The organism is Mesobacillus sp. S13 (assembly GCF_020422885.1).
GTDB lineage: Bacteria > Bacillota > Bacilli > Bacillales > Cytobacillaceae > Mesobacillus > Mesobacillus selenatarsenatis_A.
The window spans coordinates 2,288,431-2,344,772 of record NZ_CP084622.1 but is presented as its reverse complement, the minus strand read 5'-3'; the positions used below and the strand labels follow the sequence as shown (position 1 = coordinate 2,344,772).

At 38.9% G+C, this 56,342-nt stretch carries 67 protein-coding genes, 2 pseudogenes, 1 riboswitch and 1 other annotated feature (2 of these 71 only partly in view); of the genes and pseudogenes, 20 read left to right on the top strand and 49 right to left on the bottom strand.

The genetic code is table 11. The features are described 5' to 3' along the window. A protein-coding gene (locus LGO15_RS12010; RefSeq protein WP_226087748.1) for a hypothetical protein crosses the window boundary here: on the bottom strand, positions 1-392 show its 5' portion. Its footprint begins 91 nt before the window's first position; only the first 392 of its 483 coding nucleotides appear in the window; it begins with the start codon at positions 390-392; its stop codon lies off the left edge, out of view. Between the two features lie 32 nt (positions 393-424). Next, positions 425-978: pseudogene (locus tag LGO15_RS12005) on the bottom strand (AAA family ATPase). Between the two features lie 182 nt (positions 979-1,160). On the opposite strand from LGO15_RS12005, the gene LGO15_RS12000 reads away from it, so the two are divergent. Next, the gene (locus LGO15_RS12000; RefSeq protein WP_167830644.1) at positions 1,161-1,409 is read left to right on the top strand and encodes a hypothetical protein; all 249 of its coding nucleotides are present in this window, start codon (positions 1,161-1,163) and stop codon (positions 1,407-1,409) included. 181 nt (positions 1,410-1,590) lie between these two features. Here the strand turns inward: LGO15_RS12000 and LGO15_RS11995 are convergent, their stop codons facing one another. From LGO15_RS11995 to LGO15_RS11985, 3 genes are all read right to left on the bottom strand, one after another. Beyond that, a complete protein-coding gene (locus LGO15_RS11995; RefSeq protein ID WP_226087747.1) occupies positions 1,591-1,968 on the bottom strand; it encodes a VOC family protein in 378 nt (125 codons plus the stop codon). Positions 1,969-2,041: 73 nt separating this feature from the next. After that, positions 2,042-2,482, bottom strand: a complete 441-nt coding sequence (locus LGO15_RS11990; protein WP_167830642.1) for a DUF4362 domain-containing protein — start codon at positions 2,480-2,482, stop codon at positions 2,042-2,044. A 20-nt stretch (positions 2,483-2,502) separates the two neighbouring features. After that, the gene (locus LGO15_RS11985) at positions 2,503-3,180 is read right to left on the bottom strand and encodes a CPBP family intramembrane glutamic endopeptidase (RefSeq protein WP_226087746.1); all 678 of its coding nucleotides are present in this window, start codon (positions 3,178-3,180) and stop codon (positions 2,503-2,505) included. A 140-nt stretch (positions 3,181-3,320) separates the two neighbouring features. Here LGO15_RS11985 and LGO15_RS11980 point away from each other — a divergent pair, with 140 nt between their 5' ends. Further along, complete coding sequence (locus LGO15_RS11980; RefSeq protein WP_209437807.1) at positions 3,321-4,046, top strand: hypothetical protein; 726 nt, start codon at positions 3,321-3,323, stop codon at positions 4,044-4,046. A 282-nt stretch (positions 4,047-4,328) separates the two neighbouring features. Further along, complete coding sequence (locus tag LGO15_RS11975; protein ID WP_167830640.1) at positions 4,329-4,769, top strand: cell wall hydrolase; 441 nt, start codon at positions 4,329-4,331, stop codon at positions 4,767-4,769. 234 nt (positions 4,770-5,003) lie between these two features. Here the strand turns inward: LGO15_RS11975 and LGO15_RS11970 are convergent, their stop codons facing one another. Both LGO15_RS11970 and LGO15_RS11965 read right to left on the bottom strand, forming a co-directional pair. Further along, positions 5,004-5,687, bottom strand: coding sequence for a type 1 glutamine amidotransferase domain-containing protein (locus tag LGO15_RS11970; RefSeq protein WP_226087745.1), 684 nt, complete (start codon positions 5,685-5,687; stop codon positions 5,004-5,006). A 109-nt stretch (positions 5,688-5,796) separates the two neighbouring features. After that, entirely contained in the window at positions 5,797-6,579 is a 783-nt protein-coding gene (locus LGO15_RS11965) for a hypothetical protein (RefSeq protein WP_226087744.1), read from the bottom strand. A gap of 77 nt (positions 6,580-6,656) precedes the next feature. On the opposite strand from LGO15_RS11965, the gene LGO15_RS11960 reads away from it, so the two are divergent. Next, positions 6,657-7,112 (top strand): hypothetical protein, encoded by a 456-nt coding sequence (locus LGO15_RS11960; protein WP_226087743.1) that lies wholly within the window; start codon positions 6,657-6,659, stop codon positions 7,110-7,112. Positions 7,113-7,166: 54 nt separating this feature from the next. Here the strand turns inward: LGO15_RS11960 and LGO15_RS11955 are convergent, their stop codons facing one another. After that, positions 7,167-8,972, bottom strand: coding sequence for a S9 family peptidase (locus tag LGO15_RS11955; protein WP_226087742.1), 1,806 nt, complete (start codon positions 8,970-8,972; stop codon positions 7,167-7,169). A 413-nt stretch (positions 8,973-9,385) separates the two neighbouring features. Here LGO15_RS11955 and LGO15_RS11950 point away from each other — a divergent pair, with 413 nt between their 5' ends. After that, positions 9,386-9,790 (top strand): GNAT family N-acetyltransferase, encoded by a 405-nt coding sequence (locus tag LGO15_RS11950; protein WP_226087741.1) that lies wholly within the window; start codon positions 9,386-9,388, stop codon positions 9,788-9,790. Between the two features lie 136 nt (positions 9,791-9,926). Here LGO15_RS11950 and LGO15_RS11945 read toward each other — a convergent pair whose 3' ends face one another. Beyond that, complete coding sequence (locus LGO15_RS11945; RefSeq protein WP_226087740.1) at positions 9,927-10,736, bottom strand: aminoglycoside adenylyltransferase domain-containing protein; 810 nt, start codon at positions 10,734-10,736, stop codon at positions 9,927-9,929. A 367-nt stretch (positions 10,737-11,103) separates the two neighbouring features. On the opposite strand from LGO15_RS11945, the gene LGO15_RS11940 reads away from it, so the two are divergent. After that, positions 11,104-11,664, top strand: coding sequence for a hypothetical protein (locus tag LGO15_RS11940; RefSeq protein WP_226087739.1), 561 nt, complete (start codon positions 11,104-11,106; stop codon positions 11,662-11,664). Positions 11,665-11,732: 68 nt separating this feature from the next. Further along, a riboswitch (TPP riboswitch) is annotated at positions 11,733-11,836 on the bottom strand. 72 nt (positions 11,837-11,908) lie between these two features. Here the strand turns inward: LGO15_RS11940 and LGO15_RS11935 are convergent. The 11 genes from LGO15_RS11935 to LGO15_RS11885 form a co-directional block, all read right to left on the bottom strand. Next, entirely contained in the window at positions 11,909-12,472 is a 564-nt protein-coding gene (locus LGO15_RS11935; RefSeq protein ID WP_226087738.1) for a chloramphenicol phosphotransferase CPT family protein, read from the bottom strand. A 157-nt stretch (positions 12,473-12,629) separates the two neighbouring features. Then, positions 12,630-13,079 carry a hypothetical protein gene (locus tag LGO15_RS11930; RefSeq protein ID WP_226087737.1) on the bottom strand — a complete coding sequence of 150 codons (450 nt, stop codon included), beginning with the start codon at positions 13,077-13,079 and terminating at the stop codon, positions 12,630-12,632. 425 nt (positions 13,080-13,504) lie between these two features. Beyond that, on the bottom strand, positions 13,505-13,777 hold the full coding sequence (locus tag LGO15_RS11925) for a hypothetical protein (protein WP_226087736.1): 273 nt from the start codon (positions 13,775-13,777) through the stop codon (positions 13,505-13,507). Between the two features lie 114 nt (positions 13,778-13,891). Then, the gene (locus LGO15_RS11920) at positions 13,892-14,419 is read right to left on the bottom strand and encodes a histidine phosphatase family protein (RefSeq protein ID WP_167830630.1); all 528 of its coding nucleotides are present in this window, start codon (positions 14,417-14,419) and stop codon (positions 13,892-13,894) included. A 48-nt stretch (positions 14,420-14,467) separates the two neighbouring features. Continuing rightward, positions 14,468-15,307, bottom strand: coding sequence for a nucleotidyltransferase domain-containing protein (locus LGO15_RS11915; protein ID WP_226087735.1), 840 nt, complete (start codon positions 15,305-15,307; stop codon positions 14,468-14,470). Between the two features lie 765 nt (positions 15,308-16,072). Further along, positions 16,073-16,288 (bottom strand): hypothetical protein, encoded by a 216-nt coding sequence (locus LGO15_RS11910; RefSeq protein WP_226087734.1) that lies wholly within the window; start codon positions 16,286-16,288, stop codon positions 16,073-16,075. A 231-nt stretch (positions 16,289-16,519) separates the two neighbouring features. Then, positions 16,520-17,086: a GNAT family N-acetyltransferase gene (locus LGO15_RS11905; protein ID WP_226087733.1), complete on the bottom strand. Its 567-nt coding sequence runs from the start codon at positions 17,084-17,086 to the stop codon at positions 16,520-16,522. A 65-nt stretch (positions 17,087-17,151) separates the two neighbouring features. Beyond that, positions 17,152-17,400 (bottom strand) — a binding site (T-box leader). Between the two features lie 728 nt (positions 17,401-18,128). Continuing rightward, positions 18,129-18,344 carry a helix-turn-helix domain-containing protein gene (locus LGO15_RS11900; protein WP_226087732.1) on the bottom strand — a complete coding sequence of 72 codons (216 nt, stop codon included), beginning with the start codon at positions 18,342-18,344 and terminating at the stop codon, positions 18,129-18,131. 10 nt (positions 18,345-18,354) lie between these two features. Beyond that, the gene (locus LGO15_RS11895) at positions 18,355-18,846 is read right to left on the bottom strand and encodes a DUF2975 domain-containing protein (RefSeq protein WP_226087731.1); all 492 of its coding nucleotides are present in this window, start codon (positions 18,844-18,846) and stop codon (positions 18,355-18,357) included. Positions 18,847-19,017: 171 nt separating this feature from the next. Further along, a complete protein-coding gene (locus tag LGO15_RS11890) occupies positions 19,018-19,179 on the bottom strand; it encodes a DUF3934 family protein (protein WP_167830624.1) in 162 nt (53 codons plus the stop codon). A gap of 165 nt (positions 19,180-19,344) precedes the next feature. Further along, positions 19,345-19,491, bottom strand: coding sequence for a hypothetical protein (locus LGO15_RS11885; protein WP_167830623.1), 147 nt, complete (start codon positions 19,489-19,491; stop codon positions 19,345-19,347). Positions 19,492-19,696: 205 nt separating this feature from the next. On the opposite strand from LGO15_RS11885, the gene LGO15_RS24180 reads away from it, so the two are divergent. Then, positions 19,697-19,822, top strand: a complete 126-nt coding sequence (locus LGO15_RS24180; protein WP_023614463.1) for a hypothetical protein — start codon at positions 19,697-19,699, stop codon at positions 19,820-19,822. 56 nt (positions 19,823-19,878) lie between these two features. Here the strand turns inward: LGO15_RS24180 and LGO15_RS11880 are convergent, their stop codons facing one another. Further along, the gene (locus LGO15_RS11880) at positions 19,879-21,414 is read right to left on the bottom strand and encodes a DUF4145 domain-containing protein (RefSeq protein ID WP_226087730.1); all 1,536 of its coding nucleotides are present in this window, start codon (positions 21,412-21,414) and stop codon (positions 19,879-19,881) included. A 335-nt stretch (positions 21,415-21,749) separates the two neighbouring features. Here LGO15_RS11880 and LGO15_RS11875 point away from each other — a divergent pair, with 335 nt between their 5' ends. Next, complete coding sequence (locus tag LGO15_RS11875) at positions 21,750-21,929, top strand: hypothetical protein (RefSeq protein ID WP_167830622.1); 180 nt, start codon at positions 21,750-21,752, stop codon at positions 21,927-21,929. Between the two features lie 113 nt (positions 21,930-22,042). Here LGO15_RS11875 and LGO15_RS11870 read toward each other — a convergent pair whose 3' ends face one another. The 14 genes from LGO15_RS11870 to LGO15_RS11810 all read right to left on the bottom strand — a co-directional run bounded on the left by LGO15_RS11870 (position 22,043) and on the right by LGO15_RS11810 (position 31,372). Continuing rightward, on the bottom strand, positions 22,043-22,282 hold the full coding sequence (locus tag LGO15_RS11870) for a hypothetical protein (RefSeq protein ID WP_167830621.1): 240 nt from the start codon (positions 22,280-22,282) through the stop codon (positions 22,043-22,045). 74 nt (positions 22,283-22,356) lie between these two features. Further along, on the bottom strand, positions 22,357-23,232 hold the full coding sequence (locus LGO15_RS11865) for a proline iminopeptidase-family hydrolase (RefSeq protein ID WP_226087729.1): 876 nt from the start codon (positions 23,230-23,232) through the stop codon (positions 22,357-22,359). Between the two features lie 86 nt (positions 23,233-23,318). Further along, on the bottom strand, positions 23,319-24,149 hold the full coding sequence (locus LGO15_RS11860; protein WP_226087728.1) for a VanW family protein: 831 nt from the start codon (positions 24,147-24,149) through the stop codon (positions 23,319-23,321). A gap of 128 nt (positions 24,150-24,277) precedes the next feature. Then, positions 24,278-25,198, bottom strand: coding sequence for a DMT family transporter (locus tag LGO15_RS11855; RefSeq protein WP_226087727.1), 921 nt, complete (start codon positions 25,196-25,198; stop codon positions 24,278-24,280). A gap of 66 nt (positions 25,199-25,264) precedes the next feature. Continuing rightward, entirely contained in the window at positions 25,265-26,140 is an 876-nt protein-coding gene (locus tag LGO15_RS11850; RefSeq protein ID WP_226087726.1) for a phosphotransferase family protein, read from the bottom strand. Positions 26,141-26,154: 14 nt separating this feature from the next. After that, positions 26,155-26,646 carry a hypothetical protein gene (locus tag LGO15_RS11845; RefSeq protein WP_226087725.1) on the bottom strand — a complete coding sequence of 164 codons (492 nt, stop codon included), beginning with the start codon at positions 26,644-26,646 and terminating at the stop codon, positions 26,155-26,157. A gap of 56 nt (positions 26,647-26,702) precedes the next feature. Further along, positions 26,703-27,158 carry a hypothetical protein gene (locus tag LGO15_RS11840; RefSeq protein WP_226087724.1) on the bottom strand — a complete coding sequence of 152 codons (456 nt, stop codon included), beginning with the start codon at positions 27,156-27,158 and terminating at the stop codon, positions 26,703-26,705. A 59-nt stretch (positions 27,159-27,217) separates the two neighbouring features. Then, positions 27,218-28,081, bottom strand: coding sequence for a phosphotransferase family protein (locus tag LGO15_RS11835; RefSeq protein WP_226087723.1), 864 nt, complete (start codon positions 28,079-28,081; stop codon positions 27,218-27,220). 133 nt (positions 28,082-28,214) lie between these two features. Further along, a complete protein-coding gene (locus LGO15_RS11830; RefSeq protein WP_226087722.1) occupies positions 28,215-28,604 on the bottom strand; it encodes a hypothetical protein in 390 nt (129 codons plus the stop codon). Between the two features lie 81 nt (positions 28,605-28,685). Continuing rightward, positions 28,686-28,895 (bottom strand): hypothetical protein, encoded by a 210-nt coding sequence (locus LGO15_RS11825; protein WP_226087721.1) that lies wholly within the window; start codon positions 28,893-28,895, stop codon positions 28,686-28,688. Between the two features lie 66 nt (positions 28,896-28,961). Further along, positions 28,962-29,093: a hypothetical protein gene (locus LGO15_RS24175; RefSeq protein WP_264163959.1), complete on the bottom strand. Its 132-nt coding sequence runs from the start codon at positions 29,091-29,093 to the stop codon at positions 28,962-28,964. 177 nt (positions 29,094-29,270) lie between these two features. Continuing rightward, positions 29,271-29,462: a DUF4177 domain-containing protein gene (locus LGO15_RS11820; protein ID WP_167830611.1), complete on the bottom strand. Its 192-nt coding sequence runs from the start codon at positions 29,460-29,462 to the stop codon at positions 29,271-29,273. Positions 29,463-29,529: 67 nt separating this feature from the next. After that, a complete protein-coding gene (locus tag LGO15_RS11815) occupies positions 29,530-30,081 on the bottom strand; it encodes a GNAT family N-acetyltransferase (protein WP_226087720.1) in 552 nt (183 codons plus the stop codon). A gap of 157 nt (positions 30,082-30,238) precedes the next feature. Continuing rightward, positions 30,239-31,372, bottom strand: a complete 1,134-nt coding sequence (locus LGO15_RS11810; RefSeq protein ID WP_226087719.1) for a M14 family zinc carboxypeptidase — start codon at positions 31,370-31,372, stop codon at positions 30,239-30,241. A 967-nt stretch (positions 31,373-32,339) separates the two neighbouring features. On the opposite strand from LGO15_RS11810, the gene ggt reads away from it, so the two are divergent. After that, complete coding sequence (ggt, locus tag LGO15_RS11805; protein WP_226087718.1) at positions 32,340-34,112, top strand: gamma-glutamyltransferase; 1,773 nt, start codon at positions 32,340-32,342, stop codon at positions 34,110-34,112. A 540-nt stretch (positions 34,113-34,652) separates the two neighbouring features. Here the strand turns inward: ggt and ftsZ are convergent. Further along, positions 34,653-35,604: pseudogene (ftsZ, locus tag LGO15_RS11800) on the bottom strand (cell division protein FtsZ); the annotation flags it as partial. 646 nt (positions 35,605-36,250) lie between these two features. On the opposite strand from ftsZ, the gene arr reads away from it, so the two are divergent. Next, a complete protein-coding gene (gene arr, locus LGO15_RS11795; protein ID WP_226087717.1) occupies positions 36,251-36,667 on the top strand; it encodes an NAD(+)--rifampin ADP-ribosyltransferase in 417 nt (138 codons plus the stop codon). A 155-nt stretch (positions 36,668-36,822) separates the two neighbouring features. Here the strand turns inward: arr and LGO15_RS11790 are convergent, their stop codons facing one another. The 7 genes from LGO15_RS11790 to LGO15_RS11760 form a co-directional block, all read right to left on the bottom strand. Beyond that, complete coding sequence (locus tag LGO15_RS11790) at positions 36,823-37,092, bottom strand: hypothetical protein (RefSeq protein WP_226087716.1); 270 nt, start codon at positions 37,090-37,092, stop codon at positions 36,823-36,825. A gap of 119 nt (positions 37,093-37,211) precedes the next feature. Then, complete coding sequence (locus tag LGO15_RS11785; RefSeq protein WP_167830605.1) at positions 37,212-37,400, bottom strand: PspC domain-containing protein; 189 nt, start codon at positions 37,398-37,400, stop codon at positions 37,212-37,214. 147 nt (positions 37,401-37,547) lie between these two features. Beyond that, positions 37,548-38,114: a GNAT family N-acetyltransferase gene (locus tag LGO15_RS11780; RefSeq protein ID WP_226087715.1), complete on the bottom strand. Its 567-nt coding sequence runs from the start codon at positions 38,112-38,114 to the stop codon at positions 37,548-37,550. A 184-nt stretch (positions 38,115-38,298) separates the two neighbouring features. Next, positions 38,299-39,069 carry an alpha/beta hydrolase family protein gene (locus LGO15_RS11775; protein WP_226087714.1) on the bottom strand — a complete coding sequence of 257 codons (771 nt, stop codon included), beginning with the start codon at positions 39,067-39,069 and terminating at the stop codon, positions 38,299-38,301. A gap of 479 nt (positions 39,070-39,548) precedes the next feature. Further along, the gene (locus LGO15_RS11770) at positions 39,549-40,151 is read right to left on the bottom strand and encodes an alpha/beta family hydrolase (protein ID WP_226087713.1); all 603 of its coding nucleotides are present in this window, start codon (positions 40,149-40,151) and stop codon (positions 39,549-39,551) included. Between the two features lie 117 nt (positions 40,152-40,268). Further along, the gene (locus LGO15_RS11765; RefSeq protein WP_226087712.1) at positions 40,269-40,745 is read right to left on the bottom strand and encodes a GNAT family N-acetyltransferase; all 477 of its coding nucleotides are present in this window, start codon (positions 40,743-40,745) and stop codon (positions 40,269-40,271) included. A gap of 869 nt (positions 40,746-41,614) precedes the next feature. Then, positions 41,615-42,037, bottom strand: a complete 423-nt coding sequence (locus LGO15_RS11760) for a nucleoside 2-deoxyribosyltransferase (RefSeq protein ID WP_226087711.1) — start codon at positions 42,035-42,037, stop codon at positions 41,615-41,617. A 145-nt stretch (positions 42,038-42,182) separates the two neighbouring features. Between LGO15_RS11760 and LGO15_RS11755 the strand changes: the two genes are divergently transcribed. The 4 genes from LGO15_RS11755 (at position 42,183) to LGO15_RS11740 (ending at position 46,142) form a co-directional block, all read left to right on the top strand. Then, positions 42,183-43,214 (top strand): ArsR/SmtB family transcription factor, encoded by a 1,032-nt coding sequence (locus LGO15_RS11755; protein ID WP_226087710.1) that lies wholly within the window; start codon positions 42,183-42,185, stop codon positions 43,212-43,214. A 376-nt stretch (positions 43,215-43,590) separates the two neighbouring features. Continuing rightward, positions 43,591-44,571: an ABC transporter ATP-binding protein gene (locus LGO15_RS11750; RefSeq protein ID WP_226087709.1), complete on the top strand. Its 981-nt coding sequence runs from the start codon at positions 43,591-43,593 to the stop codon at positions 44,569-44,571. After that, a complete protein-coding gene (locus LGO15_RS11745; protein ID WP_167830596.1) occupies positions 44,568-45,350 on the top strand; it encodes an ABC transporter permease in 783 nt (260 codons plus the stop codon). The genes LGO15_RS11750 and LGO15_RS11745 overlap by 4 nt, the downstream gene beginning before the upstream one ends. Before the next feature lie 3 nt (positions 45,351-45,353). Beyond that, a complete protein-coding gene (locus tag LGO15_RS11740) occupies positions 45,354-46,142 on the top strand; it encodes an ABC transporter permease (protein WP_226087708.1) in 789 nt (262 codons plus the stop codon). A 625-nt stretch (positions 46,143-46,767) separates the two neighbouring features. Here LGO15_RS11740 and LGO15_RS11735 read toward each other — a convergent pair. The 3 genes from LGO15_RS11735 to LGO15_RS11725 form a co-directional block, all read right to left on the bottom strand. Continuing rightward, the gene (locus LGO15_RS11735; RefSeq protein ID WP_226087707.1) at positions 46,768-47,175 is read right to left on the bottom strand and encodes a hypothetical protein; all 408 of its coding nucleotides are present in this window, start codon (positions 47,173-47,175) and stop codon (positions 46,768-46,770) included. A gap of 27 nt (positions 47,176-47,202) precedes the next feature. After that, on the bottom strand, positions 47,203-48,519 hold the full coding sequence (locus tag LGO15_RS11730) for a uracil/xanthine transporter (protein WP_226087706.1): 1,317 nt from the start codon (positions 48,517-48,519) through the stop codon (positions 47,203-47,205). 353 nt (positions 48,520-48,872) lie between these two features. Beyond that, positions 48,873-49,223, bottom strand: coding sequence for a nuclear transport factor 2 family protein (locus LGO15_RS11725; RefSeq protein WP_226087705.1), 351 nt, complete (start codon positions 49,221-49,223; stop codon positions 48,873-48,875). A 152-nt stretch (positions 49,224-49,375) separates the two neighbouring features. On the opposite strand from LGO15_RS11725, the gene LGO15_RS11720 reads away from it, so the two are divergent. Next, positions 49,376-49,564 carry a hypothetical protein gene (locus LGO15_RS11720; protein WP_226087704.1) on the top strand — a complete coding sequence of 63 codons (189 nt, stop codon included), beginning with the start codon at positions 49,376-49,378 and terminating at the stop codon, positions 49,562-49,564. Between the two features lie 737 nt (positions 49,565-50,301). Further along, a complete protein-coding gene (locus LGO15_RS11715) occupies positions 50,302-51,099 on the top strand; it encodes a hypothetical protein (protein ID WP_226087703.1) in 798 nt (265 codons plus the stop codon). Here the strand turns inward: LGO15_RS11715 and LGO15_RS11710 are convergent. Then, positions 51,085-51,669, bottom strand: coding sequence for a nucleotidyltransferase family protein (locus LGO15_RS11710; RefSeq protein ID WP_226087882.1), 585 nt, complete (start codon positions 51,667-51,669; stop codon positions 51,085-51,087). The two genes, LGO15_RS11715 and LGO15_RS11710, sit on opposite strands and share 15 nt — an antisense overlap. A gap of 213 nt (positions 51,670-51,882) precedes the next feature. Here LGO15_RS11710 and LGO15_RS11705 point away from each other — a divergent pair, with 213 nt between their 5' ends. From LGO15_RS11705 to LGO15_RS11695, 3 genes are read left to right on the top strand one after another with little or no spacing between them, the layout of a single operon-like run. Then, the gene (locus tag LGO15_RS11705) at positions 51,883-52,356 is read left to right on the top strand and encodes a hypothetical protein (protein ID WP_226087702.1); all 474 of its coding nucleotides are present in this window, start codon (positions 51,883-51,885) and stop codon (positions 52,354-52,356) included. Further along, complete coding sequence (locus tag LGO15_RS11700; RefSeq protein ID WP_226087701.1) at positions 52,353-52,844, top strand: hypothetical protein; 492 nt, start codon at positions 52,353-52,355, stop codon at positions 52,842-52,844. Before LGO15_RS11705 ends, LGO15_RS11700 begins: the two co-directional genes overlap by 4 nt. A gap of 29 nt (positions 52,845-52,873) precedes the next feature. Next, positions 52,874-53,530 (top strand): potassium channel family protein, encoded by a 657-nt coding sequence (locus LGO15_RS11695; RefSeq protein WP_226087700.1) that lies wholly within the window; start codon positions 52,874-52,876, stop codon positions 53,528-53,530. A gap of 64 nt (positions 53,531-53,594) precedes the next feature. On the opposite strand, the gene LGO15_RS11690 is transcribed toward LGO15_RS11695, so the two are convergent. Continuing rightward, on the bottom strand, positions 53,595-55,283 hold the full coding sequence (locus LGO15_RS11690; protein ID WP_226087699.1) for an NAD-dependent malic enzyme: 1,689 nt from the start codon (positions 55,281-55,283) through the stop codon (positions 53,595-53,597). 267 nt (positions 55,284-55,550) lie between these two features. Further along, positions 55,551-55,727, bottom strand: coding sequence for a hypothetical protein (locus tag LGO15_RS11685; protein WP_226087698.1), 177 nt, complete (start codon positions 55,725-55,727; stop codon positions 55,551-55,553). A 324-nt stretch (positions 55,728-56,051) separates the two neighbouring features. Between LGO15_RS11685 and LGO15_RS11680 the strand changes: the two genes are divergently transcribed. Next, positions 56,052-56,342, top strand: the 5' portion of a protein-coding gene (locus tag LGO15_RS11680; protein ID WP_226087881.1) for an ATP-binding protein. Its footprint extends 948 nt past the window's final position; only the first 291 of its 1,239 coding nucleotides appear in the window; its start codon is at positions 56,052-56,054; the stop codon falls past the right edge of the window.

The following is a 56,342-nucleotide window of genomic DNA, read 5'->3' as shown; positions in this document are numbered from 1 at the left end:
GGTGAGCCAGCGATCCCATTCCCAACTGGGAAGGATATTCCGCCAATTATTTCTCCTTCAAACATGAAAACACTGACTGATACCTTATAGGAAAAACTTTTCTGTGGGCCGTATATTTTACTTAGAGGGTGATGCTTTACAATGAATCTCTCTTGTGTGATTTCCTTTCCAATATAGGCATCCGGCTCAACTGTTTGCACGGCCCAAACAAAAATGTCCGGCTTATGAATTAATTGTTCTCTTTCTATAATATGAGAAAATCTACCTTCGTAAGACTTAACCGAATAGCCTTGTTCCTTTAAATACTCTTTTGCTAACTGAGCATCTTCATCTAACCTTGGTCCACAGGCTGAAAGAAATAAGACTACAAAGAGAATGACTAGTTTTTTCATGTGAATCCCCCGATTAGACTAGATCCAACGATTCATTGTCTGGCTATCTGTAAAATTTCTAGAATAATAGATTCAGCTTCCGTTTTGTCCGTTATCACAAATAAGTGGTCTGCTTCACCCTCGACCGGATCTGATACATCTTCTTTTAAGGAGTCCGTTTGCTGTTTTTCAATACCTCTTTGGAATAGGCCCCCCTAAGTATATTAGTACTGCGCTGACTTTTAGTAACTCGATCTTGAAGAACTTCGTAAGGAATTTCAAAATGAATGATCTGTATAAAATCCTCTTTTGGAAACAGCTCTTCTAAGAGATAAGACCGGTCCTTTCGGTTTCGATTCGAGTTGCAAATGATAAGGTGGTAATCGGTATGCTCCATTGCATAATTGACGATCAGCTTGGATATTGCGTGCTTCAGAGTATTGGCTCCGTATGTTGGCTCCAGGGCCTTATAATATGAATGAATGAATTTCGCGTGATTGTCCTGATCAATGACCATTGAACCCTTCAACTCTTTTTCCAAAGAGCGAGCGAATGTGGTTTTACCGCTGTGTGTTTTGCCAACAGTTAGAATCACAAGCCTTTTCATTTGCCACCCCTTATGAAAAACATGGTTAACCATTTATAGAATTAACAAAAAATTGAAACTTTCCTGAATCTTAAACGTAACTACAACTACTACTAAAGGAGGTCATCGCAATCGGTAAAACAATAAGCTTTATTGCTACTTTGGTAATCATCGGATTAATTAATTTCGGAGCAACCTTAATAATGGATTTTCGTTTTATAGAGGTTTCATTTTTCGTAGCCCTGGCCAGCACATTCCTCATTTATTTCTTTAGTTCATCAGGCGGATTGACAAGCAGAAGTATTGATATGCAAGTCCAAGGTGAAACAGGAATTAAAATGAACCAATCACCGGAAAAGTTTTCACCCTCATATGCATTTTACGCATCGATCCTTTATTTAATCGGATCAGTTATAGCCACATTCTTTATGTACAAGGATTACTTTCTTTAATAGCTTGGTTTCAGAGTATGGAATCACTTATCTTCCATACTCATTTTTATATACATTCGATACCTACGCTGAAAAATTCGATAAAAGTTGACATATCCCTTCTTTTTTCCAATAATTCTCATAGGTAAAAATAAGGAAAAAATAAAAAGCCGCTCTATAGTTTAAAAGCGGCTTCAAGGGTTCATTTTTCCATAACAGCAAAATAATTTTCCTCATCATCAGCAAAGTTAAATACCCTGCCTGAAGGCATGTTCACAATTTCCCCGACTACAACATTCCTATCTGCTAATAGACTGCGGAATTCTTCAAAGTTGTCAGCATATAACATTAAAGACGGTGTACCAAGATTAAGTCCAGGCGACATTTTTGCTACAAATTCTTTATTATGCAGGACAATGTTAGTTTCTGAACCTTTACTTGGAGAAATTTCAATCCATCTAAACCCCTGTCCATTATCTTCTTCTGCATTGACAACGAAGCCCACTTTTTCAGTCCAGAATCTCACAGCTGCATCCTGGTCATTGACATACAACATGATTTGACCGATTTTTTTTATCATGATAATTTCGCTCCTTTTAAATAGTCTATAGAAAGTTTCTATATTTATAGGCGCGAATCCTCCTGCATAATTATTAATCTTCAATCACTAGGATCACTACATCCTCTTTTTGATTGCTGCATTCCTCCAATACATAGTCGGTGCGTGAATCTCTCTTCACCTTTATTATCCCTTTACAGTATACTTCTTCAATACTCCCTGATCCGTATCCGTCTCTAGTAGAATCATAGGTTGAGTGGATTTCTGTCCCATCGAATTCCAAGTCGTGGAGCATAGGTGCTCCCTCGGTTGTATAGTTAACGATCCTGATTATATCTTTTTGACCTTGCTCTATGTGGTCCACAAATAGATAAAACCTCTCCAGATTCGTAATGTCTCCATGCATTTCGACTATATCATCGTGTGACTGAATGTATTCAGGTGGGTCACTAACTTCTATTGGAATAGTTCGCTCTTTCGTTTGACATCCTGTTGCGATGGAAAGTATGAATAAAATAAGAAAGTGCTTTTTCACATAATCTCCCTTTCTATTCCTCATAAAACAAATACATAAATGGATAACAAAGCAACCGAATTTGCTAAAATATGAGCCAGCGTCGCAATATAGATACTTCTTGTTTTTGCAAAAATGATTCCGAATAAGACACTATCGATAAATACACTCATTAAGTCAACCATAACAACAGTTGTTTCGCCAGTTGCAATATGCATGACGGCAAAGAGCAAAGACGTGACAAGGATGGCCACCCAAACCGGCATAAGTTTACTTAAGCGTGCCTGAATTAATCCTCTAAAAACAATTTCTTCACCAAAGGCCAGTAAGACAATACTTAGAAAAAGTATTGGATTCAAATCGCTGAAATCAAGGGGAACCCTGCCAAGAACATGCTCCAGTACTTGCGGGAATAAGTTTTGATAAGAAAAAAGGTAGAATAATTGCATAACAATCCCGACAAGCAAAATGAGCATCCATGATTTCTTCATTTTCTCTGAAAAATTGGCAGTCCGAAAACCAATTTCCTCTTTCGTTCTTTTCCTTACCTTTCTTTCAACAAGAAAATAGACGATTGGCGCTATTGCCATGATTCCTTTCAAAACTGGAATAAAAAGAACAGATACAATCATAAGACCGATAATAATGTATAACTCAATGTTCTCCCTTTTTGTAAAATCGACCTCAGCAGCAGCCTTTTCTTGGGTCTTAATCTCCATGAATAAACCTCCCCCTTATCTAGTCAAATATTACCATGATTTTCCTCAGTTTTGATACCACTTTTTCATATTTATGTGTGCCATCGTTTAGGAGTGGGTAATCTGTATGTATTAATGATGTTGCAAAGGTGTGTTATTCAATGGACATGACGCTTTACTCAGAAATGGCTATTCCCATTAAGTCCCCTTTCGGTTTCATGCCAGGTAAGGAAACTCCGCGGGATTTTACGTTTGACAAAGAGGATCGTTTTAAAGATTACATATTGGAAAAGGAAGGGCAATCTTATGATATTAGCCTTGATGATCATGGCCAATGGTACTTTTTCACGTCAATGCAATGTCACTCTCTTGATGAATTGAAGCTCTCAAGACAGATATTCCGTCCGCCTTATATAAAAGATGAAGAACTTAAGCTGATAGACTTAATGGCTAGGTTAAATATCAAGCCTATTTATGAAGGTCATGACAAAGCATACGGCCATGTTCTTTCACTGGTATCTGATTTGGATTCTGTCCCAGCTTTCAAACAGGCCAGGATAGCCAATTACGATGGAAGCGATGACCCGACGATCATCAAAAAAATCCATTTCATCGAAAATGAGTACAAAGGAGAGAAAACCCGCTTGATCTCTGGTTTCGAGACCCGATCCTTTGCAACACTGACAGAAAATGAATTCTATGCAAAAGAAATTCACCTGCCTGGCAATGCACGTAATTATTTGAAACTCTTTGTCTATTTTTCAAGATATGGATTCCTTCCATCCCAGCAGATGATGCCACGATTCCTTGGAAATCTGTGGGCGTCCACCCAAAGCTTGAATACCACCGCCAACCCAGCTCTTTTTAAAGACGAAGGAATTAAATGAACTTTACTGTAGCGACGGTTTATAAAGAATTATGTTGAATTTAACAGAAATAGATAGCCTACATGTGACCGTCATTCGTGTTTCTTCACTTTTGCGGTAACATACTTGTTCTTAAAATTTCAAATACCAATACCAACTTCCGATTTGGTTGTTGAAGCGTAACTATATAAGTGAGGATCCCGACTTTGTCCTTTCCCGACACAGAGTTTATCTGTCGCTATACAGAACCTCTTAACATTATGACAAGCAGTTTTTAATACAGTATTTATAGAGGTGATAAAAATGCCAAGGGTAAAATATACAGACAGTGATGTAGCCTTAATGGCCAGGATGATGAGAGCGGAAGCCGAGGGTGAGGGTCAGTTGGGAATGCTGATGGTTGGAAATGTCATTGTAAACCGGCTGAATGCAAATTGTCTGGATTTTAAGGATTTAAGGAAAATAAGGGATGTGATTTTCCAGATACAAGGAGGCAATTATTCATTTGAAGCCGTCCAAAAGGGAAATGTATTTTATAACAGAGCAAGAAGTGTTGAAAAAAGATTAGCGAAGCAAACTTTGGATTATTGGCGGCAGCACCCTTCCAAGTTTGCTCTCTGGTATTTCAACCCTTACGCACCATGTCCGCCTACATGGTATGACCAGCCCTTTGCAGGACAATATAAACAACATTGTTATTATGAACCAAAGGCGAACACTTGCGAAGGAGTTTATATGGGATAGCTGTGTCCGCATAACATTTACCGCAAGTTTTTTCCTAGAAACTTTTGTTATAGAAAAAACGCAAATTATGAAATCAATGTTTGAATCAACCATACCATTGACCACTTGAAGTCAATGATCATGAATAGCCGGGGCAATTTTTTCACCCCGGCTTAAAACATCCTATTTCGTGTTTGTAAATCCTCCATCGATCCGTACGACTTCACCATTAATATACTCAGCCTTGGATGATATTTAATTTCTCTTCTTTTCCAGCGCCTTAACCAGCTCTTCTCCCATTAACTCTGATGAGAATGGGTCCCGACTCGTCACGAGCTGTTCGTCTGCCCAGACAGCATGTCCAGTTTTTTCAAGGTCACCCTGGTCATAATCGCTGATTTTCCGCATTTCCTGCTCGAGACTGAACGGTAAGATATCCAAAAGACCTTCTGGCTCCATTTCATCTGGATAACCGGTTACTTTTTTACCTGCGATAAAGCTTTCGCCATTCGGACGCTTTGCAAATACTAGCGGTGCAGGTCCATGGCATTCAGCAGCCACAATGCCTCCTCCGTCGTAGATACTGTTCATGATATGATGCAAGTCCTCATTCTTCGCCAGGTCATACATTGCACCATGGCCGCCTACTACGAGAACAACATCGTAGTCGCCATCTTTCACATCTGAAAGCTTCATCGTATCATCCGCTTTTCCAGACTCATAAAGCTTCTTATATTTACCTTTCGGATCGTATTCTTCACTGATGCTCATTTTATCGATTACCGGCTTGCCTCCAAGCGGTGATGCCAAATCCACCTGATGGCCCGCTTCTTCAAGAAGCTGCATCGGAGCAAATAATTCTTCTCCCCACCATCCAGTTTCATAATTATTTTCCTCATCCTTATATCCACTTGATAAAACGGCTAAAATTTTTGCCATTCTAGATACCTCCTTTTACTGATAACAGAATGTATATTCCCTATACATCCTCACTTTAAGCAGAGAATATTTTCCTCCAATAATAATGATAATTTGGTTAGAATTTAATTTAGTTTTTAATATCTAATTTGTTATTTCCGAACCTTTTATTAAAATGCAAGATCTGTTCTTCTTCATATAGCTGATTGTAATAAATTGCATGTGTGTAAGCATCATAGATACTGAACATAAATATAGACGGAAAAAAGAGAAGCCATTGTATATCTATTACTGCTGAGATACGTTCAAATTGACCTGTCAAAGTAAAACGTAACATTTCAGGAATCTTTGTATAATAGGCTACGACCATATTCCAACTCAGTAAAGTAAGACCGCTTAGCAACTTATTATTACAAATATGGTAAAGTCCAGAAAAGACGAAGCTCCACATCAGTGCCATATGAGGGTTTCGCTTATCCAAAAAATTGACGCCTAAGGTATTCATTGTACTAAAATCCAATTCTCTACTATGAAGACTCTCTTCAATAAGAGAGTACTTATTCGTTTCAATACAAATCCTGTAGGAATCCCAAATCGCGAATACAAATATCCCGCAATAGAGTATGAGCCAATTGTAATTGATTACATCTCTCGCTTTTTCGAAATTAAGAATCATTGTGTAGAAAATTGATAAGTTAAGATTTGAGAAGTTATTCAATAATATTTCCCCGCTCATTAAAATGAGACCTTTTAAATAATGACCTGAATGGATGTGGCCCAAACCTGGCAGTGCAGCCGACCACCATGCAACAATCCAGGGAGGGCGGCGTTTAACATAGTTGATATCCAAGATGCCCACCACACCTTTTACTCGCCTCGGCTTTTCTATCCTGACACTGGTTAGCCGTTCCATTACAACACCCCTGAGTAAAATTCGCTTTAAATTCAAATGTTAAGTTATGGATAGTGTTTTCTTGTAGGGGGTAAACCATGCACGTATTTGCCGGGTTTGAAAGTAACCAATATGTAGAGATGGCAATAAATGATATATTGAAATACGGAGTATATGAAGAAAACATTGTGTTTGTGGAGATGGAGAATCAAGAAAAACAGAGAGTCCTTCTTGATAATATAAATTACTCGGATGGCAGAAGCTTCTCTGATTCGGTTGCTTCCTTGGGTACAATAGGTATGCTTCTCGGAGTCATTTATGGTTCAGTGGTATATGCAGGACCTGTCGCCACTGGATTGCTTGGACTGGTGGGAGGAGGATTGCTTGGATACTTTTTGGATAGAAGAAAAGAAAACAAGGTAATGGTCAAGCGGATGAAGGAAATCAACTTGAAAATCCTGCTGATTATCAAATGCCATACAAAGGAACAGCAAGAAGATGTGATTGAAATCTGTTCAAAATACTTCGTTTCTTATATTGGGAAAAAAGATTAATTATTCCCTTACTTCAGGAAAAAAGAAGCGCAGGGCCCTGCGCTTCTCACTTTCTTATTCAACTACTACCTTCGCTTCAACAAACTGATCAAAAAACTCAAGGATCGTTTTGTTAACAAGAATCTCGTTTTCCTTTTTCGAAAATCCATGCCCCTCGTCTTCAAGAACAAGGTATTTCACATCGCGCCCTTTTTCCTGAAGGGCTTTGACGATCTGATCGGATTCCTGCTTGACGACGCGCGGGTCGTTAGCTCCCTGGATGATCAGCATTGGTTTGGTCATTGTGTCCAGGTAAGTGATCGGTGAAAACTCTGTCAGTTTATCGAAGTCCTTGACCGGGTCGCCAACCCACTGATTCATGATTGGTTTCCAGTGCTCAGGCACGGATTCAATGAATGAGAAAAGATTTGATGGTCCGAAAATATCAACGACAGCCTTGAAGTATTCCGGATGACGGCCGTGCAGAAGCAGTGCCATATATCCGCCAAAGCTTCCGCCCATCAATAATGTTTTATCCCTATCAGCCAATCCGTTTTCGTAAAGGTACTCTAGGCCAGCAATATTATCAAGGCGTGGTCCTTCACCCCAGTTCCCCTCAACCATCTTGGTGAACGCCAGACCGTAACCAGTTGAACCTCGGAAGTTCGGTGCGAAAATGCTATACCCTCTGTTCACTAGGAACTGGAACATCGCACGGAAAAATTTACGTTCTGCTGCCTGCGGGCCACCATGAGGCCAAAGGATGACGTGGCCATTGCTCACTTCTTCCTTCGCCTTGAAAAATAAAGCTTCCATCATCATGCCATCATAGGATGAATATGTCAGAACTTCAGGATCAACAAGCTCTTCTTCCTTGACTCCTGGAACAGCCAAATTCGTCAGCTGCTTCCACTCCTCACTGCCCGCTTCCTTCATGTAAATATTATTAGGTTTTGTCGCTGATCCGGCGAGAATATACACATTCCCACTTTTAGCGACTGTGCCACCCTGGATGATCGATGCTGGCAGATTACTATTTTTATATGTTCCTGCAGCCAAATCATATTGATACAAATAATCATTTACGCCTTTAGATGTAACAAAATAAAGGCTGTTCGTGCTCTTATCATATCGAAGAGGCCCAAACTCTTCTTTTTCAATCGAAAGAACTTTCGTGAACTCATGTGTATTAAGATTGAACTTTGCCAGATAATCAAAATCCTCACCAAAGGTGGTGACAAAGTAGTATTCATCACCTACAAACACTCCCTCACCGACTGTGAATTGCTCATCTGTTTCCGGAGTCAGCGAGTAAGATTTCCCGTCCTGATAAATGAATCCAGGAGCGTATGTATTGGCATATTGTTTTAAATAAGCAAAATTATTTTCTTCTTCGTCCACAGCCACTAAAAAGCAAGCCGCACCCTCTCCTTGAACGATGACGCTCTCTTCACCTGATTTCATATCATACTGATAAATATTCAGGTATGTCTCATTACCTTTGGTAGATGTATAGTAAAGACGCTGATCGTCCTTGGATAAAAACGGAAGCATATGGCGGTGTCCTTCTGCCGTACGAAGCGGCACCATGTCCCCTCCTGCGGGTGGCAGTGCATATAACTGACCATTTTCATCACCATCATTATCAAAACCAACTACCATAAAGCTGCCATCGTGCGAATAGCGCAGGGCCTGACACGTTTGGTCAATGAAAGTGAGCGGGTACGGATATTGGTTCGGCAAATCCATCGCCCATAAATTGTATTTCCCAGTTAAATTCGTGCTGAAAACCAACTGCTTCTCGTCAGGACTTACCGTAAAAGATTGAATATTAAACGTTCGATAAAAATTCTTTACATCCGGCTTTTTAAAACTGATCACATTCCCCAACTCCTATCTTTTTTGAAATTTCTATCTATACTGAAAACTTAAACAGATATAGGGCAAAATGTCCAGCCAAAACCCAAGTGAAAATGACTTATGATGGACAAAACCATCCGGGGAAAACGAAAAAGTGGCCGTCAACGGTTTCATTTGGCTCAATAGGACCTTCCTAACGACAAGTTTTTTATAGAGCAGTGCCTATCTGCCACAAAAACCAAAAAAGCGACAAAGTCTGAAAATAAAGTCAAATCCTGCGCTTTCCCGAGAAATAATTCTCAAATTTCCAGGAGGATTTCCCTACTGAAAATTGAATGATAATAATATAGAATCATGTCTGGAGGGTCACTGAATTGTTACTTTACTTTTGATTCCAATCGACTGCCTAAAAAATTTTCGGGAGTTGATCATTCATGTTATATCAAAATTCGATTGAGGGTATTGAGCCAGAAATGCTGGTAGGCTTTTTTGATGGGTGGCCTACACCGCCAAGTCCAGAGACTCATCTAAAATTATTGAAGAACAGCAGCACAGTGGTTTTAGCCATCGATAAAGATACTGATCGAGTTGTTGGGTTCATCACAGCAGTCAGTGATGGAGTTTTATCAGCCTATATCCCCTTCCTTGAAGTGCTGCCTGAGTACAAAAATAGAGGAATCGGCAAGGAACTGGTCCATCGAATGATGGCAGAACTTGCTGAAATTTATATGATTGACTTGTGTTGTGACGATGACTTAGTTCCCTATTACAAAAAGTTCGGCATGATAAAAGCGAATGGCATGCTTTTAAGGAATTATGAGAAGCAGTCTGGGATTTAGGTGGGCTATTATTTCGGCTCAACTTAATCAATTTCTTGCAAAAAAATCAGTCCTTACATTTGGACTGATTTTTTTGCGTAAATGTTCTTTGTATCGTATGCACCACACCTTCCTCTTAGGGAGTTGTTGTTGTTCATTATTCATTACAATGATTAATGAGATATTTTGAGAGTCTCACAGCGTTATCCAATCGATCCCTCTCAGAGTTAAAGACCCTTTCTTTTTTATCTTTACGTATATTCATAGCTTCTTTGATAATGTTATGCCATTCCACTGGAAGCTGAGTAAGTCCATATTCACCAGCGGCCAGCTTGGAAACAATATCGTTTTCTTTAATCGTGTAAAATTGACGGAGTAAGCCGAGAACAGTCCATTCTATTTCAAAATCAATTTGTTCAGTCGGCAGCTGGATCAACTGTTCAAAAGATGCATCTGCCATTTGAACTCTATTTGTCCAGTAGGAATTCATGTTTTCAAGGACATAGGACCTTAAATCAATAGGCTGAGAATCTAGCTGAAATCCCTCTATTTCTGGTCCCAGAACCTTTATTCCTTTCTCCCTTAAAACCCACCAGGTTATCGGGTTGAAATTAAAATATTCGCCGAATGCCAGTTCGCCATTGTTATAGTACGGATATTCTATTTGATCATCAATGCTTATGTATAGTTTCCCCATATCCCCACGAAGAGCATATACTCCATCCATTTCTGGCTTATTATATTTGCTTTCAATTGTCCTATGAATATATGACAAAGCCTCTTTATCTTGCACTGTTAACCGGCGATTTGTTAACGTGATAAAGTCAATGTCACTAGAGTTTTCAACGTAGGCATCCAAAGCGATGGAACCATGTATATATAACCCTTCCAGGGTACCAGGTAGATGTTCATTTAGTAAGTTAATATAATCTTTTAGGACTTTATCGACAATTTCAGGTATGACCACTTACAGAACCCCTTTTTTAAAAAACTTTAGTAAAGTAGAATTAAATTTATTTTGCTTGTTTAAAGTTCAACAAAAAGGTGCCTATATCCTCCATCAATAAAAGCACCACTCTTCAATATTTAAAAAATACTCCCCTTAGTTTTCTAAATCCCTTTCTTTAATCTTTACCTTTTACAACAACACCGTATCTAACTAACGGATTAAAAATCAGACAATAAATATAGTTCTATGTGAAATTTAATATATTATTTAGGTGCTAATTTTTTGCTGAAAACTGTTTGAAAATCTTCGAGTATAAGAAGGTTTTATAACTAAGGTAAAAATTGCAGATAATAATGTAAGTATGTTTTTAAGAAAGTTTAAGGATGTGGTAATCATCAAAATACTAAAAACCCCAGTTTTGTGTATTATTTTCACTTTCTCAATTTCCTACGGAGCTAAAGCTAACTACACAAGCGAAGAATTCCAAAAGTCATTTTTTGATATTGACTACAAAGAGGTTTACGATGCTTTACAAGAAAGTAATGAGCATTTCAAACGGGATATTGCTTTGCCAGTGCAAATACCTCCAATTGAATTTACACACAATTTCGGAAGGCTTAGTGATCTGGATGGTGACATAAACGATGAGTTTGAAATTGAATACAGACATATAAATAAACCCCAAAACCACTATATGATTTGGGTTAAGCCAGTAAAGCTAGGTTTACCAATTAGGAAGGAGCATATTGACCAAACCTTCCAGCTCAAAGATGGAAGCAAAGCGATTTATAGCACCAAAATCGCAAGAGAGTTTAATTTATTGGTATTCGAAAAGAATGGTTGGCAGTATGTCCTAAACATTAATAAAGCTGTTTCCGACCAAGTAAAACCAGAAATTTTAGTAGAAATAGCTAACTCAGTAAATCCATTATCAGAACCACGTTAAAAAGCACCGGTTTTTAATGACCGATGCTTTTCTTATGCTGTTTCTAATGTTATTTAAATTGCCAATTGCCAGCACAGACTCCACTTTCCTACGCTAGTATGAACTAGATCAAGTTTAAAGGGTCCAGGATCCTTCCTGTCTCAGCCATCAAATGGCTCCCATAGTGGTCTTCCTATTAAATTAAGTATTACTCTACCTTTTTTTCTATAAAAGTAAAACAATTCATTTATGGCTCATTGTAAGATCACTTAATACTACTCCTTGAAGACTCGAATTGCTCAAGCGATTTTTCAAATCCTAATAATGGTGTATCACTTTCCAAACAATCCACAATTTCTTTTGCACATTCCATCATTGAGTTGGCGTACGTATTAACCTCAATATCGTAAGTTTCTTGCTTATGTACAAAACTGAGTTGAAAAATTGCTTGTCCGATTCGGCGATCTCCTCTTAACTCTTCTCTTCGCTTAAGCTCTTCGAGAGGACAATGAACCCCCACAAGAAGGATTGGGTAAGACTTTAGCGTTTCATAAAAATTTTGTAACGTAGTGGGGTCATGGAGGATTTGGTCTAGTATCAAATTAACCCCTCGATCTGAGAACATTGCCGCATTTCTATAATAAAAATATTCGGTTTCAATAGGGATTAGCCGCTCGTTTTCCCTATCTTCCATCTTTTCAATGACTAAATCATAATCATCCACGCTGAAAGCAAAAAAGTCAGGAAGTAACTTGGTTATTTCCTTCGCTAAAGTTGATTTCCCTGAACTTGATACACCGTTTAAAACAATAATCATCCCTTTTTGCACAAAAACACACTCCAATGACCTTAGTTGTAAAACTATACTCTATAAATTTAAATAGAAAAATAAAAACCCACATTTAAAACTTAATTGCTCCTTTTGTTTAAAAAAAATTCGCAAACCTAAATAAGGAATGCTTTTTAGGTTTACAACTCCTTAGCCTTTATCTCACTTCTAAAATAATAGGTGCTGTACTTAAATTAAACTGATCTGAACCAACCGAGAATGGTGTAACTTTGACAAATGCATCGTATTTCCCCATTTCAAGGTTAATATTATCGATTGTCTTCGAAAATTTTTCTCCTTCTTTTATTGTTTCTTCAATTGGATCAAAGTCAATTTTCTCGACTATCTCTCCATCTTTATAATTTCTAACAACAATTGTGATTGTAGGCTTAGGATCTAACAATAAGTCATTTTCACCGAAATATTCTAAGTAAGAACTAATCTGAATGTCTTCGTCCTGCCGATATATATTTTTATCACTCTCAATAACTAAATTAAAATAATCTGTTTTCTTTTCTTCTTTCACTGACTCACTAGCTAAATCGTTAATACAGCCAGTTAATATGACTAAGATAGTGCTGAATAAAATAAAGACAGACTTTTTCATTTTCTTTCTCCCTATACTAATTTCAATTTCTAATACTCATTCTCTGTTTTTCTAAAAAAAAGGCGATTATCCTTCTGGATCACCGCCTATAGCAAAAAATAAATTACTTGTCATTATCTAAATCACTTCTATTGCCATTGAGTCTAGAATTCTTTTCGATAAATTGGCCCACAACTGATTGGTTAATCCCGTTCTTCACTGCTTTTGTAATGACTAAATACATAATAAATACACTTACAATCAAAAAAACAATATTAAAAACTAAAACAAAAGCTGGTGCACCCATATTTGATAGCATATTTTCACCCCACTATTAATGGTAGCGTAAAGTTACTGTCTACCTTCAAACAAAAAATGAAAATTATGGTAAAGTTCTATCAATAAAATAGGGATATAATCGTATAGTTCAGCATCTCAGAAAATGACTAACTAGGGCTCTTTCTATATTTCAGATTCCTTCCGATTATTAAAAATGAAATAAGAAAGACAACAAAACTCGACATGAAAAATCCCTTTGAATATCCTGGAATACTTGCCTCTTGTACTCTATCATTGATCTCAAGTGTCAAAAAGTACAATCCAATCCCGTCACCATCTACATTAGTTCCGAGTGCCTTAAGGTCCAGCCCTTTGTTAAATAGTAAAACTCCAAGTAAAAATAAAATACCTGCAGCTACCCAACGGCCTGTAGTATTCATTTGTGTCACCTCTTTCCAACATTAGGATTACTAGTAGGTTGGTATAAAACAGAGTCTACAATAAGGGAGTCGATCCTGGAAGAACCAACTCACCAGAAACTTTAACAACTTAGTTTATTTAAATTCATAAGTCTTATAATCACCAGTATTTGATGAGAATTTTAATATATTCTTATCACTAGGTATTCCTTCAAAATAAGCCCCCATACAACCTGTTGTGCATCTGTGGCCTGCAATAAGAATATTCAACTCTTTTATTCCATGCTGATTCTCAAGTTCATTCATAAAATTAAACACCCTCTTCACAAAATCATCAGGGTCTTCAATTCCTTTATAAACCGAGGAATCAGGTAAATGACCAGCCATTTTAACCTCATTAACATGTAACCTGTCAGCTTCTCCTAAGTCAAAAACATCCAGTCTATCATCTTTAACTGCATTTATGCCGGTGACAATTTCTGCTGTTTGAACTGCTCGTTCCTGTGGGGAAGAAAAGACAAAGTCGAATTTTATATTTTGCAGCCTTTCTCGCAAAGCTTTTGCCTGTTGAATTCCATTTTCGTTTAATGGCAAACCCATTCTCCCTTGCATTTTACGTTCTTTATTCAAATCTGTTTCCCCATGTCTGATTACATAAATCAAGTATGGTTCCTCCTTCTGTAAAAAATCTCCTGCTAGGAATAGAATTTTTCAAATCACCATACCTATCACTTTCCTGATATGCGCTTCATCATCCGCAATATCCACTTGTTTACTCAGGTATTTATTCAATCTGTAAATTTCCGGGACGATACTGGCCATTGTTTTTATGATTTGGTCGGGATCTCGGCTACACTCCCAACTTTTTAAAAGAGACAACTGCCCTTGATTCAATTTGCTTCTTTGCCCCTCAATTTTTGACCAAACACCGTACGGACTATCTAGATGGTCTTCCAATTCCATATACCATCCAGAAGCGATTAACCAGCGGACCCGATCTAAATTTGATAGAGCGTAATAGAATTCTCCCCTCATAGCGGCACGATAAGTTTCGTGTATGAATGCCAAAAGTTTTCCACGCCAAAACTCCACTTCGTCTGCTGTAGGTTTATAAACTATATTTGATGATTCCTGAATAACATTTCTAATAATATTGTTCGGATCGTATAAAACCTTATAACCTTTTAGCCAAATGGATGGTACTACTTCCTCAGGGGAATGATACCAGCTATCTATTTTTACAAAGGAATCATAATGGGTAACAACTACAGGAGATGCAGGATTAAAATCCTCGTAAAATAAAACACTCCCCCATTCAGCTGCCCTGTTACGCATATTTTTTATAAAATTTACTTTCTGAACTGGATCAACAATAATATGTAAATCAATGTCCGAGTAATCATCAAAGTTACCCCTGGCTAATGACCCCGCCTGATAAATAGCCAAAACATTTGAATCTGATGTTAAATCCATTAACGCACTCTCCAAAAGAATGTCACGATGTTTCGGCAACGCTAAATCTCTTTCTAAATGTTTACTTACTAATCCCACACATAATACCCATCTCCTTATTGTTAAAGAACCTATCACCCTGAACTATTCTACATTTGGAAAAGAAATCCCTTTTCATCATATATAAAAGAATGCGTTGATCCTTAATGGACCAACGCATGGTTTTCTATTTATCACAGTTCTCGAAGCGCATTTAAGCGAATTAGGGCAGCTTCCGTTTGTCCGATAGAGCTCTTCTATCGGACACTTTTCCTCCGTCACGCCTTCCATTTGTCCGATAGAGCTCTTCTATCGGACATTTTTCCTCCGTCACGCCTTCCGTTCGGCCGATAGAGCCCTTCTATCGGACATTTTTCCTCCATCATAGCTTCGTTTTGTCCAATAGAGCTCTTTTATCGGACATTTTTCCTCCATCACACCTTCCGTTTGGCCAATAGAGCTCTTCTATCGGACACTTTTCCTCCGTCACGCCTTCCGTTTGTCCGATAGAGCTCTTCTATCGGACACTTTTCCTCCGTCACAGCTTCGTTTTGTCCGATAGAGCTATTTTATCGGACACTTTTCCTCCGTCACGCCTTCCATTTGTCCGATAGAGCCCTTCTATCGGACACTTTTCCTCCGTCACGCCTTCCGTTTGTCCAATAGAGCTCTGTTATCGGACATTTTTCCTCCATCACAGCTTCATTTCGTCCGATAGAGCCTTTCTAACGGATACTTTTCCTCATAGAGAGCTTCCATTTGTCCAATAGAGCCGTTCCGTAACAAAGGACCGATTGTATTTGTTTATATTATCAACCCTATAAACTATTTCTGAATTTTCCGCTGCATTAGATAAATGAGAAGAGCAATTGGACCCATGAATATTGTTAAAATCCAGAATATATGTCTCTTGAATCGGATAAAATATTTGTCTGAATCATAATATACCCAAATTGCGATTACGATGAAAAAGGTGAAGATGACAGCTATTTCGATCTGATGACCACTAAAATCCGTGTTCCTGGCCAATCCCCATCCCATATTCCCAACACTCCTTACCGTATTATATATAAACCTTTACGATTGTGTCAGAACAAGGTTTCAATTTTCAGACTTTTTGGCGATATAACAAGAGAAAATGATTCCACAATTGCAGAAAAACTACCCAAATCAATAGGGACTTCGCAAAACATGCACAATTCCTTATTTGTACGAACTATTTTAATGAAGATAAGGGGCAATATACCTTCCTGAATTAATATACCTGTGACATCAGGATATGATTGAATAGTAGCAAGTATCGGTCAGCCTGCTGCCGTCAGCTGATAAATCCTCATTTCGTAAGATACCTTCTAATTGATATCCAAGTTTTTCGGGGATGGCCCTGCTTTTCAGATTAGTAGATTCACATCTTATCTCGATTCTCTTGAATTTAAGCTGGTTTAGCCCGAAATCAGTTACCGCCTTTACCGCTTCTGTCATATATCCGTTTCCACTAAACCTCGTATTAATCCAGTACCCGATTTCACCTTTAGGAATGGACCAGTCAATCCCCTGAAGGCTGACTGTCCCAATGAAATCATCCGTCTCTCTATGAAAAATGAGAAAACGAAAGCTTTCTCTTTTTAAAAAGTTGATATGGGCTTTTCTCAGGTTAATCTCGGTTTCCACTACTTTAGGGAGCTTTTGCGCAAACGGCAACCATGCTTTTAGCTCATCAAAAGAATCTCTTATAGCCTGGTTAACGATACTTCCGTCATCCGTACGATTGGGAGCCCGAAGTAATAATCTTCCTGTTACAATCTGGGATGGAATATCTAATAATATTGGTTCCGTCATCTTATTTCCCTCGCTGTTCCTAGAATTTTCTACAATAAAAAAACTCTCACCCCCAAGAAATGAATCTTGAGGACGAGAGTTTGACTTCGCGGTACCACCTCAGTTTGTTGATTCGTCGCCAAACCAACCTCTTCGGGTACGTTCATACCCTATCTTTATATCGGAAGAACCCGTCTTGCGATCCCTGATTGATCATCAGATTGGCAAGAAGCTCTGAGGCTTTATTCGTTAAGCAGATATTACTCCTTTTCAGCAACCAGGAGCTCTCTGGAAATATCCTTAAACTTAACTACTTTTCTCTTCAATGCTTTTTTATTTGGAATTTTAAAATAGTTTAGCGTTTATATATATTGTTGTCAATATATTCCTACATTTTGCAATTCAGAGTTAGAAATCAACTGTTTCACTCCAATCCCTTATCTTCTCCAATTCTATACAATAAAAGGGTATTAAGATAAAAGTATAGTTCTTAGAGATGAAGATAACCATTCTGCTATACGCACAAAGAAATTCCTAGACACTTTGTGAAACTCTTAGGAACAATTATCCTTTTCCTTGCACCTGAAAAGTCTAATTAACATCAACAACTCTTAATAAACTTTTTTTGCATCATCACCTGTTGAAGTTTCCATTAAACACCTTTTCTTAGACATTTCATGCCTCGTCATCTGCCGAAATGTCCATTAAACACTTTTTCATAGACATTCCGTGCATCATCACCTGCCGAAATGTCCATTAAACACTTTTTCATAGACATTCCGTGCATCATCACCTGCCGAAATGTCCATTAAACACCTTTTCTTAGACATTTCATGCTTCGTCACCTGCCGAAATGTCCATTAAACACCTTTTCTTAGATGTTTCATGCATCATCGCCTGCCGAAATGACCATTAAACAAACACCCTTTCTTAGACATTTCATGCTTCGTCATCTCCCGAACTGTCTATTAACTTCTTCCTATGCACTTCGAAACTGTTCTAGATTTAAAAATAGCGTTAATCCACCCGGATCAACGCCATTTAATAAAACTTAATTAACTAGCTAATATTCTTCATTCTCTTTATATTCAAGAATATCCCCGGGCTGGCATTCCAGTGCTTTGCAAATTGCATCTAGTGTCGACAGCCTGATTGCTTTTGCTTTTCCATTTTTTAAAATAGAAAGGTTAGCCATCGTGATTCCAACCCGGTCAGAAAGTTCCGTTACACTCATTTTCCTTTTAGCCAACATTACATCAATATTGATTATAATTGCCATTGCATTCACCTCAGACTATTAAGTCGTTCTCTTCTTTGATCTCGATGGCTTCTTGTAGGAGTCGCTGCAGGACGGCTGCAAAAACTGCGACCACTGATGGTGCAAAAATCATTCCCATTCCAATTAAAATCAGTCCTGGTGCATCGTCAACCTCAGCTAAAACATAGACAAATGGGAGAGCCACCACAAACAAGCCACTGATGATGATCGCACTATTTTTGATTTTCTTTAAAGCTATAACCGATAAATCAGAGAAAGCCTGGTTCTTGTCAATGTAAGATAACAGATTGAATGATTGATACAATGCAAAATAAAATGGGACAGCTGAAACGTACAAAACCATTAGGATAGCATAAACCGCAAATGCCAAATCCGAACCTCTTGCGGCTGCATCATTCGCTTCAGACGCAATCTGTGGAAGCAAAAACATGCATAAAGCCAAAACAGGAAGGCCAATTAAAATAACTGCAGCCTTTAAAAAAAGTGTTGACCCTTTTTTCATAATAACAAGCACCTCATTCATTTAATGTCACTTTGAATTTACCATGATATTTATCGATTTACAATAAATTTTTATTAAATTATATAATTATTTTATTGAAATTCATGTTATTTAATCCTTCAAAATACAAAAAAGCGTCAATCCTCAATTGGATCAACGCATTATAAGGCATTATTTTTCAGATGTACCTTCTTTGGAAGCATTTCCGTGTTTAACACCTTTACTCTTGTATGGCTTGGCACTCTTGGCTTTTTTCGCACTAGCCTGCCAGCGATTCCACCCTTTTTTGCCCGTGCCTCTTCCCGTTCCGCTCTTTCCTTTAGCTTTACTCAAAAAATCAACTCCAAATTCTTAAGGTTTTTGGATTAGTTTTATCCATTTCCCCTGTATAAAAACCACATAACATGAAGTATAATCATATACCACCCATCATGAAATTACTACAAAATAAAAGCAGTCCAATCCAGATGGAATCAGACTGCCGATTTTTTATGTTTTCTAATGAACCCTTATGATTTCATAAATATCTTCATCGTGATGTACTCTTGTATGTTTTGATTCGATTCTTTCAAATTCCTCATTTCCGACCTTTGGTAAATCTCCCAACCACCAGCTCTTGAATTCATAAATAAGGTCAGCTAACATTGCGATTCCTCCCGGAAATGAATAAGTTTTATTTACACTCTTATTATACTTGTGAATAGTTTCACATGTAAAGCGCTTTCATTATATCCGGAATAGCAAAATAATATTGAATTATGAGAAATTTATCCAGGGTTGCTCGTGCACAGACTTAGAATAATCATCGGTACTTTGAACAAAATACTTATGTTCAAAAGGAGGTGTGCACATGCCTAATCAAAATGACAACAAGTTCAGGAAAATCCAGTCAGAAAGCTTCAAGCAAGGGAAGTCGCAAGAAGAATATGCGGCTGAATTGGAAATGAACAAGCTGAAAGCACAAAAGAGGAAGTAACCCCGCAGGAAAAGCACACAAAGAATGCCGTGGTTTCCCACGGCATTTTATCACGTTTATTCATCCTTCAATAATGGAATATCCACTTCAACACCCAAGCGCGTCAAAACCTTACCAAGTGTCTCAAGCCCTGATTTCGGATTGATTTTTGTCTCTAAATAGTAGGCTTCACCCGATATCTGAGAATGATAAGTATGAAGCTGTGTGAATGGCCTTTTATCTGGATGAATCGGTTGAAGCGCAATGGCATAGCGCTTGCCATTATCCGTAGAACCAAGAATTATCCCCGCTTTTACCATATCGGATAAATGAAGTTCATGATCCTCAATCCATTTCAGCGCTTCCTTCCAAATTGCTGGAACACTTGAACCTTCAATAACAGACGTCACTCCATTGTGCTTCACCTTTACATATAAAGATTCCCACTTTTTGAAGCTCTTTCGCTCTGTTGTCATGTCACCATCTGCCTCGTCCGTCTTATTAGTCACCTTTGACTTCAGCTGGTCGAACAATTTCTCGACAGTGCCTACTCCAACATTGTCATACTTCGCCAAGATCACAAGTTCCATAGGAAGCTGCCCGACCGTGTAAATCTGGTCTTCAATCAACTGCCTTAAAAGACTCGGAATTCCTGTGAATTCATCTGCCGTTAATGGTACCTTTTTCAGTTCTTCCGTCACTACAATATGACTTGATTTGTAAAAGAAGAATAGCTCCCCCTGACGCTTCAATGTCAGCTGTCTGCGCACTTTTTCCTCTTCAATGAAAGTTCCAAGCTCCTCGAAAAATTGCTCATCATTCTTTTCATTATATCTTTTTACATTCTTGTGCAGCCCCTCAAGATTGCCAGGAAGTTCGCTCATGATACGGGCTTCCTGTTCAGCACCAAGGCGAATCAGGAAAGTTTCCGATTTATCAAATCGCTGCGGCAAAAGAAACGCATCCCTCAGGAAATAAGGAATCTGAAGCGATCTCCCTTTATAAGTGATCGTCCGGATCGGAGTGAACCCTGGAGTTTCCTGGACCTCTTCAACTGGAGTAGCAACAGCCACTGCTACTTCTTCCCTCGCTGGAATTTCAGCTTGTTGTGGAGGCGGATTTTTCAACAGCTCCTCCAACCCTTTCAACCTGACCTCAAGCTCAGACATATCAAACGTTTTTTCTGCCTGGGGAGAAGGATCCTGATATTCCGGTACGGTCACATCAACCGGACCGTAAACCTCAACATACCATTTTACAATGCTGTACAAGGCTTCCCATGATAAAAGCGCCTCGGAAAAGCGGAACATCCTCGCATCATGTGCCGCCTGATTCCCCATTCTCCGTACCAAATGCAATGCATCGCGAATCTCAGGAATCAAATAACCTTGATCATTGAGCAAGTCCAGCCGCTCTTTTAATCCAGTCCGAGGATCCTCGACGATTGCTTCTTCTTTCGTTACCTGCTGTAAAATATTTTCAATAAACACCCGAGAATGCGTCAGCATCGTTCTTGGGCTCGAAAAGATACTGTTTTCTAATTCCTTCGCCAATAATGCCAATTCTTTTGAAATCGGCTCTAAAAATTGATAAAAATATGTATTTGAATTCATAAAATGGTCCCCCGATAGTAGTCTAGTATTGATTTTATCATAATAATAGACTCTTTTTGGGCTAATCCGAAAATTGGCAGACAGCTATTGAGTGACCGAAGATTTTATTGGCGATAATTTCATTTTATTGGCGATTTTTTATTTTTATTGGCGAAAAAAATTTTTTATTGGCGATTTCCCCAAATTTATTGGCGAACTGGAAAAAACACCTGATTTTTACCAGTTTAATAAAAAACAGGAACAATTTTCATCATAAATCGCCAAATAAGACATAAAGCTCAACCTCCGTACGAAAGATATACAATAATGAGTCATTTTCCCAGGAGGAATAAAATATGCGAAAAGTTATTTGCATCAATAACGAAGGTTTAGAGGTGGAATTCAACGTCGGCGATCAATATGAAGTGGATCGGGAGTTTGATACAACCTATATTGTTACAAACAGACTTGGCAAAAAGCACACCGTATTCAAAACTCATTTTAAACCTGTTGAGGATATTGAAACAGTGATCTAGGTACTATTGGCAAGTGTATTAACAGCAGTCTCATCCATATTACAGGCAAAAATCGAAAACTTCAACTTCACATACATCAAAAAAACCTCTCGACAACTCGAGAGATTTTTTTATTATGCATATTGAATTCCAGCAGCCTTGACCTTATTGATATCACCGGAACTGCAAGGTGTGACGCCGTAAGTCATTCCGCAGCTTGGGCAGTTTGTGATGACGGTTTCCATCGTGAACATTTCTCCGCATTCGCAAGCGATCTGGTGCGCGACACGCGGCTTTATCTTTTCCTTGCCTTTGCTTTTTACATGGTCAACAATCGCTTTGCCATCTTCTAATCTAGAACATCCACAGCTCATGAAAAAAACTCCTTTATAGCTTAATTAATACTATTAACATAGCATAAAGGGTTCATGAGGGAGTATAGCAAAAGTCACACTTGGCGATCGACCTTTTCAAGAAAACCGCCAATCACTTGCAAATACTCTTCCGGCTCTTCCATATATGGCATGTGGGCACTTCTTTCAAATACATGGAACACAGCTCCTGGAGTTAACTTGGCGTAATACTCAGTCGATTCCGGTGTTGCCTCATCAAAACGGCCGCAAGTATAGAGCGTCGGACACTCGATTTCTCCCAACTGCGGTGTACAATCAAATGTCTTAAGGTTTCCCTTCACCGTAAATTCGGACGGCCCCCACATCGTTTCATACACAACAGGGTTCTTCATGCCAGCTCCAGCCTTAATCCATTCCAAATCCGGCTCTCCGCGGAACACGAATTGCTTGTTAAATTCCTTAATGGCTGCTTTAAACTCTTCAGTATCAGTCTCGCCGCTTTCCTCGCAGCGCAAAATGGTTTCCTGCACCTCAGCTGGCAGCTTGGCGATATTCCGCTTTTGATCCTCTTCCCACATCGGTGCACTTAAGCATGAACTTGAAAAAATGACACTTTTCACTCCAATTGGTTTTGTCAGCACATAAGCCGCCGCCAAAGTCGTACCCCAAGAATGTCCAAGTATATGTACTTCGTCAAGCTTCAATGCTTCTCGTACCTGGCCAAGTTCTTCAACGAACCGGTCAATCTTCCATAAGGATAGATCATCAGGACGATCCGACTTTCCGCAGCCAAGCTGGTCATACATCACCACAGGCCGATCCTTACCCAGCGCTTTCAATCCTTTTAAAGAATAAGTTGAAGACCCAGGTCCTCCATGTAAAATAATCACAGGTGTCCCACTCGCATCCTTATTGTAAATCTCATACCAGACTCTTCCGCCGGTAACCTCCACAAAACCTTCTTCGTACATATGTAAATTCCTCCTACATTATTAATTTTGCTGATCCTTTAGCAGCCATGCAATACACTTATCGATTTGCTAGATTCTATGTATCATCAAATACTTTCACTCGTGACCGTTTCTTGTTCCAGCAAAGGTTCATACATCATTATTGCATGATTTTCTGTTACAAACTCATCATCAATTTGTATTTTATCAGAGTTAAATACTTTACGATGAATTCGATTATGCCTGACATACCCTCCCCAATACTCCATCGAGATGGCATGCTCCCGTTCATATACCTCATATGATTGGATGGCAGGGGTTTCAGATCTCCATTCACCAACTAAATGAGTGTCATTCAAATAAACAATCAATTGATAACTGGTATTCGTTTCATTTTTAATTTGTAAGTCAAGATAATTATAAGCACATGTAGCTCCACTGCCAAAGGGTTGACTTCTTTTGGAATCGGGAAATACATCATAGCTATGGCGATATCTTTCCGTGATAGTTAATGGAGTGTGTAATGTCATCCAATAGATCAAGTTGGATAATTGGCAAAGTCCACCGCCAACTCCGGTGGTGACCTTTCCATAATGGAGGACCATTCCATCCACATACCCTTTTCGCTTCGTTGTATTGCCAAGTAATCGCCAATATGAGAAGGTTTCCCCAGGCCTGATAATGATTTTATTTAGCTTTTGAGTAGCGATTTTGAGATTCTTCACCTTGTTATGCTGCAACCACATATCAACATTCTTCAATTCGCGAAGGAGTAAGGTTTGGTGAGCAAATACCTGATGTTTTAGCGGTTGATCTTCCTTTTTCATGGAAAATTTCTTATTCCCAAAAACCCAATCAAAGTATCTCTTAGAACGGTAATATTTTTTTCCGAAATAGATCCTAATAGGGCTTCTTTTTATAGGCTTTAATGATTCCATATGGCCTCCTTTTTCTTCTCGACACTTTTCCAATATCTATTAAATTCGCCTCAGCAGATTAATCTCCTTTTTCCCTCATAAAAAAGAGAGTGCCTCATTCAATTGAGACAATCTCTTCTAGTGAATTTCTAAGCTTCCTCAGCTAATTGGACTGTTTTCTTCTTTGAAAAAGAAGTAATGAAAACACCGACAAAGACTAGACATCCACCAATGATCTGCGGTATAGAGATGAGTTCACCAAGAAAAAAGAAGGCAAACACCGCCCCGAACACTGGAATGAGGTTCAACGAAATCGACGCCTTCGATGGCCCGATCATCGCAACCCCACGATTCCATAATAAAAAAGAACAAATCGATGGAAAGATCCCGATGTAAAATAGTGCAGTCCATTCCGGAAGACCGACACTTCCTACCGAGACGATCGACAGCTCGATTGCTACAGCAGGAACCATCAATAGAAACCCGATCGCCAGAGTAAAACCGAAAATTGCCAGCGAGGGTAGCTTTCCTGAGATTTTTTTAATATAAATGGAATACAATGCCCATGAGATAACTGCCAGCACCATAATCAAATCCCCAATATTAAACTGCAAAGCTAGCATTCTTTCAACCGATCCATGCGTGATGACAACCAGTACCCCAAGCATTGAAATCACCAGGGATATCCAATACTTCAGCTCCATTTTTTCACCAATCAAAAGCGCTGACAGCAGGAAAATAAACAATGGACTCGTGCTGTTCAACAAGGTTGCATTGATGGCCGTCGTATAATTGACAGCCCAGTAGATTAGCAGATTGAAGCCAATCACACCCGTCACCGCCAGGAACAAAAGCAGTTTGAAGTGTTCCCGAAGGGCAGCTCTTTCATGCCTGAACAGCCTGATGATGACCGGAGACATAATCAGCACCCCTATCCCCAGGCGAGTGAATGAAATGGTCACCGGCGGAAGGGAACTAGCGAGGAACTTACCGGCCACCGCATTCCCTCCCCAAAACAAAGCAGCAACCACCAGCAAGAAATACGGTGCATTTCCAAGCCTCTGAATCATTTCTTGCCTCCTCCTTCTTACATTCAAAACGTAATCGTATTACTAGAATATTTTTTAGAATGAAAATTATCTATAAATATGGATTCCATTCTCAAAAGCCTGTTGATCGTCATTTTCGATCCCATGAAGGGCTTCTTGTAATGCGAAGGTGCTTTTATAAAAATGGACACGCTTAGCTATTTGCCTGCCATTTGGGTACAAATCGATACACTTATTAAAAAAATCTTCGCCATAACTGGAGAGTATTCCCGCAAAATCATACGCTGGGTCTCCAATACCAGAACCGCCAAAATCGATGATCCCGGAAATTTCATTTGTCCCTTGGTTCCACAAGATATTGGATGCACCGAAATCCCCGTGGATAAGTGTGAGTTTAAAATTAGCGAGCAGATTCCCATTTAGGAAATTCTCGAACGAGTCAGTTACTTCCGCTTGGGATTCCTTCCTCATAAAAGGAAATAATTTATCTTTAATCCTTTCATATAGATCACTCATTTCCTCACGCGGATGACGAGCATCCAATTGTAACTCTCTGATTGCTGTTTCTCCAGAAATAGAATGGATTTCTATTAGAATAGAAGCCAGTTGTGACGCCAGCCCTCTAATGTGCTCATCACTCTTAATTGCTAGCAAACTTTCCTTCCAGAAAGGTTGGCCTTCAATAAGGTGATAGCCAGTGAATACTTTCCCTGGTTCGAACACGTCAAAGAACTTATAAACTGGGGCCGGGATTGGCAGAGATACTCTATCCTCTATGTATTTCAAAATCTCCGTTTCTCTTCTTAATTGTTCAATCCCTTGTTCATATTTAGGAAATCTGAACACCAAAGAATCGTTCACAACAATCACGTCATTATTCTGGCCAATTTCATTTATATAAAATTGACGAATGATTAGCTCTGGATAGACACTTTGTATGTTTTTAATAAATTTATGATTCATTCTTAAAAGTCTCCCTATTTTTCGAACCAATTTTGTATCTTGTTCACAAGTACAGGTTCTGAATCAGCAGTAATTTTCCTCGGCTTGAATCCTCCTACCTCTACCACTTCGATGTGGTTTTCCCCTTCAATCTGTACGACGCAATAATCTTCAAATGGAGAGGCTGAGATTTTAATTTTTTGCCCTGGGTACAATTCTTGAATAGTATCAAGGTCTAGTGGTGACGGTTGCCATTCTTTTGGGACTAGTGGCTGTTCAACCTCGACTTTGTCGTTATCACTAGAACTGCTCTGAGAAAGTTGATGGTATATTTTTTGCAGCAAGGCAATGACTTCAGAGAAGCCTATGAATAGCATCCCTGTGACAAAGCTGGAAAACAAGGCAGATAAAGTCATACCCCCAGTAGATTCTCCCGGACCCTCAATCGATGCAAGCAAAAAGCCGCCTATCATTACTGCGAAACCTATGATGCGAAGCACTTTGGCAACTGAATTTTGTTTCTCCACTCCCACTCCTCCGTTTCTCCTTATAGAAATAAACTTGTCTTTCCAATCCTAACAATCTAATTTCTTTTTATTCTATTTAAAATAATTTTTAAAAAAGTGATTCCTGCTGCCAGTATGCCAAATGTGTAAACGTTAATAAAAAGCGTGTTAGTATACTGATTTAACCAGGGAAAACGGTATATTCTTGATTCAGGTTCCTTAGATGATCTACCTAATTCGTTTATTAGATTTACAGCAAATTGATACTCTAAAATACAAAACGTGATAAAGAGGACAAATGCTCCGATAATGATCATCGTCGATCTATTGGATTTTATCCTGAGTCGCCCGAACCCTTGCCATAAACTTTTTGCAAAAAAAATAAAAATAATCAGTGTTGGCCCCACTATTAATAGAACTGGATTTCCATTGCCTGATATCACATGAGGTCTAATTGTAAATAGATCAACTAAGAAAATAAAAACAAGACTTAGTACCAACCAGCATACCAACGACTTTGACCAAAACTTCATACGCTTCCCCCTAGATTGACTGACCTGCATTCATTGCTCGAGCTCGTTCAATCAAAACATTACTGTAAAAATCCTTTTAACCTCACTAAGTTTTCTTCCAGGAACAAAGCATTTTTCTCCAGTCCGCGGCGCTTGCACCAGCCAATACTGTTGAACGCATCGGTGAATTGATAAAATGGCAGGACAATGTCTAAATCTATTAATGGTCTGATGGATTTATATCCATCTTTAAACGAACTATATAAGGCAGAGTCAAAGCGTAAGAAATCACGATATAGTTTTGTAAAATCAATTTCTGTAGAACCAAATCGGACACTCTCAAAATCAATCATTCCGGCCACATTTTGATCGCCTACTATGATATTCGCTGGTCGAAAATCCATATGTACAAAACTTGGTTCATCCGGAGCCGGCAGCTGATGCTTCATTTTCTCGAATTTTTCAATCGCTTGTTTGTATAATTGAGGATCCAAGACATCCTTTACATCCTCAGCGAAACTGTAAAACTGCTTTTCAACAAAATCAGACCAATTCGCAAATTCATTCTGGATCCCCTTTAACTCTTTAGCCTCAGGGTGATGAATGTTATGCATCTCAGCCTGAAGGACTCCCACTTGAAACGCTATGGTTGGCGAAACCTTAGTTGTTAAAGGGGTTCCTTTTAATTCAGATAATAAAAAAGCTCCAGAGCACTCATCATCACCTGGCCAATAATCCAAAAGGTCAGGAATGGACACACTCCCTTTTAAAATCTCATAAGCTTCTAACTCCCGCTGAAACTTTAATTTTGTAAAGGGAATTTTCAAGAAAACATTTTCTCCCTTTAACAAAGTACATCTATAGACAGTTGAACTATGAGAATCTTCAACCTCGTTGATCGATTGCAGTTCCAAACCGAATTCCCGAATGACTCTATTTAACATAAAACTTCTCCTATTCTAACTAGCATTCCTAGTATGTCATCTCTTCTTGCATTCTGTTATTTTCCAATAAAATTCTCCTACATTTTAAAAAAGCGATTTATTCTTGAGAAACAAACTGACTACAAGGACAATCTTATGGTGTTAATGCAAGAAAATATTCCCTAATGTCTTCTGGCAATTCTTCAACTGAGAGAACTTTTAACCTTTCCGTACCAGGTGTCGTCATGATTAAATAGGTTTTTTCATCATATTCAAACAGAGTAAATTGGCTTATTCTTTCTGCAGAAGTATCCAATCTATTAATGAATTCAAAGTCTTCTTCTTTAAAATAGCCCTCATACCCGTCCAACACCACCTCTTGTGCTTCTTCAAAATCTTTCGCAAACGAAAGAGCTTGATATAACTCAAGTGAATTTTTAGGTATGAAGAAGAGTATGTAATAAATTGCCAGACCAAAAAGTAAAACCAATATTATTAATGCCCTCCACTGCTCTTTCAATGGTTTTTTCTGAAATATCCCCATAAAATGATCTCCTACTGTTTGTTTCATATAGGAATTCAACAAAAAAGTGCGAAATCCTTCCTGGACCCACGCACTCTCGTCTCAAGCAGCATTCATTTTTTTCAGTTCTACGACCCCACCGACCAATCCTATAAAACCGCCAATCGCTAATAGAGCCGGAACAAATGGCGTGTTATGGTTCCCAACAAATAAAGTGAAAACTCCCCAAATACATAAAATGAAGCAGCTTATTAAAGAAATGAGCACCCTTTTCTTTTTGCTGGGTAAAGTTACTTTTGACTCTTTAGTCATGAACAAAACACACCCTTTTAATAACTCCATGTATTACACATTATGTTTAAGTTAATCTGTAAATTTCTATTTCTTTATCACCCAAAATGCCACTGCAGCTAATCCCAGTAATATTACAGCAATGTGCAAATACCAATAATCAATAAATAATTCCCATTGAAGCTGTTGAATTTTTTTCACTCTTTCAAAGTAACCCATTTGCACACACCCTTCGTAATAGGCCTTTTCTAATTATTACGGTTGAATATCACTTTGGTTCCATAAAAGAGTGCATACAGTAATTGTTTCTGGTTTTCGGCATGTTACAAAAACGGCATACGTCAATTACGTATGCCATTTCAAGTATTGATTTATCGTGAGTCTCTCAAGTTAGTTTCAAGTCTCACCCTGAATCGGTCTTTCAAAGATAATCTCGTATGAAGTAGGTTTTCCGTGGCCATTGTACGCTAAAGGCAAAACTTGTACCAATCTCCAGCCCTCAGCTGCATACTCACTGATGGTTTCCCTGTGTGTTGCGGAAGAGAAAAATCCTCCGAGTGAAGTTTCTACAAATTGATATTCGAACATTCATTACACCTCCAAGTCAGTTATGGTTATCTACGTTTCAGGGATGAAAACAGTTCCAATATTTTTCCTAAATAACCATTTTGCTGTAAAATTCATTCTTAAGAATGCTCATTCTTAATCGGTCTACAAATTCACCGTTTCTTAATCTGTCTTGTCTCAGAATTCCTTCTTCTATGTAACCCATTTTCTTGTAAGATTTAATGGCTTTCTCATTATCAATCTCAACTCTAAGCCATATCTTATTTAACTCTAATTCATTAAATCCCCATAATAGCATTTGATTCATCGCGGATAAGCCATACCCTTTACCCCAGTAACTTTTATCGCCTATCGCAATACCCAATTCTGCATGCTTGTTTAACTTATCTATATTCTTTAGATCAATCCAGCCGATATGCGTACCATCTGCGGTCATGATTGCTTTTTGTTCATAGCCGTTTGTTTTGGCAATACACAGCTTTATCCAGTTTTGTGTCTCTTCCCTGCTGAAGGGAGGATATTTTTCTGGCATATTTAGATGTTTCGTTACTTCTTTGTCAAGACACCATTTATATCGATCCTCTGAATCCTGTAAAGTTAACTCCCTTAAAACCACCTTTGGCAATAACGTTGTTTCCATTCAACTTCCTCCTAAACAACTTCCTATTAAAAATATTCTGTCATTCTATTATAATTGTTTTTTTACTTAAAATACCGAATCATTCTATCAATTTGCTCCATCCCAAAAAATATTCCACAAAAAGAGAGTGTCTAGGAACGACACTCTCAAAAATGTATTAATATCCGCTATTTGCTCCTGCAGGCACGACCCCATTGTAATCTGTAAAGTAGCCAGCCAGAGGATAATACGGAATGTTATACCAGTCATCTGGGTTCACTTTCTCGACTTCACCGGTCACATATCCGTGTACCAATGATTTCAATGCCAGGTAATTTTGCTTTGTCAGGTAGCCATTCGACTTTTGGCCCAGGCTGCCATCAGAAGAATTTCCTTTCGTTTCAAAAAATACTGCTGGATGGCTATGACCTTCTGGGTTCAGGTTATTATAATTCAGCCCCATCATCATCGCTGAAACAACACCGCCCCTAATATCGATATCGTATCCAATGCCTGCTTCTCTATCTACTCCGACTTGGTAACGGTCAATATGGGTGTACCCGTAGTCTTTTAACTCATCATAAACATATGCCATCATTTGCTTGGTGATCTCGTTATAGCCGGTACCAGGCAATGTTGGACCATCTGGAGCAAGTGAGATTCCAAGCGAGAAAGACGTGGATTCGTTCGTGCCATAAACTTGTTTGAACCCCTGATGGTGAAGGTCGATGGCAAAATCAGGGTTTACCTCCGCCCAGTAGGCATAAACCACTCGAGATTCCACTGCTTCAAAACCTGCTGACGTCCAATCACGGTTTAGATCAATCAATTTACCGCTATTCGTAAGTTTGGTTTGGCGAAGGTTCATTTCTGCTCCATCCGGATTGTACATTGGGATGAAATAAAGCGTCGACTCTTCCAGAACCTGCTCAACATCCTTCTCTCCGCTTTTTGCATAAGTCTTTAAAAGCTGGAGTGCAGCTTCGGTAACCAGTTTCTCGTTACCGTGGATTTGCGCTTGAATCCAAATTTTCTGAGGGCCTGTCCCAACTTTAGCGACATAAATGCTTCGGCCTTGTTCTGATCTTCCATACTGGTCAAGTGTAAATACATCGACCTTTCCTTTACTGGATCTCTCAATGTCTTCAAGGATCTTGACAACTTCCTGGTAAGATAGGGTGCTGTTAATGTTCGTATTGCCGTTAGTGGATGGCCCCCCAGGCAGCAGTGCTGCATATGTTGCCGAGCTGAATGCAACCATGAGGATCAGTAAAGCCGATGTCATTTTTATTAACCTCTTAAACGATTTCATTTATGTACCCCTTCCGTAAAAAGTTGTCGCCCTCTTAATATCTCCCCTCCTTTTTACACCTTTCGGGACGCTAAATAAATGATAGTTTAAGTTAGCACTACTTTAATAGTGTAAAAAGAATGAATATTTAGACAATATAAGACAAGATTCTATTTAGCCTTTTTACCTACTAATCATTCATATATAATGGCTAACTGGGTGCTACCACTTAGCATACTTACATACGTCATAGTAAAAATGATTCATCGGTAAGAGGACCAAAAAATAATGTGCAGATAAAACGTTGGAGAAGGAAATTACCATCACATTACAGAGGATATTGTGCGGATAAAACGCCCGGGAAGGAATTTATCGTCACATTAATGAAGATATTGTGCGGATAAAACGCCTAAGAAGAATTTTATCGTCACATTAATAAAGATATTGTGCGGATAAAACGCTCCAGAAAGAATCTATCGTAACATTAAAGAAGATAATGTGCGGATAAAACGGCCAAGAAGGATTTTATCGTCACATTAATAAAGATATTGTGCGGATAAAACGCTCCAGAAAGAATCTATCGTAACATTAAAGAAGATAATGTGCGGATAAACCGATCCACAAGTAAATGATCTTCACATTACAGAGGATATTGTGCAGATAAAACGCCCAAGAAGGATTTTATCGTCACATTAATAAAGATAATGTGACGATAAAAGGCCCGGTAAAGAATTTATCCGCACATTTTATAATGCTAAAACAAGACACTCCACATTCTATTTATCAATAATTTTATCAACTAGATTTAAATAGATTACAGAATCTATCAATCTTTAGTCTCATCCAACACAATGACTTTTTTACTGTCTTTCTCAGATCTGCTAGGATAATAGATTTAAAATTAGGAAAATTCAGCAAATAATTTGCTATCAAACTCTCTTTTCCCCTACCATGAGGATGATTCCAAATTTAAACAGGAGGTATTCTTATGACAAGATTCTTACGTACCGGGCTATTTGCTCTGCTAAGTGTGCTGTTGCTCGCAGGTACCATGCCTGCAGCAGGACTGGCAAAAAAAACGGAATTCAGCTATGACCAGTACAGCCAGGTTGACGTCGGCAAGGATGGTATGGTTGCAACCGCCCACCCTCTCGCATCCGAGATTGGGGCTGAAGTCCTTCGCAAAGGCGGAAATGCGATTGATGCAGCTGTCGCCATCCAGTTTGCACTGAATGTAGTGGAACCCATGATGTCCGGAATCGGCGGCGGCGGTTTCATGATGGTTTATGACGGAAAAACAAACGAAACTAAGATCGTGAACAGTCGTGAACGTGCTCCTGAAGGCGCGACTCCAGATATGTTCCTGGATGAGAACGGAGATCCCATTCCTTTCTCCGTCCGGTCAACAGGAGGTACTGCTGTGGGAGTTCCGGGTACCCTGAAGGGGCTTGAAACAGCACTTGAAATGTGGGGAACTCGCCCACTGCAACAACTGATTGGCCCTGCTGTTAAACTCGCTGATAAAGGGTTCCCGATAGACTCTGTTCTTGCAGATGCGATTTCCGATAATCAGGACAAGTTATCAAAATCTGCAGCAAGTCAAGTCTTCCTCCCTAGCGGACAGCCGCTTCAAGAAGGAGATGTTCTTGTTCAGGACGATTTGGCTAAAACCTTTAAGCTGATTCGCTCAAAAGGTACGGACGCATTTTATAAAGGAGAAATCGCTGAAGCAATTGCTGATGTTGTCCAGGAATTCGGAGGTTCTATGTTCTCAGAGGATTTGGAAAAGTATGATGTAACAGTGGATGAGCCTGTTTGGGGAGACTATCAAGGATACGAAATTGCCAGCATGCCTCCACCAAGCTCAGGCGGTGTCTTCCTTTTGCAAATGCTGAAAATACTTGATGATTTCAATTTGTCACAGTATGATGTTAGATCTCCAGAAAAATATCACCTTCTTTCCGAGGCCATGCATTTAGCCTACGCGGACCGAGCTGCATACGCTGGAGATCCTGAATTTGTCAATGTACCTGTGAATGGACTTCTCCACTCTGATTACATCAAGGAGCGCCAGGAACTGATCAGTCTGGATTCAGTCAATCAGAATCCAACAGCCGGCGACCCTTGGAAGTATGAAGATACCGAAGCAAACTATTCACCGACTAGTCAGCCAAATGATCGGAAATATGGAGAAACGACCCATTTTTCTGTAACAGACAAATGGGGAAATGTCGTCTCCTACACAACAACCATTGAACAGGTTTTTGGAACAGGCATCATGGTCCCTGGTTATGGCTTCATGCTGAACAATGAATTGACCGACTTCGATGCAGTCCCTGGCGGCGCGAATGAAGTGCAGCCAAACAAGCGCCCATTGAGCAGCATGACACCGACCATCGTTTTCGATAACGAGGGTGAACCAGTCTTAACCGTTGGCTCTCCTGGAGGCCCGACCATTATTACTTCAGTACTGCAAACCATAATCCATGCGATTGAGTACGATATGGAACTCAAGCTAGCAGTCGAAGAGCCAAGAATCTACACCCACAATCTAAATTCTTACCGTTATGAAGAAGGTATTAGCACTGATACTCTAAACCAACTGAATGCGATGGGCCATAAGTTCGGTCCGAGTCCTACGACCATCGGCAATGTACAAAGCATTTTGATTGACCGCGAGAACGGAATCTTCAAGGGAGTCGCCGACTCGAGCCGAAATGGTGCAGCAATCGGGATCGACCTTAAAGGCAAACGAAAATAATTTAAGAGACAGGTGCGGGGTTTCTTAATGAATTCTCTCGCATGCTTAAAATTTGCAAGCAAAATAGACCATTGAATAAAACAATATTCAATGGTCTATTTTTATTGATTTGTTCCTCCTCTTAAGAGCAAGCACTGCCGATTCGGTTCTTTGGCGGTTATCGCCTTCTGCTTCGCTTTCTCAAGAACGATGGAATTTCAAGTGAGTCGTCTGACTGCTGAGTATCTCGTTCGTAATTGGCAGGCTCCTCGTAGGTATGCTGCTTGCTGTAATTACGGGATTGGCTGTAGCTATCGGATGGATTGAAATTGCCATACTGGCTGTAGCGATCAGACTGGCCATAGTGATCAGAGTTAGCGTTGCTGTCAGACTGGTCGAAGCTGGCGGACTGGCTGTACCTGCTGGACTGGCCATAATTCCCTGATTCTGCATAGGCAACAGTTTCTCGCTGTCTTGAGTGAGAATGATACTGTTCTCGGGAATTGGCAATCATGTCTCCAGGACGGCGCGATCTGTTCGAAGGTGGTGCTTCATCCTCATCATGATCGAAGCCGGTAGCTATCACGGTCACCATGATCTCATTTTTCAGGTTTTCATTAATGACTGACCCAAAAATCATGTTTAATTGGTCGTCAGTTGCAGCCGCCACAATATCGGCCGCTTCCTGGACTTCATACAAACTGAGGTTCACCCCGCCAGTGATGTTCATCAGCACTCCTTTTGCGCCATTGATACTCGTTTCAAGCAATGGTGAAGAGATGGCCTTTTTGGCAGCTTCGGCAGCACGGTCATCGCCAGAAGCCACTCCAATGCCCATAAGCGCCGTTCCATTATGGGACATGATCGTTTTTACGTCAGCAAAGTCAAGGTTGATCAAGCCTGGTACGGCGATCAAGTCGGAAATGCCCTGGACACCCTGCCTAAGGACATTGTCCGCCTCACGGAAAGCTTCAATCATCGGCGTTTTCCGATCGACGATTGCCAGCAATCGCTCGTTTGGAATGATGATTAACGTATTAACAGCTTTCTTCATTTCTTCGATTCCGGAAGCCGCATTTTGTGCCCGTTTCCGGCCTTCAAAAGAGAACGGACGAGTCACGACTCCAATAGTTAGTGCGCCAAGTTCGCGTGCAATATGGGCTATCTCCGGAGCAGCTCCAGTTCCTGTTCCGCCGCCCATTCCGGCCGTTACGAACACCATGTCCGCACCCTCCAGCGCATCCCTAATCTGCTTTCTGCTTTCCTCGACAGCCTTTCTGCCGATTTCCGGATTGGCACCGGCCCCCAATCCCCTGGTCAGCGAACCGCCAATCTGCATCGTGATCTCCGCTTTTGACATATTGAGAGCCTGCGCATCTGTATTCACAGAAATGAACTCCACTCCCTGCACCCCGTCCTCAATCATCCGGTTAACGGCATTATTTCCGCCGCCCCCTACACCTATTACTTTTATAGTAGCAAATTGATCGATATTAGTATCAAATTCTAGCATATATAGTCCCCCTAATTAGCTTCTGAAATTGCCCCGATTTTTCTCTGTACCTATAGACTTCGCCACCGGCTTAGCAATTCCGTCTTTTCCTGGGATTTGTTAAAGAAATGTAATTCTACAGTAATAAAGTGTCATATCTCTTGGAGTGTATGGAAGCGAGCTTTTAGGTGTTTAAGTACATTACCTGCGATATCCGGAATAAAGAAGTTCATTATTAAAATTGCTACTTTTCGGAGGCTCTGGTTTTTTTCTAAACAGTTAATCCAATTAGTTATACTCCACATCACCTATTGTTTTGGCGTCTCAGCAGCTTTAATTTTTCTTTATGTAATTCATTTTCGTTTTTCACTAATCTTATTACTATATATATCATCATCCACTGATTTTTTTATTGAAAAAGGTGGTTAATCCATGTGGATCAACGCACCTTTATACTTCATATCACTATATAAGCAATAGTCAAAAATCAGCAACATTCGCAAATGGTAAAGCTAAATTAAAATTTGAATTGGAATAAATAGTGTTCAATATCATTCTCTCTAATTACATTATACAACTATTTACAATTAATATATAGACTACTCTTTTTGTAATTCCAATAATATACTGATATACACAAATCGAAAAATTTAAGAGGTGCATCAATTTGAATGATAAGAAAGATGTCTTAGATAATGGTCCATTTTTTCATGGTACTAAAGCCGAATTAAAAATTGGAGATTTATTAGAACCACAACACCTATCAAATTACCAAGATAAAAAATCAAACTATATATACTTTACTGCAACATTGGATGCTGCTAAATGGGGTGCTGAATTAGCAGTCTCTAAATCAAAAGAAAGAATTTACGTTGTAGAACCATTAGGCGAATTTGAAAATGATCCGAATTTAACTGACAAAAAATTCCCTGGAAACCCAACACGTTCTTATAGATCTAAATCTCCTTTGAAGATAGTGGCAGAATTAAGTTCGTGGGAAAGACATTCCGATGAGGAAATAAATCATATGCTTACATTCTTAAAAAAAGTACGTGAACAAGGAAAAGCTGTAATATACGATTAATTTATAAAACCCCAATTTCAGGTAACTTTCCTTCTTTGGCTCTTGCAAATATAAGTGTGCAAGAGCCGGATTTTACTTTGCCAAGTTTATCAAAGACCTGTCTCTTTAGTAGAGTTAAAAAAGTCGCCATGAAAGGGGCGAATCGGATATGGTTACTACTTTGAATGACAATAATCCACCTTATCTTTATCTAAAACTTTACCAGTATCCTTCTCAACAATGATCCGAAACCCCTTGCAATTGCGTGTATCCCGTTCATCGATTATATTCACAACATAATTTTCTGCTATTTCTTTCACATTCTTCATCTCATAAGGCGTCAAATGCAACTTAACTGGATGTGTCCAATAGCCAGCAAGGTATCGCTGAGATATTGTAATCGCTAATTGTTCATTAACAGGTAATTCAGAAGGACCAAGATCCAAGGTTCGAGCATCGTGATAAAGGAAAATACCTATTATTATGCTAATCAAAAGTATCGTTACTAATCTCCGTCTTTTAAAAGATATTTCCCTTTCGAAATTAATGAAATTAAACACATCATTCAATACAATGACTGGGGACTATCAGCCATCGTATTAACAAGAATTAAATAGATTAATATATTAAAACCGGGTAACAAAATGAATATCAGTCTTACTGCCAAAGAAGATATCCCAAAATACTCAGCAATACCTCCACAAACCCCACTTATAGACTTATCTGTTGAAGATTTTTTTAACTTATTCTTCATTTTAATTCCCCCTATTGTCAAAACCTACCTTAATTAAATAATACCATAAATAACCAATGGCGATTTTCATTTTCTTTACCTTCTGTAATAACGGGTATACAGTCACATTTAAAAAAACTGCCATATGGCAGCCAATTCATTCGGATTTCATCCTTCATTTTCGGGTTTGTTAATGAATTCTTTGCTTAACATAGCGAATAGATAGTGGTCCCTCCATTGTCCTTTTATCTTTAAGTTCTTCATAAAATGGCCTTCTTGCCGGAAACCTATTTTGCTTAAAAGCTTGATAGAGCCCGTATTTTCTGCATCGCAGACGGCATATATCCTATGGACATCCATGGTATTAAACCCAAAATCTAATAAGCCTTTAACAATTTCTATCCCGTAACCTTGTTTCCAGTAGTTTGAATTAATGAAATATCCGATTTCAACTGTTTTAAAATCCTGATCTCTAACCATAAACAAAGCATTTCCGATGACTTTTTTAGTGCCTTTTATTTCGACGGCTAAAACATGAAGTTTTCTGTTTTCCTCATTTTGAAAAGCGATTTGCTTTCTAAGGCTCTGTAAAGTTTGCTCTCTACTATTTGGACCCCAAGTTAAATATTTCACTACTTGTGGATCTGACTTAAATTCATGAATATCTTCAAAATCATCTTCATCAAGTTCTCTAAGGATTAACCTTTTAGTTTCAACAGCAGTGATTCCAGTCATATATATCTCCTCACAAAAATTCCATAAAAGCATTTCGTTTACTTACTCTAAGTTAATCCTTCATGGACCAACGCAACAGTAACTTCTTATAAAAGAACCTGCATTTTAAATTATTTCCTCTACAACTTGCCTTATCTTTCCTGCTATTTCACGCAACATTGGCTAATATCCTTCTTGAACTAATTCAGATAGAATCAACAACTATGTCCCAAGCAGATGAAGCTGGGTCAATGACCTTAAAATGTTCTATATCCGGCAGAACAACTAACTTCACCTTATCCCCTTTTTCCTGAGCGATTTGGTAATAATTAATGCTTAACTCTACTGGAACATGACGATCCAACTCACCATGTATTAAAACTTGCTCTACGCCAAATGGTAGTAACTCTATTGGAGAAGTCATTTTATAGCGTTTAGGAAATTCCTGTGGCGTCCCGCCTAGTAGTGCAGCTACAGGACTTTTAATTCCCTTTTGTTCGTGGATTTCCCACATGTTTGTTAAGTCAGTGACTCCTGCCAAACTTAATACTTTTTGAATACCTATAGCGAGTTCATTAAATTCATTATCCGTTTGCGACGCGTTAGTTCTTGAAGCTAACCAAAGGGCTAAATGGCCCCCCGCTGAATGACCCAAAACTGTTACTTTCGCAAGGTCGATACGATGCGACTCCTTAATAATAGTCAGATGGTTAATAGCGTCTATTACATCATTAAACGTGCTATTCCATCCTTCTAGTTCCTCACCTATTCTTCTATATTCGATATTCCAAGTTGCATAACCTCGCAGAGCTAAATCTTCAGCAATTGGGGTATTCTCTTCTAAGTTGTATTTAGATTGCCAAAACCCACCATGAATCAGGACAATTACCGGGCATGGTTCTGGACTTTCAGGCAAACGCAATACACCAAATTGTGATTGATGTTCCCCATAAAAAATATTAATTTTATTGAACATAAAAACTACCCCTATATTTTTTTATGGAATTGCCACACTTCCGTCATGAAAAGTGGCATTCTTAATTTTAACTCTTTAAGCTAACCTGAATTGTATCAATAACAACACAATTTGTTCGTGCATTAACCAGAATCCTTGACTCAAGCTTTGAGGTAGAGCAAGTTGATTGTAAAAACTAAGTTTTCAAGTGAAAAAGACAACAAGTTTTAAGCTGATTTTTATTATTGATTTTTTTATTGGCGGTTTTCACAAATTTATTGGCGATTTTCAAGTTTTTTTGGAGAAAAAAATTATTTATTGGCGATTTCAACCTGTTTTTTGGCGAAAATCAAAATGTATTGGCGAACTGGAAATTCCGAGTGTTTTTTTTCCAGTTCAGGCTCGGGTTTCTTCCCGCATATTTTCTTCCAGTTAAGGTCTCGGCTTTTTGTATATCTCTTTTCGAGTCCTTAAATAGATATTTCTTATTCGATCTCCCGCTAGTTAAAATTGTTAATATCAGAAATGACACTTTTTAAAATTTCAATAGACATAAATGGATCTTCTTCAAGCTCTAAACTGTGATCCCCGCCCTCAATCACTTTTAAGGTAAGATTTTGATTATTTTTCAACTTTTCATAGCGTTCCACTATAAAGCAATGACTATCTTTTTCTCCAAAAATGCAAAGCCCTTTTTGATCTTTAGTAACCATTGCGTTAAATACATCATCATTTTGCAGCAATGGAGTCAACCATACCAATTTGGCATCATTAAACATTGGGTGATCGAGCAGGCATCTTAAAACTTTTGTTCCAATCGACTTAGCCACTATATATAAGTTGCTGTATTTTTTTTCATGGATTGCGGTGTCTATCACAAGTTGTACATCTGTTGCTAGATCCCTTTCATTTAGTGAGGAAATCTCTACCCTGTTAAATGAATAATTAATATGCAATACATCAAAGCCTTTATTGTAAAATAAACTAGTTGTATAGTATAACAACGGAGCTTGGGTTGAATAACCAGCCCCTGGTAAGACAATAACCAGGTTATCTGTTCCTTCTTTTTGTTCAATCAACCTAAAAGGGATGCTTTTACTCATTTTCTCACTACTCTCTTAAATTCTTCTTTTATCCAAGTTGGATACAGCACTTTGAGCACTTCATCCAGAAGTAATTCAACATAAAAGGCGTCAATCCTTCCTGGATAAACGCCCTCTTTAGTCTAATCGTTTTTTTAACTCAATTTCATCCCTTATTGGAATACCATCATTACCGACCAGAGGAATTTCCGGTTTTAACTTTCTCGCTTTCTCTACTGCATTATTAATCACTTTGGAAATGACAAAACCTCGTTTTTGATAAAACTTCAGTGCTAATAGATTATCGTTTGTTGTTATAAGTTTTATGAGTGTACATTTTTTCTCTAAAGCTATGTTTTCTACTTCTTTAACAAGCGATGTACCTATACCCTTGCCTTCTTCCGTACTGTCTAATGATATAATTTCGCATTCGGCATCTATAATGACATAGGTAACAAGACCAATGATGTTGTTTTCTTTTACAATGGCAAAACCATCTAATGTACTGCAATCATAAACGCCGCTTGAGATCACCATTTCTGGAGATCCCCAATGCAACTTAAAAAAATCTATTATTTTATTTTTTGGTAAATCTTCAGTTTTGTAAGTTTTCATGACTTCCCCGTGCCGCCAATATTCTTAACACCGATCTTTGTTTTCACTTTTTATCTTTTGATTCCTAATAAAACCATAAGTCGCCATTCCACTTAGGAACAAGAATAGGACTGTAAAAACTATTCCATAACCTATCTCTTGATTAGCAAATTTCTGATAGGCATATAGTGCCATTGTAATAGAGCTAAGGATTAACGATAAAATAATGAATGGCTGCGTCCTCACTTTTTCCAAGGACTTAACTCCTTCCTGCATCTTCTCTAATTTTCAAATATTGAAGCAAGACTGCATTGACTAAAAGGAATCCAGCCGACAGTATAGCAAGCTTTGTGCCCAGGAAGAATGAGAGAATCGCAGATAACAAGGCACCAAACAAAAACAGTTTACTTAATGGACTATTGATTTTAACCTACCCCTTTAAAAAAGTATTTCCCCTAGTAATCGGAAGGAATTGCATTACTTAAGTAAACCAAATATCCAAACGATCAAATACATTGGGATTGCTACGATCACAACCCCTGCCAGAAAATAGCTAAGCGACTTTAAAATAAATTTAAAAACGTCATATATTGACCCCGCTAAGTCATCAATAAATCTCAAAAATAATCACCACTTCCAGTTTTTACTTAAGAAGTCAAAGCTTAACCTACTTACAGCTATAGAAAGCGCAACCCATGTTAAGCCTGAGAAGATGGCTAAAGGTATTGCTTCTGCAGTCATAAACTCAGGAATTAGATTTGAAAAAATGGTTTTGAAAAATAAAAATGTAGAGAACAAGGCGACGAACGCTAATAAACCCAATAAAAATAAAGATAGTTTCTTTGTCAATCTGGTCATCTTCCTTTCTTTCAGCTGTAAACCCCTAACTATCACACCTTGTGATTTATAGGCAATTGAGTAATAATCTTATCTACCAATTCATCCAGTGTTCCATAACATTTCTCAACTTCTGGTAAATGATAAAATGTACTGGTTGTTTCAACATGATCAATTGCTCTGTCTGGTGAGTATAGAAAGATCTTCTTACCCAACCCCAGAGCGATTCCTAATTCTATATGAGTTCCTTTTCCACCTGGGAGTATAACTACGATAAAATCAGATTCTTTGACGGCGTTTTTCTCGTGTTGGCCGATCACTTTTAAATCTTCCAGTAGTAACGTATTTCCTTCCCTTGCTTTGACATTTTTCGTCCAATCATATGTATACATATATCCTTGATGTACTAATTGTTTCGACACATACATCACAGCATCCATGTTTCGAAAACTCGATGCAAAGTAAAATTTATTCATACTCTTCTCCCTTTTAAATAAATCCCTAACTACAAATATTCAATAAATAGGGCTGGAATCCTCCTAGGAACTAAGCACTTCATATTCAAGTTTCTTTTATTAGATGATTGCCTTATAATAAACATGTATGAAAAGAGGTGCTGATATGTCATTGGAGTGGGACAGCCGCTCAAAAGCAGATGAAGTCGTAGTAGAGCATTTTCACTCATCTGCTGTGGAATTTATTGCTTTTACATCGTCTTTACTTGATTCAAGAAAAGATAAGGACCGCTTATATGGTCAACTACTCAAGGAACTGGATAAAAACTCCGCAGAATTTCTGGATTTTTGGAATACAAGAACCGATTGGAGTTTCACCTTTCTGTTTAACTTCCTTCTTCCTTGTCCTTATTTTCATGATGTAGAACTGTTTCTTGAAAAGATATCTACTCTTAGTGATTCTGATTTTTTGTATCATTTTTTTGGCGAGTCTATTTCAAAAAAGCAAATTATAGAATTGATCAAGGATACAGAGAAGCTTAAATCTGCCGAGGATACGATCTGGTGGGAAACCGATGAAAAAAAAGCAGCGATGCATTATGTCCTGAAAAACCTGCCTGATTTCAGAAATAGCTTTATCTCTCTTTTATTAGATGTTTATCAATCCCGGACATCCAAAAATGAACTTACAACAATAAGCAACGTTGCACAGGAATCCATTGATAAAGTTAAATCCATCGACATGGAACCTTTAGCCTTAGCTCAATACATAATGGGAAAAACGTTCAGGCGAACAAGTATGTATCAAATGTATTACTACATTCCATCCTACTTCTTTACTGATAATCGAATCAGGATATTCGATACTAAGACATGTATCATCATTTATGGAGTTGATGCGCCACTTGTCGATTATCGAAAAAAAAGCGCCGAACTGGAATTGCAATTAAAAGCATTATCCGACCGGAATCGAATCCTTATTTTACGAATGCTTGCCCGGAATAAGGAATACGGGGCCAAAATCGCGGAGTACCTTGGCATTACAACGGCAACCGTGTCGCACCACCTGGAACTGTTAAAAAAAGCAGGTTTTGTAAAAGAAGAAAAAGTCGGGACGATTAAGTATTTTTCCTATAACCAAGAACATGCAGATGCTACCCTAAAACAATTGCAAGATTTCATTAACCCCAAATTGTAGTCTAATCCAAAAAAAGGATTAGACTTTTTTTTATAAGATCCGTAATAACTGAATGTTAATGGCACTGTGTTTGAAAAATAAACGGAAGAATTCCGCTTAAATTAAACATGGCCATCATTTTCTTAAAAATAAGGGTTGTTTTTCCGCTTATTTAAATAAAATCATTAGTTTTTGTCTTATTTATAGCCGTTAACCGGAACATCTCCGCCTATTTCCGCGACATTGGCACCCTCTAAAGACAATAGCCGGAAATTCTCCGCTTAAAATTCTCATGCCAACACAAAAACCAATAGTAAATACTAAAAATGGTTGACTTTACCAAACTTAGTAATATAATCATCTTATAAGATAATCATCTAACATTGGAGGTCAGGACATGATTGGTAATGTAATCGAAGTTTCAAATGTTACTCGATCCTACACAACGGATGTAGGGCTATTCAAAAAGGAAAAAAAGAAGGTTGATGCACTAAAGGGGATTACTTTTTCAGTAAAAAAAGGGGAAATCTTCGGCTTGCTGGGCCCGAATGGTGCCGGTAAGACAACGATGATAAAAATATTGTCTACCATGCTGATCCCCCATTCAGGTAAAGTTTCCATTTTAGGACTTGATCCGGCATCTGATTACCGATTTTTGAGGCCGAAGATCAATTTTATTTTGGGAGGAGAACGGAACTTATACTGGCGGTTATCGGCTTATGACAACCTTTCGTATTTTGCCGACCTTTATAAAATTCCTAAATCTATCAAGAAAAGGAGAATAGAAGATTTACTAAAGCTCGTTGGTCTTCATGATGTGGCCCATCAAAAAGTGGAGACATTCTCAAAAGGAATGAAGCAGCGATTACAAATTGCGAGAGGCCTTGTGAACAATCCGGAAATTTTGTTTCTTGACGAGCCTTCAATTGGACTGGATCCTGTTAGCGCGCGGCAACTTCGCGAGACTTTGCGCAAATTAAATGAACAAGGCACAACCATTTTGCTAACAACCCATTACATGTATGAAGCTGACGAGCTATGTGACCGCATTGCTTTTATTAATAAAGGAGAAATAATCGACATAGATTCTCCTTCCAACCTGAAGAAAAAGATGGATAACCTGTCGATTATCGACTGCTCGGTGATGGGCGCATCATCAGCCCAAATTGAAACAATAAAGAATCTTAAAAGCATTCACCATATACAAGTTGACCGACAGGATTTCGCCTTCACATTAAGGATTCAGACAGCAGAGCCACAACTTGTCGTGCCATTCATCTATGATTCAATGAAAAACTCTATGATTACCAATTTAACGATTTCAAATCCAACCCTTGAGGATGTATATGTTAGAACGATTGGAGAGAATGCTTCATGAATTTAGCTGCCTCCCTTCTTCATACCATCCTTGTCCATATGAAACTATCCATTGCACGGCCGATGTTTAAGTTCATCATCTGGATTTCACCGCTTTTTTATTCAACATTGGCGATCTTTATATACGGAAAAGACTCAACAGAAACTTTATTTCATTATGTCGTATTGGGCTCCGGATTCATGGCCCTCTGGTCTTCGATCGTTTTTTCATCTGCCAGTGATGTGAACAGAGAACGATTTTATGGGACTCTCGAAATCATTTTTATCTCGCCAGTTCCTTTCGCGGTCACCCTGATTGGAAAAATCATTGCGAATACATTATGGGGACTTATTTCAATGATTTTGTCTTTCGTCTATTTAAAATTCGTCTTCCAGTTAGATCTTGTTTTTTATCATCCCTGGTACTTTTTATCATCACTACTAATCGTCCTGTTGTCGCTGGCTGTTTTCTCTTTCTTTCTTGCGCTCGCTTTTACACTTTCCAGACAAGCTGAAGCATTGATGAATTTCATTGAATATCCTATTTATCTAATATGTGGCTTTTTATTTCCGATTGCGTACTTGCCTGCGTGGGTTCAAGGCATCTCCTACATCCTTCCTCCCACCTGGGCAATCCAACTTTTACGGAATGTGACGACTGAAACGCTGTCATTCCAATCAGTACTGGTGTCTTTTTCAGTCCTTGTCTCTCTCACATTGTTGTATATTCTAATTGGGGTGTATTTCTATCGTTTAATGGATAAAAAAGCTAGATTTCATGGCAAATTGGGAGTGTATTAAACAATGGAAGCTGTTCAACGATTTTTACGTCATGGATTTTTATCGTATAAGGCATTATTTGGCTGGCTTGATCCAAAGGTATATATTTTCGTGATGGTTCTCAGCCCACTTAGCCAACTCATATTCTTTTCAACACTAGTAAACTATGTATACAAGGGAATAAATCTATTAGGTTATGTAGCAGCGAACGCTCTCCTGCTCTGTGTATTAAATTCAGTGTTTGGCATTATGTCTGTCATCACTTCCGATCGATGGATGGGAACACTTCCCCTGGTTATAGCGACACCGTACAATAAAGCAAGCTTATTTCTATCCAGATCAATTGCCCACGTCTTAAATGGACTTGTAACCGCAGCTATCGGATTGATGTTTGGGGTACTCATCTTTCAGTTAACGATTTCTGTAAAAGAAGGTCTCGTACTGCTTGTTATTTGGCTCTTTTCCATTTTTACCGCGACCGGGCTTGGCCTGATACTTGGGACATTTTGTCTCTGGTCCCCATCTATGCACCTATGGTCCAATTTACTGGCAAGCCTGTTGCTTTTATTGAGTGGTGCCAACTATCCTTTTTCCAGGATGCCAGAATGGCTGCAGTTCCTTGGGCAGTTCACCCCACTGACAAGAGGCGTCCAACTTACAAAAGACATCTTAAACGATGGGAACTATTCCAATGTGATTGTCCTTTTAGGCGAAGAAATCCTGTTAGGCATTGCATTCTTCGCCGTAAGCTTCTTGCTGCTAAAATTCGCTGAATATCAGTCCCGGTCAAAAGGAACGATGGAATTTGATTGATTAGGAGGACACAACAAAAGGCATTGCGCAGCAATGCCTTTTGTAACTAATTCGTAAAAAGCTACAGACTTCTCAAAAAACCTTAAGCACTTGCGCCTTTTGGTACCGAACCTGTCTTAAGTTCACTCATCTTTTGACAGCTTTGCACCTCTTGATGCCGAAACTGTCTTAAGTTTGATCATCTTTTGACAGCTTTGAGCTTTTTGATGACCAACCTGTCTTAAGTTCACTCTTCTTTTGACAGCTTTGAGCCTTTTGGTCCCAAACCTGTCTTAAGTTCACTAATCTTTTGACAGCCTTGAGCCTTTTGGTCCCAAACCTGTCTTAAGTTGCCTCTTCTTTTGACAGCTTTAAGCCTTTTGGTCCCAAACCTGTCTTAAGTTCACTAATCTTTTGACAGCCTTGAGCCTTTTGGTCCCGGACCTGTCTTAAGTTCACTCTTCTTTTGACAGCTTTGAGCCTTTTGGTCCCAAACCTGTCTTAAGTTGTCTCTTCTTTTGACAGCTTTGCGCCTTTTGACCTCGAACCCGTCTTAAGTTTGCTCATTGTCTTATCCCGGATTAAATCTGCACTTCGATTTTAACAGTTGGGACGAATAAATCCGGGGGTGATATACCACAGGATTCTATGAAAGTAACAGGTAAGAAACAAAAATCGAAACATATATCGTATCCAGGCCTGCGAGATAAAATTTAAGATTTGATTTCTTTAACTTTGCCAGACTGTAATTAAATAAAACATCATATAAACTTATCGCAAATAAAGTGACGGACACAATCACTACAAATATATTTCCAGTCATTAACACGGCAAGGATATATAATAACCATCTTCTGAAAAAGTTAAATAGCAAATCAATGAGTACCATAGACAAACCTTCTGGATTCACTTCCAGCTCTGCGTCAGAAGATATTTCGCTTAGACCGGTTTTAATCTTTTTGTAGTCCTTTATGTAGTCGAGATTTAACCATAATAGGATGAAACAATAAACAATAATATAAATCTCTTCGTTGCCGTATAGTAGTTCACCCAAAGAAGATCACCTCCCATTTCCTCTCTGCTACTCATTTAAAACCGCTGTTTCACTTCCCTTTAGTTCACGCTCATCCCATCGGATGAAGGTTTCGAGCAGGATGGATAATAAGACACCCATAATAAAACCATTCGAGAGAAGCGGCTGCAGGATGATGGGGAAAACGGTAAAGAGCTCAGCATCCAAATTCATGATGCTCAGCCCCAACAATACTGGGGCGGCAATCCTGAAAATGGATTTAGAATCAAACGTATAGCCATTCAAGCTTTTTAAAGAGGTTCCAAAAAGCTGAAGATAGGCTACAAAGAGCACGGCATTTCCAACAGTGATTGGGAGCGTTGCCAGCAAGGCACCCAGGATTGGGATGATGCCAAGGATCGCCATCAATCCGCCCCCAATTAGGAATGGTTTCCTGTCAAGAATCCGAGTGCTTTCCAAAAATCCGACGGACGAAGCGAACGGAGCATAGGATACAAGTCCAAAAAAAGCCGCGCCAATTGAATAGCTTCCAGTCAAAAGATACGATCTATCAAATGATGACTGTGCAACATCCTCACCTTTAAGCTTGGACGCTGCCTGGACAGATGCAATGGTATTGCTGAGATTGATGATACTGGCAATAAAAGTGATTGCGATGATTCCGTAACTCAGATTAGGAGTACCAAGGGGGAAGAATGAAAATTCGATTGAACCTTGACTGCCAGCAACTTTTTCCGCAGGAAATACAATCACATAGACAGCCCAGCCCAGCAGCATTCCGATCAAAATCGAAAAATTCCCGATGGTGTCATTCCCTTTTATTTTCAACAGGCTAACCAGAACTACAACTCCGAAAGAAAACAAGGTAACCGGCAAATCAAGACTTCCATCCTCAGTCACTTTCAGCATCCCTTTAAAAAAGATAAGGATCAGTTGGAATGTAAGAAGAAACAGGTATACCGTCATGACCATCGGCGTAAAAACTCTTTGGATATAAGAAAGCAATCGAAATAATCCCAGAACTACAATGACAGTCCCTGCAAGCAGCATTCCCGATGCAATTCCCCCGCCTATTTCCGGAAGGCTCATACCCATTGAAGAAGCAGCCAGGCTGAGATTCAGGACTAATCCCCACATCACACCCGAGTGCCCCTCCATCAATGGATATCGATGACCGAACAACCCCTGCAGCACACATGCCACTCCTGTAAAAATAAGTGAACTCCGCAGCATGGCCGCAATCTCAGCACTATCCAATCCAAAAGCAGTTCCAATCGACACCGGAACAACAACCGTATTAGCAAAAATAAAAAACAACCATTGCAAAGAAGCAAAGATTGTTTTCAACGATGATGTATGATCCATACTCTCACCTTTCATAAGAAATCTTTTAAACAATCATTCTATACATATGGCTGAGCTAGGATTCTACTATGTATGCTCAGTTATTTAAATTAGCGAAGAACTCCCCTATATTTACTCCAAGATGATAGGAACCATACCAGATCCATAGTGTTATGAGTAATGTTGTAAGGGCAGGGTACCTTTTCAAAATAGGTTTCTTTGTTGGTTTCCCCATGCTCATAGCTCCTTTTAGTAAAATATTTCCATGTTATTGTCGCATACATTTCTATTTTCCTCAATACTTTGTTCCGTATTTTCATTTCACCTTCTAGTATGTTTCACTCAATATGAAGTTCCAATTCTATAGAATACTTTTAAAATAGAGGATCCGTCTTGGTTCCCTGGTGAAACACCATTTTCCATACACCATCTTTTAGTTTCCAAATAGAACTCCTTAATGCATGTTGGTTTGTCTCTTCATTGAAAGTCCGGTATGTCGCCAGGACAATTTGATCTGATAAAGGATGAATATCAAAATCACTTAATGTAACTTTGATGATCCCAATTCCACCTTCAAAATCTTCATTCATATACAAAACCCTTCCAGAACTTCCGAATTCAAAGAACTCATCAGCCAATAACTTTTTCAGCTCTGTTTTCGATGAACGGACTTCTGCCGTCAATAACTTTTCCTCTAACTGCTTGATATGATCTTTTAACTCCATTGAGAATATCCCCTTTACAATCAATAGAAGATTAATTCAACAAAGAGAGCGAATATCCTCCTTAAATGATAAGCAATCCCTTTTCTCGTTAAAAGTTGAAACCTCTGCACATTAGAATCGTATTAGCAATATATAGAAAGGGGATGTAATTTATGAGTAATAAAGAAATGAAATGCCAAAGTTGCGGAGGAAACTCTTTCGTCCAGGCGATGGATTATATTAATCTAAGGCCAGTTGATAAAAAAATGTCTATCGGATCTGAAAGGGTTTATACAGTTTGCTTGGATTGCGGAGAAGTTGTTTCAATCAAGGTGAAAAATCCGGGGAAGTTACTTAAATGACCCTATAGTTCTTGATATGAGGCTTCGGACAACTTTTATTGAATTTCTACTGATTTTGACAGACCCAGGAGCTCCTTCTGACAACTTTGATAGAAATCTTCCTAGTTTTGTCCAAACTTGGGGCTACTTCTGACAGCTTTGAAGGTAATCGTTGAAAAGCTGTCAGAACCCGGGGCTACTTTGGACAACTTCAATAGAAAGCTTCCTGGTTTTGACCAACTCCTGGCTTATCATAACTTCATTTATAATCACCATTACAAGACGTGATTGGGTTCTGCAAGCGTCTTCCGGGGCGTATATGCTTAAGGAGAAAGCTAAGGAGAAAGCTTATTTAAAACTGAATGAACATTTATGGGTTCCTATTGTCCATAAATGGATTGCTTTTCCAAGAAGTATATTCTCTTATCCATTTGTAATATTCTATGATTCAAATATTCCAGTTCCGATTTTGTCCTCATATTGGTATCTTCAAATATCCCCCCATTTGCTCTCTTTCGATTAAGTTGAGCATTCTTTGATTTCCTTAATTTCTTTTCTCTACTCTGTAAATTGTTCCATTATTTGTTTATCCAAGAGGCTTCACCTCATTTTTGGTACTATTATAATTTTAAAAAAGACTTGACGATTTTCACGTACAACAATCTTCGTTCTGTCACAATACTGCCACAATATCCCCCTACCCACCCTGTCCTTTTTGCCTGCCCAGCTATATATAGACAGTGAAAGGGCGGTGCAAAATGATGACAATTAAATCTGGGGTCATTGAGGGGTTTGAGGGGTATTCGCAGTTCGGTTCGCTGGAGGAGTTCAATCGTCATTTGGAGATGTGGCTGGCTATCCACAAGTATGATTTTTCAAAGGGCGAATTGGTTGGACTAAAAAGGCTTGCCCGCTTTGCTGCTAAAATTCCTGGTGTCAGCAATGCGAAAATCGGTACGGTGCTGAAGGCAATTCATGAGGAGTACAATGAGCTAGGCATTTCCCGTTCCACTTTTAAAAGAATGATCATCAAGGCAAGCAATCTTGGAATTATCACTGTACATGAAACAGAACGAAAAAATGGCTCACAGTCCAGCAATCTATACGTTTTTAATCGTTTTCCCAATGGTGAACCACCTAAGAAGGAAAAAATGAACCACCATAATAAAACTATTATTCTTTCTGAAACTAAAACTATTAAGAATAATAAACGTGAAGAAATATCCAACACCAAGGAGCCTGCAGGCCACCTTTTTGTAAGCGACCGGATTCCAAAGCCATTTGTCGAGTTGGCTAAGTACTTCTTTCCAGATGCAAAGACAATCGAGGAATTTTGGAGAATGACGGCAATCGCCGCCTACAAAAACAACCAGGAAAACGAAACAGACACCATACTGTCCGTCTCTATGGATTCTTTTAAGCAGCTCATCCGAAAAATGAAAACAAATATAAAAGTTAAAAATCCGCTCGCCTATTATACAGGGATTCTGAATAAGAAGTTTCAGGAAGTGTACTTTGCGGAGCTATTCGAGCTGGGATTCTTACCGGGAGAGTAGGATTACATGATGTACTTTCACCATCGGCCATTTAGCTGTCCAATTTTTCTTGAGCAGCCGCTCCTCGTAAATGGCAGCACGTTCTCTCGTCTCTGTAAAAAATGGAGTCGGCTTCAACTCCATATGGAGGACATCTTCCAGTCCGAATGGTGCCGTTAGGACAAGCCTGCTTTCCCTATCCAGCTTCACACCTAGTGCCGTAGCCGTTTCAGGGAATTTCGAAATGGCGTCTTCCGAAGATTTATAAGGCGGAATTTGATTGACAACGTGCATCCTTGCCTGATTTTTCACAGACCAGGGAATCTCAGGCATATGGCTCTTCAACTCAGTTTCCAGTTTCTTTTCATACTCTTCATCAAGATTTGCGGAATCAAAGTATATCACATCAACATCTGGAGTCATTGTCCGCTCCTTAAATCCATGCAATGTGTCCCAGATTTTCGAACGCAAAAAACCAGCGCAGATCCACCAATCCGGCAAGTCAAGTGTGGCTGCTGTATGGATGATCTTCATCATATTTTCGTCTGATTGAATTAACTTTATTATATCTTCTTTGTTTTCCAGCAAAATAAACACCTCTATGACACGAACGTATATTCTTATTTTAACACACTATATCGTTAGGGAACATTTACTTTCATCCATACTTCAAATAACAGTTAGAGAGAAACATATTTGAATGATTCTTGGTGACAATAAGTCATAATGCAGAGGACTCCCTCCTCAATCGAGAAAAGGCCTTTTGGCCAAGCAAAAGGGAATAGGTAAATAAGGAGATTCTATATGGTATTGTTCATTTATCTCTTATTAAACGGTTTCGCTTTACTTTTTTTCATAAAGAAAAAGAAAAACCTCCACATTCTAGAAATCACGGCTTATTGGTTTCTTGCTTCTTACATTACTCAAAATTTCTCTGCCCTTTGTTACATGAATTTTAAAACTCTGCGCATTCCTGAAATTTTGCCGCTTGAAATATCTCATTTTATTAGTCGAATCAACCTTTACCCAGTGATCATGCTTCTATTTTTAGATTATTATTTGGTCACGGATACATGGTCCAAAAAGGGCTTTTTAATGATTTTGTTTATAGCAATATTAACAGGTGTTGAATGGATAAACCATTTTTTAGGTGTATTGATTCATGTGAATTGGCAGTTTTGGTGGTCACCTTCCGTATGGTTTGGAGCTCTCATCTTACTGATTGGCTTTATGAACGGATACCGCATTCTACTTTTTAAAGGAGGCCATGACAAATGAATGTAAAATACGATTGGAACGAATGGTTCTTTCTGATCTCTTCCGTTGCAGCATTATTAACATTCTGGCCCATCCGAAAATACTTCCGGCCAGTGATTGTCCTGCTTATCTGGATGTATAACATATTTCTTGTTTCATCCATTGACTATTTTTTAATTGCTACCCCTTTTACGGCCTACTATTTCGGTGATAATCCAACATACGAACTTTCCGGAGCATTGTTCCATTTATTCATGTACCCTTGTGCTTCCTTAGTATTTCTTTATTTTTACGATAAGTTTGAATTACACGGTAAAAAAACTGTTTTCTATATTATAGGATGGACAGGATTTTCGTTATTATATGAATGGATTTGTGTGAAAAATAAAGCCTTAATTTATACAGGCTGGAAGCTCTTGTATTCCATCCCCGTTTACCCAGCAGCAGCCATCTTACTGATCATTTTCTTTCATTTTATTAAAAAACAATATCAAGAATTGACGTATTAAGATTTTTTGTAATCAGGAGGAAATACATAATGAGAAAGTTATTTGCTGTGATAGGTCTTGGCCGCTTTGGCGGAAGCCTTGTCGAGGAATTTCATCATCTTGGATTCGAGGTTCTGGCCGTCGATGTGAATGAGGAAAGAGTGAACAGGTATAGCAAATTTGCTACACATGCTGTTGTGGCCAATGCCATTAGTGAAAGTAATCTGAAATCATTGGGTCTCAAAAATTTCGACCTTGTCATTGTATCCTTCGGCGGTAATATTGAAGCTAGTATCCTCACCACATTGCTGCTAAAGGACTTGGGTGTCAAACAAATATGGGTGAAAGCATTAAGTGAGAACCATCAAAAGGTCTTAGTAAAAATCGGAGCCGATCGCGTCATTCACCCTGAAAGGGAAATGGCTAAGAGAATCGCCCACCATGTTACTTCTGATAAGATTATTGATTTCATTGAGCTTTCCAAGAACCACAGCATTGCAGAAATCGTCTCTACAAAAAAAGTAACTGACAAAACATTAAATGAACTGAATGTAAGTGCCAATTACGGATGTACGATCATCGGGATCCAGCGCGGAGAAGAATTTATTGTCTCCCCCTCAGCTGAAGAAGTCATCTGCACTGATGATATCCTCATCGTGTTAGGTAATAATAATGAAATTCATGCATTTGAAGACAAAGGTGTTTAGTTTTTAAACATCTAAAAACCGGATAGAGCACAGGGTTACCACCCTGTGCTCTTATGATCCACCATTAAATTTTAATGCTTCTAATCTCTTTATACACCGGTTTCCACATAGCATCTGCCACTGCCTTTTGGACATCATGCATATCTGCCTGAGCAACCCCCTCCTTGATAGCAGCATGAATGACTGCCATTGCCACCTTTTCAGAAACTTCCTGCAATGTATTGATGTTAGGAAGTAGGGATGCGCCAGGCTTATCATTGCAGCACATGTCGGCAACAGCGTCTGCAGCTGCGGTGAACATACCTTTTGAAATGATTTTTGCTTTTGCCACAATGGCTCCGAGCCCAAGTCCCGGAAAAATAAAGGCATTGTTAGCCTGGCCGATTTCATAGGAAACTCCATTGTGTTCTACATCCTCAAAAGGGCTTCCCGTTGCAACCAGTGCCCGTCCTTCCGTCCATTGAATCAAATCTGCTGGGACTGCCTCTGCAAGTGGTGTCGGGTTGGACATCGGCATGATGATTGGGCGATTTGTATGCTTTGCCATCTCTTTGATGATTTCCTCCGAGAAGGCTCCTGCTTGTCCAGATGTACCGATCAGTATTGTCGGTTTCACTCTTTTGACCACTTCCATTAATGGAATGATGCCTCCGTCATTTCGTTCCCAGCCTTCCACTTCTTGAACTCCGCGGACATAAGGCTTTTGAAAATCCAAGACATCTCCATGTTCTTCCGTCAAAAGGCCTCTGAAATCCACTGGCCAGAACTGGTCATAAGCTTCATCCTTCGATAATCCTTCAGAAACCATGGCATCCACCATCTGATCAGCATTGCCAATTCCAGCAGCGCCTGGACCAAAGACAACAATCCGTTGCTCCTTCAATGAACCCCCGGTCATCTTCAAGGCTGACTTAATAGCCGCTAGCGTGACAGCTCCGGTTCCCTGGATATCATCATTAAAGGTGAGAATCTTATCTCCATACTTCTTCATGATCTTACGGGCATTCACATTGCCAAGGTCTTCCCAGTGAAGCAGGACATCTGGATGAAATTTTCTCGCTGTCGAGACAAACTCATCAATGAACTCATCATAACGCTCTCCTCGGACACGCGGGAACTCGTTTCCGATGTAAAACGGATCGTCCGCCAAAGCCTTGTTGTTTGTTCCCACATCCAGCACAACCGGCAATACACGGCTAGGATTAATCCCTGCAGCTGCTGTGTAAACGGCTAACTTACCAATCGAGATATTGATGCCGCCAATCCCCTGGTCTCCAATGCCGAGAATGCTTTCAGAATCGGTAACGACAATCAAGTCAATGTCATTTTTGGCATGCCCGAGGTTCTTAAACGCTGTTTCAATCCCCTCTTGGTCGTCAATCGATAAATACAATCCACCTGGACGGCGATATACTTGTGAATATTGCTCGATTGCCTCCCCGACAGTAGGAGTATAGACAATAGGAAGCATTTCACTTAAATGATCCTTAAGCAATCGGTAAAACAGGACTACATTCCTGTTATACAAGTCATAAAGGACTCCATTTTTAAATAAATTGGTGGTCCTGATCGAATACTGCTCATACATCCTTTTTACCTGTTCATCGAGCGTTAGCACCTGAGGCGGCAATAACCCTTCCAGTCCTAGCTCCTCACGTTCCTGCTTAGTAAAAGCTGTACCTTTATTCAAAAATGGATTCGACAAAAGCTCCTTCCCTCTCAACGTCGTCTGGATTACATTAGAATTGGACATCAATTTCCCCTCTTTCTTTTGAAGCTGTTCTTGGTTGTATACCCTTTTCACAAATTGATAAAAACAGCCGGGTATTTATCAGTCCAACTAAGATATTGAAGGACTCTCAGAGTGGTTTTTCATTAAATCAATGAAATGAACACTCCTTCAAAAAAAGAAAGAACCAAAGATATACAAGTAGGGAAAAAGCACTTGTATTCTTTGGTCTAATTAACACTATAAATCGAGCAGAATCCGTAAAATAATTAAGATAATTACCCTGACTTCTTACCTGGTCAAAACATAATATATGACATATAACCAACTAAAGAATCCGTGAATGATTGCCCATAAAACGGAATGATGGATACTCCATGATATTGAAATGGCCAAAGCAGAACCAAAAGTAACAGCACTCTTAGAACCAACAGGAACTTTAATTCTTTTTTCTTTTCTTTCTTTCATATGCTCCCCCTTTTTAAAATCTGTATTTTCTTCTCTATAAGTTGAATTTATTTCTCCTTGAACCTGATTATTCCTTTTTCTAATTCCTTGTTCTAGACTATTTTCCTATCTTAAAAACTTGTTGATCTTCCTCTTTTCAGATGGTGTATTCAGACTTCTGTTCATGCCAGGCATCACTTTCAACTTTAATATAATTCATCGCATTAAGATTTCCCTTTTTCACCTGTAACTAACTGGCTAAACTCCTAAATTCAACCTATAAAAGGAACACTAAATGCAGTATGATAGTACTATCATATTTTGGGGGAATCACTATTGATCCAGGTGGTTAAGGACTTATTATTAAATCTATTATTCATTATTGGGTTTTGTTCTTTTTTACCAATGTTTTTAGAACAGAAAGGGATCAAGGTGAAAAAGTGGCTTACTATATTATTCTTTTGTATTGCGATTATTTTATGTATTACCTTTCCTATTCATTTAAATGAAGATTTTGTGTTTGATTTACGAGGTGTTCCAATTTTCATTGGGGGTTTATATGGCGGGCCAGTTCCGTTGATGATTTATAGTCTGATTGCCGTGGGATTCCGACTTTTATTCGGTGGTGATGGAAGT

Coding starts and splice junctions, on each gene's coding strand:
- LGO15_RS11700 (WP_226087701.1), top strand. CDS start 52,353: ATGAATGTAAAATACGATTGGAACGAATGGTTCTTTCTGATCTCTTCC.
- LGO15_RS12000 (WP_167830644.1), top strand. CDS start 1,161: ATGGATTTTCGTTTTATAGAGGTTTCATTTTTCGTAGCCCTGGCCAGC.
- LGO15_RS11995 (WP_226087747.1), bottom strand. CDS start 1,968: ATGATAAAAAAAATCGGTCAAATCATGTTGTATGTCAATGACCAGGAT.
- LGO15_RS11720 (WP_226087704.1), top strand. CDS start 49,376: ATGAGTAATAAAGAAATGAAATGCCAAAGTTGCGGAGGAAACTCTTTC.
- LGO15_RS11830 (WP_226087722.1), bottom strand. CDS start 28,604: ATGGGGATATTTCAGAAAAAACCATTGAAAGAGCAGTGGAGGGCATTA.
- LGO15_RS11980 (WP_209437807.1), top strand. CDS start 3,321: ATGGACATGACGCTTTACTCAGAAATGGCTATTCCCATTAAGTCCCCT.
- LGO15_RS11725 (WP_226087705.1), bottom strand. CDS start 49,223: ATGGAGTTAAAAGATCATATCAAGCAGTTAGAGGAAAAGTTATTGACG.
- LGO15_RS11765 (WP_226087712.1), bottom strand. CDS start 40,745: ATGAAAACTTACAAAACTGAAGATTTACCAAAAAATAAAATAATAGAT.
- LGO15_RS11930 (WP_226087737.1), bottom strand. CDS start 13,079: ATGAAAAAGTCTGTCTTTATTTTATTCAGCACTATCTTAGTCATATTA.
- LGO15_RS11865 (WP_226087729.1), bottom strand. CDS start 23,232: ATGTACGAAGAAGGTTTTGTGGAGGTTACCGGCGGAAGAGTCTGGTAT.
- LGO15_RS11770 (WP_226087713.1), bottom strand. CDS start 40,151: ATGAGTAAAAGCATCCCTTTTAGGTTGATTGAACAAAAAGAAGGAACA.
- LGO15_RS11855 (WP_226087727.1), bottom strand. CDS start 25,198: ATGATTCAGAGGCTTGGAAATGCACCGTATTTCTTGCTGGTGGTTGCT.
- LGO15_RS11705 (WP_226087702.1), top strand. CDS start 51,883: ATGGTATTGTTCATTTATCTCTTATTAAACGGTTTCGCTTTACTTTTT.
- LGO15_RS11900 (WP_226087732.1), bottom strand. CDS start 18,344: ATGGCAATTATAATCAATATTGATGTAATGTTGGCTAAAAGGAAAATG.
- LGO15_RS11745 (WP_167830596.1), top strand. CDS start 44,568: ATGAATTTAGCTGCCTCCCTTCTTCATACCATCCTTGTCCATATGAAA.
- LGO15_RS11810 (WP_226087719.1), bottom strand. CDS start 31,372: ATGAAATCGTTTAAGAGGTTAATAAAAATGACATCGGCTTTACTGATC.
- LGO15_RS11950 (WP_226087741.1), top strand. CDS start 9,386: ATGTTATATCAAAATTCGATTGAGGGTATTGAGCCAGAAATGCTGGTA.
- LGO15_RS11850 (WP_226087726.1), bottom strand. CDS start 26,140: ATGAATCATAAATTTATTAAAAACATACAAAGTGTCTATCCAGAGCTA.
- LGO15_RS11775 (WP_226087714.1), bottom strand. CDS start 39,069: ATGTTCAATAAAATTAATATTTTTTATGGGGAACATCAATCACAATTT.
- LGO15_RS11780 (WP_226087715.1), bottom strand. CDS start 38,114: ATGACTGGAATCACTGCTGTTGAAACTAAAAGGTTAATCCTTAGAGAA.
- LGO15_RS11815 (WP_226087720.1), bottom strand. CDS start 30,081: ATGGAAACAACGTTATTGCCAAAGGTGGTTTTAAGGGAGTTAACTTTA.
- LGO15_RS11925 (WP_226087736.1), bottom strand. CDS start 13,777: ATGAATACTACAGGCCGTTGGGTAGCTGCAGGTATTTTATTTTTACTT.
- LGO15_RS11685 (WP_226087698.1), bottom strand. CDS start 55,727: ATGAAAGAAAGAAAAGAAAAAAGAATTAAAGTTCCTGTTGGTTCTAAG.
- LGO15_RS11690 (WP_226087699.1), bottom strand. CDS start 55,283: ATGTCCAATTCTAATGTAATCCAGACGACGTTGAGAGGGAAGGAGCTT.
- LGO15_RS11825 (WP_226087721.1), bottom strand. CDS start 28,895: ATGACTAAAGAGTCAAAAGTAACTTTACCCAGCAAAAAGAAAAGGGTG.
- LGO15_RS11760 (WP_226087711.1), bottom strand. CDS start 42,037: ATGAATAAATTTTACTTTGCATCGAGTTTTCGAAACATGGATGCTGTG.
- LGO15_RS11885 (WP_167830623.1), bottom strand. CDS start 19,491: ATGTTAGCTGACCTTATTTATGAATTCAAGAGCTGGTGGTTGGGAGAT.
- LGO15_RS11835 (WP_226087723.1), bottom strand. CDS start 28,081: ATGTTAAATAGAGTCATTCGGGAATTCGGTTTGGAACTGCAATCGATC.
- LGO15_RS11755 (WP_226087710.1), top strand. CDS start 42,183: ATGTCATTGGAGTGGGACAGCCGCTCAAAAGCAGATGAAGTCGTAGTA.
- LGO15_RS11985 (WP_226087746.1), bottom strand. CDS start 3,180: ATGGAGATTAAGACCCAAGAAAAGGCTGCTGCTGAGGTCGATTTTACA.
- LGO15_RS11730 (WP_226087706.1), bottom strand. CDS start 48,519: ATGGATCATACATCATCGTTGAAAACAATCTTTGCTTCTTTGCAATGG.
- LGO15_RS11740 (WP_226087708.1), top strand. CDS start 45,354: ATGGAAGCTGTTCAACGATTTTTACGTCATGGATTTTTATCGTATAAG.
- LGO15_RS11905 (WP_226087733.1), bottom strand. CDS start 17,086: ATGACGGAACCAATATTATTAGATATTCCATCCCAGATTGTAACAGGA.
- LGO15_RS11820 (WP_167830611.1), bottom strand. CDS start 29,462: ATGTTCGAATATCAATTTGTAGAAACTTCACTCGGAGGATTTTTCTCT.
- LGO15_RS24175 (WP_264163959.1), bottom strand. CDS start 29,093: ATGGGTTACTTTGAAAGAGTGAAAAAAATTCAACAGCTTCAATGGGAA.
- ggt (WP_226087718.1), top strand. CDS start 32,340: ATGACAAGATTCTTACGTACCGGGCTATTTGCTCTGCTAAGTGTGCTG.
- LGO15_RS11860 (WP_226087728.1), bottom strand. CDS start 24,149: ATGGAATCATTAAAGCCTATAAAAAGAAGCCCTATTAGGATCTATTTC.
- LGO15_RS11880 (WP_226087730.1), bottom strand. CDS start 21,414: ATGAATTCAAATACATATTTTTATCAATTTTTAGAGCCGATTTCAAAA.
- LGO15_RS11870 (WP_167830621.1), bottom strand. CDS start 22,282: ATGAGCTGTGGATGTTCTAGATTAGAAGATGGCAAAGCGATTGTTGAC.
- LGO15_RS11895 (WP_226087731.1), bottom strand. CDS start 18,846: ATGAAAAAAGGGTCAACACTTTTTTTAAAGGCTGCAGTTATTTTAATT.
- LGO15_RS11965 (WP_226087744.1), bottom strand. CDS start 6,579: ATGGAACGGCTAACCAGTGTCAGGATAGAAAAGCCGAGGCGAGTAAAA.
- LGO15_RS11750 (WP_226087709.1), top strand. CDS start 43,591: ATGATTGGTAATGTAATCGAAGTTTCAAATGTTACTCGATCCTACACA.
- LGO15_RS11840 (WP_226087724.1), bottom strand. CDS start 27,158: ATGAAGTTTTGGTCAAAGTCGTTGGTATGCTGGTTGGTACTAAGTCTT.
- LGO15_RS11970 (WP_226087745.1), bottom strand. CDS start 5,687: ATGGCAAAAATTTTAGCCGTTTTATCAAGTGGATATAAGGATGAGGAA.
- LGO15_RS11975 (WP_167830640.1), top strand. CDS start 4,329: ATGCCAAGGGTAAAATATACAGACAGTGATGTAGCCTTAATGGCCAGG.
- LGO15_RS11715 (WP_226087703.1), top strand. CDS start 50,302: ATGATGACAATTAAATCTGGGGTCATTGAGGGGTTTGAGGGGTATTCG.
- LGO15_RS24180 (WP_023614463.1), top strand. CDS start 19,697: ATGCCTAATCAAAATGACAACAAGTTCAGGAAAATCCAGTCAGAAAGC.
- LGO15_RS11960 (WP_226087743.1), top strand. CDS start 6,657: ATGCACGTATTTGCCGGGTTTGAAAGTAACCAATATGTAGAGATGGCA.
- LGO15_RS11910 (WP_226087734.1), bottom strand. CDS start 16,288: ATGGGATGGGGATTGGCCAGGAACACGGATTTTAGTGGTCATCAGATC.
- LGO15_RS11785 (WP_167830605.1), bottom strand. CDS start 37,400: ATGAAGAATAAGTTAAAAAAATCTTCAACAGATAAGTCTATAAGTGGG.
- LGO15_RS11695 (WP_226087700.1), top strand. CDS start 52,874: ATGAGAAAGTTATTTGCTGTGATAGGTCTTGGCCGCTTTGGCGGAAGC.
- LGO15_RS11875 (WP_167830622.1), top strand. CDS start 21,750: ATGCGAAAAGTTATTTGCATCAATAACGAAGGTTTAGAGGTGGAATTC.